This window comes from Corynebacterium hiratae (genome assembly GCF_009708045.1).
Classification (GTDB): domain Bacteria; phylum Actinomycetota; class Actinomycetes; order Mycobacteriales; family Mycobacteriaceae; genus Corynebacterium; species Corynebacterium hiratae.
The window spans coordinates 113822-170618 of sequence record NZ_VIOG01000002.1 but is presented as its reverse complement, the minus strand read 5'-3'; the positions used below and the strand labels follow the sequence as shown (position 1 = coordinate 170618).

Sequence of the window (56797 nt, the reverse complement as noted above, 5' to 3'; positions counted from 1 at the left end):
TTGAACCTGGCCCTGACCCTTAAAGAGGGCGGCAACCTGATCCTCCTCGATGAGCCGACGAACGACTTGGACGTGGAAACCCTGGGCTCGCTGGAAAACGCCCTGGAGAAGTTCCCCGGCTGTGCCGTGGTTATTTCTCACGACCGCTGGTTCCTCGACCGCACCTGTACTCACATCCTGGCCTGGGAGGGCAACGTGGCAGAAGGTCAGTGGTTCTGGTTCGAGGGCAACTTCGGTGACTACGAGAAGAACAAGGTTGAGCGCCTCGGTGAGGAAGCTGCCCGCCCGTCTCGCGTTACCCACCGCAAGCTCAGCCGTTAGGGCGAACTTGCCCTAACACTCAGAGGAAGAACTCCGAAAGGAACCTGGAATGTCCGCTCAAAAGGTTGTGTCGGAAAAGACCACGGACAATGTCCATGCGCTCACCGTAGGTGTGCGCTGGTCGGACTTCGACATGTACGGCCACATGATGAACTCCAATTTCATCGAGCTGGCGCAGGAGGCGCGCTTGGCTTTTGCCATGCACAACTTCTACGCCCGCGGTGTCAACATGGTGGCATTCGTCCGCCATATCGACGCGGACTATGTCCGCCCCATTAAATGGGATGGGCAGCACGGCACGGTCACGGTGGAAACCACGGTGGTGCGTCTTGGCACCACGTCCTTCACCACCCGCCAAAAGATCAAGGATGCCCAGGGCCAGGTGGCCTGTGTCATCGACTGCGTGCAGGTCGCCATCGACCCGGGTACACAGATGCCGCGCGAGGTTACTGAGGAAGAGCGCAACATCATCCTGGAACACGCCGTCGTCGAGCTGGATGAGCAGCGCGATCATGGAGAGTGAGACTCTCCGGGTGCGTAGCGGCGGGGGAGGGCTGCGTGCTCTCCTCGCCCGCGCGACGGGGCTCGATGCCTCGGCCTCGGTGCGTCTGCGCCAGCATGACGCCAACCAGGTCGAGGTCTTTGTCACGACGCCCTTCGATGTCGTTGTGGCACGGCGGTGCGGAGGCACCGTGGGCCGCGACGGGGCAGTGGTGTCCGCGCAAGCGCTTGCCGACGCCCTCCACACCGCCCCCGACCCTGTCCTTGCGGAGGACGGGGTGGAGCTTTCGCTGGGGCCTGCGCGCGATCCATCGTGGCCAGGCGCGTTACCGCCGGCGCAGGGATTCCGCGAGATCGATTCCTTGCCGGTCGACGTCGTGCGCGAGCTCGCCGATAAGGGCCGCCAGCTGGCCCGCCAGTTCTCAGGGCCGATGGGCCCGCCAAAAAGCCTGTTGAATCAGACAGTGCTCACCGTGGAGAGCTCGGAGGCGCAGGTGGAGATTCCCATGCGGATGATCTTCGCCTGCACCAGCCTCGGCCTCATTCCGGGGTTTGCCGCATCACTCAAGATCCCCCGTCACTTGCGCGTGGCAGGCAAGGGCCGGTGGGTGCGCCTCGACGCGCCTTATGGCAGCGTCTACCATTCGACGCGGCTGTCACTGTTCTAGAGCAGTACGAATCCCGCCAATGCGGCGCCGACGGCGACCGTCCACGGCGGCGCCTTGCAGAAGAGGGCTATGCCCGCGCCCACCGCAATGAGCGCCGAAGCCCAACCTGTCACCCCGTGGGTGATGATGGGATCCCAGAGCGCCGCGATGAGCAGGCCGACCACGGCTGCGTTGATGGCCGAGAACGCGCCGCGCAGCCAACCAAGATGATTCCAGCGCGTCCACAAATGCAAAGCCGCGAGCGTGAGTAAGGCGCCCGGCACGAAAATGAGAACGGTCCCTAGGAGCGCTCCGCCGATTCCGCCGTCGACCGCCCCAAGGTAAGACGCGAAGGTAAACAGCGGCCCCGGCACGCCCTGTGCTACCGAGTATCCCGCGAGGAACTCCTGCTGGCTCAGCCAGCCAGCGCCGACGAACTGCTCCTCCAGCAACGGCAGGACCACGTGCCCGCCCCCAAAGACCAGGGCGCCGGACTGGTAGAAGGCGTTGGCGCGGGTGATGAGGTAGGCGTCGCTAAGCTGTGCCCCCACCGCCAGCCCGCCCAACAGGAGGAAGAACGCTGCTACACAGCCCCACGCCAGGCGGGCGGGCACCGCGCGCAGGCCACTATCGGCGGCGGGCGCCGAGGTCGTCGGCAGCCATGTTCTCAACACGGTGGCTCCCAGCAGCCCAGCCACGGCGAGGACAGCCAGCTGCCACGCGGACCCGGCGACGAGCAGCACGGCGGCGCTGATGAGTGCAAGCGCCCACGCGGTGGGGGTAAGCAGGAGCTTCTTTGCCATCCCCACGATGGCGTGGACCACCACACCGGCGGCAGCAGCGAGGAGTCCCCCTAAGATGCCCTGGATCCACCCACTGTTGGGCGCAACGAGGAGCCCAAACAAGGCGAGGATGAGTGCGGAGGGGAAGGTGAACAGGAACCATGAGTAGATGAGGCCCAGGAGGCCCGCGCGCCCGTAGCCCAGCGCCATCCCGACCTTCGAGCTAGCCGGGCCGGGGAGAAACTGGGACATGGCCACGAGATCGGCGTAGGCGGAATCGCTGAGCCACTTCCGGCGGCTGACAAACTCAGCGCGGAAATAACCCAGGTGGGCAGCCGGCCCGCCGAACGCAGTCCACCCGAGGGGGAGGAAGGAGCGCCGTACATCACCTAGTGTGCTCATGCTCCGCATACTAATTCTTCAAGAATCACCCCGCTCGGTGAACAAGAGCGACGCACGCAGGAGGTGATCTGCGTTACTCTGAAGGGGTCGAATTCAGTTTTCTTCAACAAAAGGAGATGGCTCTCACCATGCGTATTGCTGTACCCAAAGAAATCATGAACAACGAAAACCGCGTCGCCCTTACTCCTAGTGCCGCGGACATCTTGATCAAGGACGGTCACGAGGTCCTGGTGGAAACAGCGGCCGGGGAAGGCGCCTCATTCCCGGACTCCGACTATGAAGCCGTCGGCGCGACCATTGTCCCTTCCGCTGCGGAGGCTTGGGCGGCGGATATGGTGGTCAAGGTCAAGGAGCCTCTCGAATCCGAGTACGGCTACCTGCGCGAAGACCTCCTGCTGTTTACTTACCTGCACCTGGCTGCGGATCGCCCGTTGACGGAAGCGCTCATGAAGGCCGGTACGACGGCCGTGGCCTATGAAACCGTGACCGATTCCCGGGGCACGCTGCCGCTGCTGACACCGATGTCCCAGGTGGCTGGCCGCCTGGCGGTTACTGAGGGCGCGCACCACCTGCTGTCTACTGAGGGCGGGCGCGGATTGCTGGTAGCCGGTGTGCCGGGCACGCGCCCGGCCCGCGTTGTCGTCATCGGTGGTGGCCAGGTGGGAGCTTCGGCGGTGGCGATGGCGCAAGGATTGCGCGCGGAGGTAACCGTGCTGGACCTTGACCCGCACGTGCTGCAGCGCTTCGACGAGCAGTACCATGGAAACGTGCGCACGATTGTCTCGGACCCCGCGGCGCTGGAGTCCGAGCTGCTGGAGGCAGATCTGGTCATCGGTGCAGTCCTGGTTCCGGGCGCGGCGGCCCCGAAGCTGGTGCGCGAAGACGTGGTCCAGCGGATGAAGAAGGGGGCAGTGCTTGTCGACGTCGCCATTGACCAAGGCGGTTGCTTCGAAAACTCCCGCAAGACGTCCCACGACGATCCCACCTTCAAGGTGCACGACACCATCTTCTATTGCGTGGCCAATATGCCCGGCGCGGTGGCGAACACCTCTGCCCGTGCGCTGGGTTCTGCCACTCTGCCCTACATTCGCGCAGTGGCTGCCGACGGCTTCGACGGTGCTGTGGAGCGCTTCTCGGGATTGGCCGATGGGCTTATGACCCGCGGGGGAGAACTGGTCTCCCAGCCGGTGAAGGAGGCCTTCGGGCTTTAAGGGGCGCGGTTGATGAGCATCGCCGCGACTCGCTCCATGTGGTCCCAGATCATGGCGCGGTAAGCGGGCGGGATGGTGTCCTCGTCGATCTGCGCCAGGGAGTTGCCCATGAGTTCGAGCCAGCGATCATGGGCAGCTATGTCGATGGGGTAGGGCGCATGCCGCATGCGCAGGCGCGGGTGGCCGCGCTGTTCGGAGAAGAGCTGCGGACCTCCCCAATACTGCACGAGGAACCAGGTCAAGCGTTGCTGTGCGCCTTCCCAGTCTTGCTGGGGGTACATCGGCCCGATGAGATCGTCTTCGCGCACCTGGGCGTAGAAACCACCGACGAGTTTCTCAAAGGTCTCCATTCCGCCAATGGCCTCGTACACGCTCGTTGGCTGCACGTCTAGTCTTCCTTTCGCGTCAGGCCGGGTTCTTCCAGATCAAAGATAGCCATCCCGCGCGGGTAGGGGGTGGTGATCCCCTCTTCGTGCATGGCTGTGAGGATCTTCGCCTGCATCGCGCGCTGCACATCCCATTGCTTGCCTGGCAGCGTCTTGACCGACACACGGTAGGACATGTGGTCGACCTCAAGGCCGGACATGCCGTTGACCGTGGGCGTGGCCAGGATGTAGTCCTTGATTTCGGGATCGCGGGCGGCCTCCTCGGCTGCGGACGTGATGACGTCGACTGCTCGCGTGGGATCGTTGCTCAGCGCAATCGGGACCTGGACGCGGGCCACGGAGTAGCGGTCGGAATGGTTGGCCACCTGCAGGATTTCGCCGTTGCGTACGTACCACAGCGCGCCGTCGATATCGCGGACGGTGGTAATGCGCAGGGAGATGGACTCGACATCACCGAAGACCCCGTTGCCGAGGTCGATGGTGTCACCGATGCCGTACTGGTCCTCCATGAGCATGAAGATGCCGGAGAGGAAGTCCTTGACCAGCGCTTGCGCGCCGAAACCAAGGGCGACACCAACCACACCGGCAGAGGCCACGAGCGGGGCGACGTTGACGCCGAGCTTGTCCAAGATGGCCAACACTGCCCAGACCCAGACAAAAATGGCGACCGCGGAGCGGCCTACGCCGGCGAGCGTTTGGATGCGGGAGGTGCGCCGTGCCTCTTGTGTTTGCGCGAGAACCTTGTCGGTCTCGCGGTGCACCTTCCGCGGGGAAAGCGGCGAGCTGAGCTTGCCCTTTTTGATGCTGTTATCCGCCAGCTTGCTGATAAGCCGGCGCAGCAGCCAGTTGCCGATGACGGCGACGATGAGGATGAGCGCGATGCCGATGGGTTTGTCGATGAGCCAGGATTGCATGTTCTCGGTCTGCCACCAACGGGTGACCGCGTCGACGGCCCCGCTGGTCGTCTCGGCGGCGGAGCCTAAGCTTGCGGTGAGTCTGGTCACGTATGTCCTTTCTTCTTTCGCTCACGACTGACGCCTACCGATGGTAGGGAAGAGAACTGAATATAAAAAGCTCGTCTTTCTCCCAACTGAACAGCTTGGTCTAGACTTGTGCCTCATGACTGACAACCGCACCCTTGGCTTTTCCTCCCGTTCCATCCATGCCGGTTACCAGCCGGATCCCCACATGGGATCCATCAACGTACCGATCTACGCTTCCACCACGTTCCAGCAGGACGGCCTCGCGCAGCTGCGCGGCGGCTACGAGTATGGCCGCGTGGCCAACCCCACCGTTCACTCCCTCGAGAAGACCCTCGCGGCGCTAGAGAATGCTGACTACGCCCGCTGTTTCGCCACGGGCATGGCGGCCGTCGATACCCTCATCCGCATCCTCGTGCGTCCGGGTGACCACGTGATTCTGGGCAACGATGCCTATGGCGGCATGTACCGCTTGCTGCACCACGACTATGGCCAGTGGGGCATCGAGCTGTCCATCGTCAACACCGCCGATACCGCGGCGGTAGAGGCGGCATTGAAGGAGAACACCAAGCTGATTTGGTTGGAGACCCCGACCAACCCGGCGACAACAATCACGGATATCGCTGCGGTCGCTAAGGCAGTCAAGGCGGCTGGCGACGCCCAGATCGTCGTCGACAACACCTTCGCCACGCCCTACTTGCAGAATCCTTTGGAGCTGGGCGCGGATCACGTGCTGCACTCCACTACGAAGTACCTGGGCGGCCACTCGGATGTGCTGGGCGGCGCGGTCGTGACCAACTCCGCGGAGATGGACGAGCGCCTGCTGTACTTCCAAGGCAATGTCGGTGCGGTGTCCTCGCCTTTCGACGCCTACCTCACCGCCCGCGGTATCAAGACCTTGGAGGTGCGCATGGATCGCCACTGTTCCAATGCGCAGGCCGTGGCTGAGTTCTTGGAATCCCGTCCGGAGGTCAAGCAGGTTCTCTACCCAGGCCTGCCCTCGCACCCGGGCCATGAGCTGGCGAAGAAGCAGATGCGCGGCTTCGGCGGCATGATGTCCGTGCGCTTCCACAGCGAGGAGCATGCCCGCCAGATTTGCCTCAACACCAAGCTCATCTCGCTGGCGGAGTCCCTCGGCGGCGTGGAGTCCCTCATTGAGCATCCGCAGAACATGACGCATATCTCCGCGGAGGGCTCCGAGCTCGTCCCGCCGGCAGACCTCGTGCGCATCTCCGTGGGCATCGAGTCCATCGATGACCTGCTCGCGGACCTAGAGCAGGCGCTCGACGCCCTTCACCAAAACCGTCGAAGCGCCAAGGTTTTTGAGCCTCGGCGCTTTCGCTGTGTGTGATTAGAGGGAATTAAGAAGGGATCCGGCCGTGCGGTCGGTCTCCTGCAGCATGAGCGGATCCGTGCCCGGCATGGGGGAGATGGTGGTATCCGGCCACTGCGAATAGGTGGGGATGCCCACGATGTGCAGGCGCGGGTCCTCGGTGCCACCGGGGTTGACCGCGCGGCGGCTCCACGTCGTCTCCGGCGAGCCGGTGGCCTGGCCATGATCGACGAAGGCGCGCACGCGCCCATTGAGGGACACTGCGAGTGGATCGCCGGCGCGGCGGACATCGGGGGAGTGCATCCAGGCGTCGATAAGCCAGGTGGAGGAAGCCTCACCGTGCGCGGTGCGCAGCGTGAACTTCTCGCCGATCTCCAGCTGGGGGCGCTGGCCTAGGAAGGTGACGAGGCCGGCGTCGACAAGCGCGAGCAGCTGACGGGTGCGGAAGAGTGGCGGGCCGGAGCCCACCATCTGCCCGAAGGCCATGAACTCCTTGTAGGTGCTGGTGCGGGACTCCCACGTCATCCGGCCTTCCGAGCCGGCGATGGAGGAAGGCTTGCGCGCGGCCGAGATGACCCACAGCGCGGACTTCAGCGGGGAATCGGCGGCGGCGACGGCCTCCCGGATATCGTGGGCGAGGCCCTCGGCGATGTACTCGGTGAGCTCGGTGTTCTCAGTGCCGTCGAAGTCCGCCAGCGGGTGCGCCCAGTGCGCTAGGTCGAGCGGCTCAGTTGACGCGCCGTCGAGTGCGACGCGCAGCTGATCCGCCATGCCCCGAAGATCCGGGGCGGTGAGCTCCGTGGAATCAATCGTGTCGAGGATATCCTCGAGCGGACGCTGCAGGGCATCCGGTGCCACCCGCGCTTGGTTCTCGTAGTACTCGGCGTAGGCATCGCGCAGGATGTGCGGCAGCAGCTGCGTTCCGAAGTCCAGCTCCGCCTCCGGATCGAGCGCGGCGACCGCGGCGCGGAAGCGGGTCAGCGCGGCTTTCGGTGGCAGCGCGTGGTACTCCGACTTCGGGATATAGGGGTAGCCGCGACCGGAGGAGACGATGAAGTGCGGTTCCTCGCCGTTCGGCTCGTAGCGCAGGCCGGAGCGGGTGGAGGGATCCTCTACAAATTCGCCGCCACGGTCGATGGTGAGCAGCGCCATGACATCGAAGAAGCCCATGCCCAGGCCGCGGACCAGGACCTTCTCGCCCGCAGGGACCTCAGACACCGGCTGCTCCACGGGGTTATCCGGGCGCACCCAGTGCAGGCCGGAATCCGCAGCCTCCGCCAGTGCGCGCTCGGATTCGTTCAACGCAGGCACCTGCCAGCCATAGGCCAGGACGGTGGCGTCGGCGGTGACGGTAGTGCCGTCCGAAAGCTTGATGGCGTCCTGCTCACCGTGCTCCTCCACGGACAGCGCGCGGGCGCGGTGCTGGACGACGTCCACGCTCTCCGGCAGCTGAGCTAGCGCAACCTCGAAGACCCACTCCAGGTAGGCGCCGTAGAGCGCGCGGGAGGGGTTGGATTCCGGGCGGGTCTGCGCGAGTTCCTCGGCAAAAGAGGCAGCAAGCCCCTCGCGCGGCGGGTGGGAATCGTAGAGCTCCAGCTTGGCGGGGGAGATGGAGGGGCGCTCGCCGCGCAGAAGCTGAATCCACTCGTAGAGGATGGGGCCTTCAAGTACCGGCGCGGTGGTCGTGGAGCCGGGCTCGGTAAACAACGTGACCGCGCCAGCCAACGTGTTCATGCACAGCGTGCGGGTCTGCTCGGTATCCCAAATGCGGCCAGCGCCCAGCGGGGCATCGTCGATGATGTGGAGCCGCAGGGGTGAATGAAGGGGGGTCGCGCGCAGGTGGGCTGCGAGGCGCTCGACCAGCGAGATACCACGCGGGCCGGCCCCGACGATGGCGATGGCGGGCATATAAATCAACCTCAAACTTTTAGACTGTGCTGTCTAGTGGAATAATACCGCTCAGTATGCGTTGTGTTAAATCCAGAGACGCACTGCACACCGACTATCTACTTTCTGAAAGCATTACCGTGAAAACTCTACGCGCACTCGCCGCCACCTTGGCAGCAGCCCTTGCCCTAGCGGGCTGCTCTGCTGCGGACCGGCCGGAAGGTGAGGACAACGTCCTTACCTACCTCGAGCCGCAATTCTTCCGCACGCTTTACCCGCCGGCCGCGGGCTTCTATCCCAACGGTGGTGTGGTCAACCAGCTGACCGACCGCCTCCTCTACCAAGACCCCGAAACCCTCGAGCTCTCGCCGTGGATCGCCACGGAGATGCCCGAGGTCAACGAGGATGCCACGGAATACACGTTTAACATCCGCACTGACGTCACTTACTCCGATGGCTCCCCGCTCACCGCCGAGAACGTCGTGGCCAACTTCGATCTTTTCGGTCGTGGCGACAAATCCCGCACGCTGACTAGCTCCGAGCAGATCGCCAACTATGACCACGGCGAGGTCGTGGACGAGGACACCGTGAAGTTCTACTTCACCCAGCCTTCCCCGGGCTTCCTGCAGGCCACCTCCGCCTACAACGCCGGGCTGCTCTCCGATTCCACCCTGGCTTTGGACAACGAGGGCTTCGGCCCCGGCAACGCGATCAACGTCATCGGCTCTGGGCCCTTCGTGGTGGAATCGGAAGAAATCGGCACGGACCTCAAGCTCAAGACCCGCGAGGACTACGACTGGGCCCCGCCGGCGGTCAAGCACCAGGGCCGCGCGGACATCGACGGCGTCCACTACATCCTCGCCGCCGAAGAGTCCGTGCGCACCGGCGCTATCCTCTCCGGCCAGGCCGATATCGCGCGCCAGATCTCCGCTCCGCAGGAGTCGCTGCTGAAAGAACAAGGCGTTGACATCGTCTCGCGCGGCACCAACTCCATGAACAACCAATTCGCCTTCCGCTTCGACCACCCTCTGCTGCAGGACAAGCGCGTGCGCGAGGCCATCATCCACGGCGTGGACCGCGAGGAAATCCTCCGCGTGCTCTTCTCTGCCTCCTACCCGCTCGCCACCTCCTCGGTGGCCAAGACCGGCCTGGCCTACAAGGACCAGTCTTCCGCTTATACCTTCGACCCCGAGGAGTCCAAGCGCCTCCTCGACGAGGCCGGCTGGGAGCCCGGCCCCGACGGCATCCGCGTCAAAGACGGCCAGCGTCTCGTCCTGCGCACCAACACCGCCTTGCCGCAGCCGCGCTCCAAGGAAGTCATGACCATGGTCCAGGACCAGCTGCGCGCCCTGGGCATTGGCATCCAGGTCAACGCCGGCGACCAGGCCACCCAGAACGCCGATGCCAAGGACATCAACAAGGTGCAGATCTACCACTCGATGGTGGGCCGCGCCGACTACGACGTCATCACCTCGCTCTACGGCATCAACAACCGCGATGCCTTCCTCAACCAGGACGCAGAGGGCAATCCCATCGACGAACACCTGCAGGAGCTTCTCGACGCCGTCCTCGACACCCCCGACAAAGAAGGCCGCATCAAGGCCACGGAAGAGGTCCAGGACTACCTCACTGAGCAGGCCTACGTGCTTCCGCTCTTCGAGGAACCTGTGGTCTACGCCGTGCGACCGGGCATCACTGGCTTTAGCCCGGAATCGGTAGCGCGCCCGTGGTTCTACGAGGTCAGCATCGACGCCGCGCCATCGGATGAGGAGGAAAAATAGATGACAACCCGCCAAATTCTCAGCCGCATTGGGCAGGCCCTCCTCGTGCTGCTCATTACCTACACCGTGGCCTTCCTGCTTCTGTCGGCGCTGCCGTCGGATGCCGTGCAGTCCCGCTTCGGCGATCCCGCCCTGGGCCTATCCCAGGCGGAGATTGAGGCTATTCGGGAGGAGATGGGCGTCGACAAGCCACTTGTAGTGCAGTACTTCACCTCCCTGGGCGGCTTCCTCACCGGGCACTTTGGTAACTCCACGCAGTCGGGCGCCCCGGTGGCTACGCTGCTTGCCGACGCCCTTCCCCACACCCTCATCCTGGCCATCAGCGCCATCGGCTTGGCTCTCATCGTGGCCGTGTTCGTCGCCTTCCTGGCGACGCTGCCCGGTCTCGGCGCCATCGGCTCCTTCTTCCGGGGCCTGCCTTCCTTCATGGTCTCGCTGCCCGGATTCTGGATCGCGATCCTGCTCATTCAGTTCTTTTCCTTCCAGCTGGGCTGGGTGCGCGTTATCGAACCTGGGTCTGTCGAAGGCCTCATCCTGCCGACCTTGACGCTGTCCGTGCCCATGGCCGCACCGCTCATCCAGGTTCTGATTCGCTCCATCGATGAGACGCAATCGCGGCCCTTCGTCCAGGCGGTGCGCGCACGCGGCGCCTCGGAGGCGTGGATCTTCTGGCGCACCGTCCTGCGCAATTCGCTGCTGCCTACCTTGACCATGGCGGGCCTGCTCTTCGGTGAGCTCGTCGGCGGTGCCGTGGTGACTGAGACCGTCTTTGGTCGCACCGGCTTGGGCTACATGGTGGCCCAGGCCGTGGCGAACCGCGATACCCCGGTGCTGCTGGCTGTGGTTCTCATCGCCGCTACCTCCTACATCATCATCAACCTCGTCGTGGATCTGCTCTACCCGGTGCTGGATCCCCGCCTGCGCGCCAGCACCCCGAAGCGCCGCGCTGCCGCCACTGAAGAAAGGACGGTGCACGCATGAGCATGACGTTCACCAAACCCCTGCGAACCTCGCGCCGCACTGCCGCGGGGCAGGCCAACCCATGGCTCGCGCCGGGTTCCGTCGTCGCCATTATCGTCCTTGCGGTGGCATTCTTGGCCGCCCTGTTCCCGAGCCTGTTTACCTCGGCTGACCCGTACGCGGGCACCGACGTAGCCCTGTTGGCGCCGGGGGAGTCCGGCCACCTCATGGGAACGGACGCGGTGGGCCGCGACCTGTACGCGCGCATCGTCTACGGTGCCCGCCAGTCGCTGCTTGGCGCGCTGATCGCCGTGGCTGTCGGCTTGGTCGTCGGTACGCTGATCGGTCTTCTCGCCGGCTCCCTGCGAGGAGCGGTGGATAGCGTGCTCATGCGCGTCGTCGACGTGCTGCTGTCCATCCCCGGCATCCTGTTGTCGCTTTCCATCATTATCGTGCTGGGTTTCGGCTCCGTGCAGGCGGCGGTGGCCGTCGGTGCGACCTCGGTGGCGACCTTCGCGCGCCTGGCCCGCTCCCAGGTGATCACCGTGGCCAGCTCGGACTACATCGAGGCCGCGTACGGCGCTGGCGCCACCCACGCCACGGTGCTCTTCCGCCACATCCTTCCCAATTCACTCACCCCTGTTATCGCCCTGGCCACCCTGCAATTCGGCACCGCGATCCTGCAGCTGTCCATCCTCGGCTTCCTGGGCTACGGCGCCCCGCCGCCGACCCCGGAATGGGGCCTCATTATCGCCGAGGGCCGCGACTTCATGGCCACCGCCTGGTGGCTCATCATCCTGCCTGGCATCGCGCTGGTCGCCGTGGTGATGTCCGCTAACCGTCTGTCCCAGAACTTCCCCGTGGAGGCCTAACATGACTGTTATAAAAGATGCAGCTCAGCCCCTGCTCAGCGTGCGGGATCTAAACGTGTCCTATTCCACTGCAGGTGGTGACGTTTCCGCCGTGCAAGGCGTCAACCTCGAGGTTCACCCGGGGCAGATGACCGCCATCGTGGGCGAGTCCGGCTCCGGCAAGACCACCTCCGCCATGGCAGCCATCGGCTTGCTGCCCTCGAATGCCACCATCGATGCCGGAACCATCACCTTCGATGGCCGCGATATCACTTCGCTGCGTCGCCGCGAGTGGCGTGAGCTGCGTGGGCGGCGCATCGGCCTCATCCCGCAGGACCCGAACAACTCCCTCAACCCGGTGCAGACCATCGGCGCCTCGGTGGAGGAGGGGCTGCGCATCCACAAGGTTGGTACTGCGGCCGAGCGCAAGGCTAAGGCGTTGGAGTTGCTGGAGCGCGTCGGCATCGATGACCCTGCGCGCCGCTATCACCAGTACCCGCACGAGCTGTCCGGCGGCATGAAGCAGCGCGTGCTCATCGCCGCCGCCGTGGCGCTGGAGCCCGACCTCATCATCGCCGATGAGCCCACCTCCGCGCTGGATGTCACCGTGCAGAAGATCATCCTCGACCTCCTCGACGACATGCGCGCAGAGCTCGGCATGGGCATCCTCTTCATTACCCACGACCTCGCCGTGGCCGGTGACCGCGCCGACCGCGTCGTGGTCATGGAGTCCGGCCAGCTGCGCGAGGAGGGCCTGGCCGCCACGGTGCTGACGAACCCGCGCCACGACTACACCAAACGCCTGCTTGCCGACGCCCCCTCCCTCACCGTCGCCGACGCCCGCACAGCAACCACCGGCGCTGTTGCGAAGGCTGGCGCAACCGCTGAACGCGCTTCTTCTGTTCCCCACGTCGCGGCGACTGCTCGGGATGCCGGCGAACCACTGGTGCGCGTGGAAGGCCTGACCCAGCGCTTCGGCGACTTCACCGCGGTCGATGACATCTCCTTCACCGTGGCCAAGGGATCCACCCACGCCATCGTGGGCGAGTCCGGCTCCGGCAAGACCACGACTGGGCGCAGCATCGCCATGTTCAACACCCCGACATCGGGCAGCATCACCGTGGGCGGGCGTGACATCGTGGGCCTGCGCGGCAAGGCCTTGCGTGAAGAGCGTAACAACATCCAGCTGGTCTACCAGAACCCCTACGGCTCCCTGGACCCCAAGCAGTCCATCGGCCAGACGGTAGCGGAGCCGCTGAGGAACTTGAAGGGGGCGCGTGCAAGTGCGGCCAAGGAAAAGGCTAAGGAGTTCTTGGACCTGGTGGCGCTGAACCCGGACTACTACGACCGCCGCCCGCGCGAGCTCTCCGGCGGCCAGCGCCAACGCGTGGCCATTGCGCGCGCCATGATCGTGGAACCGGAGCTGGTCATCCTCGACGAGGCAGTATCCGCCCTCGACGTCACCGTGCAGGCCCAGATCCTGCGGCTGCTGGCGCGGCTGCAGGAGGAGCTCGGCCTGACCTACATTTTCATCTCGCACGACCTCGCGGTGGTCAACCAGATTTCCGATACCGTCTCGGTGCTCTCCAAAGGCCAGCAGGTGGAGTGCGGGCCTACGGCAGAGGTATTTAGCAACCCGCAGTCACCGTTTACCCGGAAGCTCATCGAGGCCATCCCCGGCTCTCGCTACCGCGCCGGCGACCTCAACCTGGGTCTGTAGCCTGGGGCGAACACAAGAAAGGATTCATTCATGGCAGACATCATTAACCTGTTGGCGGGTGTTGAGGGAGATGTGGCTCAGCTGCGTGAGCGCCGGCCCGAAGCAAAGGAGAACGCACAGGCCTCCTTCGCCGCGCTCCTCGAGCCTTCAGCGCCCGGCACGTTCAGCTATGCGGAGCGCTACGCCATCGCCACCTTCGTTGCAGGCGTGTATCAGGCGGCTCCTGCCGTCGCCTTTTATTCTGACCTGCTGGCGGAGGAGTCGGAGGAGCTCGCCGCCGCGATAGCCCACGCTGTAGAGCACGGCATCACCACCGGCCCGTACATCGAGGGCGGTTTCACGCTTTTCGAGGGCCCACCGCGCCTCGCCGCCGCCCTTGACTTCGCCCACCTGCTGGTCTTCCACCCCAAGGACGCCTCCCCGGCCGCGATTGGTCACCTGCAGGCGGCCGGCTGGTCTAACGACGACATCGTGACGCTGGCGCAGCTGGTCAGCTTCCTGTCCTTCCAGCTGCGCGTGGTGCACGGCCTCTCCGTGCTTGCCGGTACCGCGCAGCCCACGCCCGTGACTGAGGCGCCGCGTCCCACCCAGACCCCGGAGTGGGTGCCGGGGGAGGGGACGTTGGTGCCGGACGTCGCCAAGCCGCAGGGCTTCGTGGCGCACTCGCTGGGCTGGAAGCCGTGGGTGCCGCCGCAGCCGAAGGAGGAGTTCACGGACGCGCAGCGCGATGCGCTGATTAAGCCCGAGCGCATCGACATGGAGTACTTCCGCCTGCTCGCCCGCGACCCGGCAGCGCTCAAGGCGCGCACGCTCACGGACCTGGACATCTTCTACAACACCGACGGCGGCCTCGGCCGCGCCGAGCGTGAGCTGGCCGCCACGGTGGTCTCGCGCCTCAACGGTTGCGAGTACTGCGCGTCGGTGCACCAGCAGCGCGCGAAGGAAGAGGGCGGCGGCGCCGTGGCGATTGACCGTTTGCTCGAAGAAGGCGTTTCCGCTGACCTGGGCTCGGCGCAGTGGTCCGCCATCCGCGATGTCGCCTTGGCGCTGACCGAGTCGCCTTTTGCCTTCGACGCCTCCCACGTTGAGCGCCTCGAGGCCGTGGGATTCGATACCCTAGCCATCATCGATGTCATCAACTCCACCGCGTTCTTCAACTGGGCCAACCGCCTGATGCTGACGCTGGGGGAGCCGGATGTGCCGAAGCGCTTCCGCTAACGAGAAGGAGGAACAACCATGTTGAAGACTGCCGTTGTAACTGGTGCGACGGGTGGAATGGGCGCGGAGATCATCAAGGACCTTGCCCGGGACCACCGCGTGTATGCACTAGGTCGGCGCGCCGGGGAGCTGCCGGAGGCGGATAACATCGTGCCGGTGGAAATCGACTTGCTGTCGCTTCTCGACGGCTCACCGCTTCCCTCCGAGCTTTCTGAACTGGAGCGCGTCGACGTGCTCGTTCACGCAGCGGCCCGGGCGGACAAGCGCTCGGTAGAAAGCGCTAGCCCTGAGGATTGGCGTGCGCAGATGGACCTCAACGTGCACGTTCCCGCCGAGCTGACCCGCCTGCTGCTGCCTGCGCTGCGCGCGGCGGAAGGGCTTGCGGTCTTCGTCAACTCCGGTGCCGGCATCCACTCATATGGTGACAACGTCATTTACGCCGCCACGAAGCACGCTTTGTACGCGCTTGCCGACGGCCTCCGCCTCGGCGAGCTCGGCATCCGCGTGTCTACCGTCGCGCCGGGCCCGACGGATACCCCGATGCTGCAGGGGCTGCAGGACTACAACCCAGAGCACGTCATCGCCCCGGTCGAGGTGGCGAAGGCTATCCGTGCCACCGTTGACGCTGGCCCGACGACGCAGCTGACTGAGATCCGCGTGCGCCCACGCATTGAGCTAAACCAGCGCAAGTAGGAGCCGCATTTTCTCTCAAGATGCGAAAAACGCAGCGCACGGTACAGTGATGAGGCGTGTCCACCTCTCAACGTCGCCGCCCCGCCTATTTGGTGATCGCGGATTCGCTGCGGAGCAAGATTGAATCCGGCGAACTGAAGCCGGGTGATCGCTTCCCCACGGAGCGGGAGTTAGTCCAGGAATACAAGGTGGCGCGCATGACGGTGCGCCACGCCTTGGACATCGTCCAGATCGAGGGGCTCATCGATCGCAAGCGCGGGCGCACCGGTGGCACCTTCGTGCGTGCCACCCCGCCGACGTTGAGCCTGACGAGCGGGCGCAGCGCGCTTGACCAATTACGGGAGCATGGTCTTGAGGTTGAGGTGCGGGTGCTGTCGTTGGCGTTGATTGAAACTCCGGGCCATCTTGCCTCCACCTTTGGGATTGAAGAAGGCGATGCCGTGTGGGAATGCCGCACGGTACAGATGACTGAAGGATCGCCCATCATGGTCTCCACGCTTCTTATCCCGCAGGCCTTGGCACCGCACCTCACGGAAGAGGAAATGCAGAAGCCGCTGACTGAACTATTGACGGAGCTTGACCTGGTGCCCGTGTTTAAGCGGGATTCCCTCGTGGCCGCGACCGCGCGCACGGAGGAGCAGAAAGCCCTGGGCGTTGGACGCAACCAACCGGTCTTGCGCATTACGCGAACCGTCAAAGCAGAGGGCGGCCTCGTAGCCGCTCAGCTGGAGGAGACCCTGCGTCCTGATGCGGTCACGGTGGAGGTAGTCATCGGCGAGGACCCCACGCCGACCCTCGACTAGAAACCAGCGAGGGCTCCATGCGTTCTGCCTCGCCCGGAAATGCGAATGCGCACGCCAGGCAACCCGCCACCCACCATCCGGTTGGCGGGTTTCGTTCTTTAAGGGCTTAAGGGGTTCTTCCGTGGCTGCTCCTGCTGCATCCGGCGTCGAGTGAAGCGCAACCTGGGATCGCCGATATGCCCGTCAGCATGGCTTTGTCTGACGGGTTCTTCTATCGGGAGCGCCTTTGTTGCAGGTTACCGGCGCTTTTCCTTTTCTGGGCTTCGAGTGGTTGGGGGTTAGCTGCTGTCGGGTGGTGGGTCCGGGGGTTGGGCTGGCGCTGTGGCTTGTGTCTTTGTGGCTGCTTTCTCGGCGTTGAGTCTGGCGATGGCTTCTTGGTATTCGGGCATTGCGGTAATTGGTGTGCCCCAGGGTGGGATGAAGCTGACTCCGGTGTTCAAGCGGTACATGTAGCCGCGCCCGGTAGGCCTTAAAGGGTCATCGTCATTAATGCCGTTGTGGTAGGCGCACAAAAACGTCAGGTTCTTGATGTTGGTGTAGCCACCAGCCTGCCAAGGGATGAGGTGATGGATTTGGCAGTAATCAGCTGGCTTATTACACCCAGGCCTAGAACAGGTGTGGAATTCAGCGTGCAGGGTAAGGCGTTGGTTGAAGTTTGCCCCACGCTCGAGCCGCCAGGTGTTGATGGGGCCTTCGATGGGATGCACGATGGTGGCGTACCCGATTTCGGCAAACTTGTGGGTGAGGAATTCCGCCCCTGTCATGCGCCCACCGTTGGTCAGGTTGAGTTCGATCTCGTCCCCGTCGCCGTTGATGATCTGGTCGAGTTCGTTCAACGTGACGATGACTTGGGTGCGCACGGAAGGCTTGGTGCCGGCTGTTTCTTGGTTGAAGAAGACGTCGTTGGCGGCTTGAAGCAGGTCGGTGTTGGTGGATTCAAGGACTGCGCGCATGTTGGCAATCGTGGTGGCATCGTCAGTAATGGAGAGCGTGTTAGGCCCTTCGGCTCTGTAGGTGATGCGTACGCCTGGTTTGGCGGTTCTTTTACGTGTGAGTTCTTTAAGCCGTGCGGTGGCGACCTGGCGGATGCGGTGTGCGGGTGTGGCGGCGAGTCTTGTTCTGAGGTTCCAGGCGTCGAGGGTTTTCTTTACTTTTGAAACGTAGGTTTCGATGAGTGTGAGGGTGCCCAGGCTGTGGCGTTGGGCAAGGGCGGCTGCACGTGCCTTCTTTTGCTTGCCCGTATAGCGGGTGGGGCCGAAGTACACCTGGTGTAGCTGTGACAGCTCGGCAGCATCGGCTGGGTCGGCGCCGAGCGCGCGGAGCTCATCGGGTGAGCCAGGTATATGCTCCACCAGCGCAATCCCCGAGTTGCGAAGGCGGAGGTAGGTTTCGATATCCCCCATGGGCACAGAGACTAAAACAGGTCTCTGCACCCCGCAACCGGAGGAACAAACAACCAGCTCAGGTGGTGTGGTGAACGTGCAACAGGGGATAAGTCGCTGGAACGGTGCGGGGCGAACGCAGGCCTCATCGGCGCGCGGCGCTGGCATGGTGAGGAGTGCGGTTTGGTCATGGCCGCGCGTGGCGGGCGTGGAGTTGGAACGAGAAAAGCCCCTCAGGGAGGGGCTAGACGCGGTGTTAACCGCGGTCGACGGCGCGGTTGCGCAGGGCGCGGGCGAGGCGGTCACGCTGCTCGGTCACGGCGCGACGCAGGCCACCGGCCAGGTCGCGGGAGAGGAACTCATCGGCACGGTCGAGGGTTTCCTGGCTGACATCCCAGCGCGGGAACAACCCGGTCACCGTGGTCAAGGCAATCTCGTTGGACTGCGCGGACCAAATCTTTTCCGCCACGTCGAAGAACTCAGCACTCGGCAGGAGTTCATCGGAACCCACGAAAGTCAGGCCCGCTAGCTTCGACTCCAAGTCGCGGTTGCCCAGTTCACCGGCGACAATCTCGTCCCACACCGCGCGCTTGTTGTCCTCGGTGTTTACGGCAGCCAACGCCTTAAGCGAGGCCTGGTAGCCCGTCGCGGTGTTATCGCGCTTGAGTTCCTCAGCCACCGCCGTCATGGCGGCGCCGGCGGCCTCGGGACCGGTGACGTCGGCAAGCGAGCCATCGGCGATGAGCGCGGTGAGCGCCTTCCAGCGCAGGCCCGCATCCGAGGAAGCCTCAAGGAGATCCTGGAAGAATGCGCGGGAGGCGTCGTGAAGCCTGATGCCGGACAGGACCTGGGTGAAGACGATGGAGCGCTCAGTGTTGTCGGAGCGGGCGCCGTCAAGGAGGGCGTCGGCAAGCTGCGTATCCTCCTTTGCCCACTCGGGGTCCGCATAGGTGGACTGGGCCGTTGCGGCCTGGGAGAGGATGCGCTCCAGCACGGCGAGCTCGGTCTCCGCCGCCGCGCCGCGGGCGACAAGCGCCACGAAATCGCGGGCGCGCATGGTACCTGCCCGGGTCATCTCCCAGGCGGTGGACCAGCACAAAGTGCGGGCCATGGGGTCCTCGAACTTGTCGATATTCTCCTGCAGGAACTGCAGGGAACCGGCGTCCAGCTCGATGAGGCAGTAGGTCAGGTCATCGTCGTTAGGCAGCACAAAGTCGATGTCCGCCTGCTTGCGGCCAATGAGTTCCGGAATCTCGGTAAAGGCGCCATCGATATCCATCTCGATGCGCTCGGTGCGCACCACCTTCTCTCCTTGCAGGGCGTAGACGCCGACGGCGACGCGGTGGGTGCGCAGAGTATCGCCACGTTGGGTGAGATAGGCCTGTGTGATGGTGCCGGACTCGTCCGTCTCCAACGCCACACCCAGAGTGTTCACGCCCGTGCTCTTCAGCCACTGCTGTGCCCAGAAGGACAGGTCGCGCCCCGAGGCCTCCTCCAGGTGGCGCAGCAAATCCCCGAAAGTAGCGTTGGCCCACTGGTGCTCCTGGAAGTGGCGGCGCACGCCAGCGAAGAAATTCTCGCGGCCCACGTACGCCTGCAACTGCTTCAGCACCGACGCGCCCTTGGCGTAGGTGATGCCGTCGAAGTTCTGCTCCACGGTCTCAATGTCAGAAGCATCCGTGGAAATCGGGTGCGTCGTGGGCAGCTGGTCCTGCTGGTAGGCCCACGCCTTCTCCACGTTGGCAAAGGTCACCCACGCGGTGTCGTACTGGGTCTCCTCCGCCTGGGAAATCGCCGCCGACCAGGTGGCGAAGGACTCGTTGAGCCACAGGTCATCCCACCACTGCATGGTCACGAGGTCGCCGAACCACATGTGCGCCAGCTCGTGCAGAATGGTGTCCGCGCGCGCTCATACTTGTAGTGCGAGGCTTGCGACGTAAAAACACACTCGTCGCGGATGGTCACGCAGCCGGCGTTCTCCATTGCGCCGGCGTTGAACTCCGGAACGAAAATCTGGTCATACTTGCCAAAGGGGTAAGCAAAGCCGAAGTTGCGGTGGTAGAAATCAAAGCCCTGCTTGGTCTCCGTGAACAGACGCTCTGCGTCGAGCGAATCCAGCAGCGAGGGGCGGCAATAAATACCCAGCGGCACCTCAACGGTTTTAGCAGGCGAGCCCTCCGGGTGCTCCGCCAAGGTGCCGGTCCACGTATCCGTCACGCCCACATATGGGCCCGCACACAGGGCAATCAGGTACGTCGACAGCGGGTAATCCACCGCCGCGCGCACGGTGTTGCCTGAACGCCTGATGGGGGAGTTGGTAATCACCGTCCAGTGCTCTGGGACCTCAAAAGCCAGCGAGTACGTAGCCTTCAAATCCGGCTGGTCAAAGCAGGCGAAGACGCGTTTGGCGTCGGCAGTCTCGAACTGGGTGTAGAGGTAAGCCTCGCCGTCGACCGGGTCAACGAAGCGGTGCAGGCCCTCGCCGGTGCGTGAATAGCGGATTTTCGCCACGACCTTCAGCTCATACTCCGCCACCTGCAAACCCGACAGCGGGATCCCGTACGTCGGGTCATAAGCACTGGTGGGCAGGGGAGCGCCGTTGAGGCGGATCTCGAGAAGCTCGTCACCGCGCAAGTCAATAAATGTGGAGCCAGCTTCCTTCACCCGGAATGTCACCACCGTGGTGGAGGTGAAAAACTCCTCCCCGGTGAGGTCGAGGGCAACGTCATAGTGGCTTACCTCCAGCATGCCGGAGCGCTGTTGGGCTTCCTCGCGGGTGAGGTTAATCGAGGTCATGTACTGTCTCTCCTCTTTCTCGGTACCTAAAGTCTCTGCACCAGCGTAGTCACACGCCTAGGGTGGGGTGCCACAGACTACACAAGCAAAGGAGATTTACTATGGCTCAACAAGTTACGTTCTGGTTCGACTGCTCCTGCCCGTTCGCGTGGTTGACCTCGCGTTGGATTAAGGAAGTAGAGAAGGTCCGCGATATCGAGGTGACCTTCCAGCCGATGTCCCTGTCGGTGCTCAACAAGGGCCGCGACTTGGACCCGGAGTACATGAAGATGATGGAAGCCAACTGGGGTCCCGCCCGTGTGGCAGCCAAGATTGCTGTGGAGGCCCCGGACAAGGTCGACGCCTTCTACACCGCCATGGGCACCCGCATCCACACGGAAGGCCAGGGCGGCAAGAAGGGGTACGGTGCCTACGATGACATCATTAAGCAGGCGCTTGACGACGCCTCCCTCCCTGCCGACTTCGCCTCCGTGGCTAACACCGAGGAGATGGATGAGAAACTGACCGAGTTCCACAACCGTGGCATTTCCGAGGTCGGCGACGAGGTCGGTACCCCAGTGGTGAAGTTCGGCGATACCGCTTTCTTCGGCCCGGTCATTACGCGCGTTCCCACCGGCGAGGAAGCAGGCGAGCTTTTCGACGCCTCCGTGCGCCTAGCCCAGTTCCCGTACTTCTTCGAGCTCAAGCGCTCCCGCACCGAATCCCCGCAGGTTTAGTGCGTGGGATGGCCCACAGGCCGGTAGGATGTGGGCCATGCGCGTTTATTTAGGAGCAGACCACGCAGGGTTCGAGATGAAGAACATCATCGCCGAGCACCTGAAGAAGCAGGGCCACGACGTCATTGACTGCGGTGCCCATGAGTACGACGCCGAGGATGACTACCCGGCATTTTGCATTGAGGCCGCGCTGCGGACCGTCAACGATCCGGGCTCGCTCGGCATCGTGCTCGGCGGTTCCGGCAACGGTGAGCAGATTGCCGCTAACAAGGTGAAGGGCGCGCGCTGCGCCCTGGCGTGGTCCCCGGAGACCGCACGCCTGGCCCGTGAGCACAACAATGCTCAGCTCATCGGCATCGGCGGCCGCATGCACTCCGAGGAGGAAGCACTCGCCATCGTGGACGCCTTCCTGGATCAGGAATGGTCCCGTGCCGAGCGCCACCAGCGCCGCATCGACATTCTTGCCGAGTACGAGCGCACCAACATTCCGCCGGAGCTTCCGGAAGCTTAGTTCATGTCCTTGGGGTGAGTGCCGCCGCGGCCCTCTTCCCCGAGGTCAAGATCAGTAATCGCAGCCATCTCGGATTCATCGAGTTCGAAGCCGAATACATCGAAGTTCTGCGCGATGCGCTCCGGGTTTTCGGACTTCGGGAACACGATGACGCCATTTTGCAGGTGCCAGCGGATGATCACTTGAGCGGGGGAAACGCCGTATTTCTCGGCAGGCTCGGTGATTTCCGGCTGCTCGAAGAGATCCGTCTTGCCCTGGCCCAATGGGCCCCAGGCTTCGATGTGCACCTGGTGGGCGCGGAAGGCATCGAGCTCACGCCAGCGCTGTAGGTAGGGGTGCAGCTCCACCTGGTTGACCACGGGGGTCTCATCAGTCTCGGTTTCCAGCTGGTCCAGGTGCTCGAGTTCGAAGTTGGAAACACCGATGGACTTGGCCTTGCCGGCCTTCTTTAGTTCAATGAGCTGCTTCCATGCCTCGACGTAGTGGCCGTTATCTGGGCAGGGCCAGTGGATGAGGTAGAGGTCCACGTAATCGAGACCTAGCTTCTCCAAGGACTCGTCGAGAGCTGCGGCCGCATCAGTCTGGCGGTCATTCCACAGCTTCGTGGTGATGAACAGCTCCTCGCGCGGGATGCCGGACTTGGCAATCGCGCGGCCCACACCTTCCTCGTTGCCGTAGATGGCAGCGGTATCGATGTGGCGGTAGCCCACCTTGAGGGCTTCGAGGACCAGTTCCTCGGTCTTGTCGGGGTCTACTTTGAAGACGCCGTAGCCGAGCTGGGGGATGGTGTTGCCGTCGTTGAGTTCAATATTGGGTACAGTCATGCGGCCCACTCTACGTAGGGGCGGCGCATTCTGACAGAAAAGATGCATTGCCAGGCATGATGCGGCGGCAATCCGAGCGGTCATCCCCAGCGGGTGCGAAAACGACTAAAGCTGCACCGGCTACCTAAAAGAGGTACTCAGTGCAGCTTTTCTTGGAGGGAATGACGGGAATCGAACCCGCGTCTTCAGCTTGGAAGGCTGAGGTATTAGCCACTATACGACATTCCCACAACCGGCAATCTTCAACTTTCAAGGCCTTGACTTTGAAAGCCGTTGAATCGGCGTGCCGATTACTTTAGCGCACGTGGTCGCTGAAAGGAAAATGGGAACTTAAGCGGGGTAAAGCGCGTTACTTTGAGTAGGTGTACAAGCAAAACAACACATGGTTCAACACGCAATTCAACTCTGAGATGAAAGTGGTGCTTTCGTGAGCTCGTTATTGCTCCTTATCCTCGTCGTCGGTGGCGGCGCATGGTTCCTGTCCTCGCGCAACGGGAAGAAGCAGCAAGAGCTGCGTGAATCCCAGCGTTTTGAGGACGCGATGGCGGATGCGCGCCGCTGGACCGAGCGCCTTGGTGGCCAGGTCATGAACTTAAGCGGAACGGACACCGCCTCCCAGCAGGCCATGGCGGATGCGTCCGAGCGTTTTACCGCCGCTAACTCCGCGATTTCCCAGGCCACGACGGTCAAGCAAGCGCACCTAGCGCGCGAATCTGCGCTGGAGGGTCTTTACTATGTTGCGGCCGCCGCGAGATTATGGGCATGGACCCGGGTCCTGAGCTGCCGCCGCTGGAAGGTCAGCGCCAGGCCGGCAAGGTGACGGAGACCCGCACGGTGGAGGCCAATGGGGAGACGCTGACGGCGTCGCCAAGCGCATCCGCAGAAACCCCCAACTACTACCCGGGTGGTGTCGTGGCTGGACGCCCGGTCCCGGCCGGTTGGTACTCCCGCCCGTGGTGGGCCGATGCGTTGACCACCGGCGTGTGGATGGTGGGCTACTCCATGATGTTTAACGCCATGTTCGCCGGCATGGCGGGAGTGGGCTACTCCGCCGCGGCGGCTGAAAGCGGCGACTGGGGTGGAGACCTCGGCGGCGCTGATGGCATGGACGGCGGTGCCATGGACGGAGCCGGTGATATGGGCGCTGGCGATGTCGGAGGAGGCGACGATGGCGGCTTCTTCGATGGCCTCTTTGGCGGTGACGGAGGCGATGGTGGAATGTTTGATTTTGACTTCGACTTCTAAAGAATAAAAGCGCCTCTGACATGCACGAATGAAGTTAAATTGGGGCCGGTGTTGGGATAGCTAAGCGCCTATCGGTACACTAGCCCCAGTATGAAGCGCAGCTGCGTGCGGAACTTCCGGGCGCAGAGGCTTTCCATACGGGGCGTGGCGCAGCTTGGTAGCGCACCTGCTTTGGGAGCAGGGGGTCGCAGGTTCAAATCCTGTCGCCCCGACGTATGGGGGCCTGGACGTACATCCAGGCCCCTTAATTACATCTTTAAACGATCACAATCAGGAGAGTTTCTCGTGAAGACCACCGTAGACAAGCTGAGCGATACCCGCGTCAAGCTCACCGTCAACGTTCCGTTCGCTGAGCTGGACAAGGAAATCGATCAGGCCTACGCGGCGATCGCGCAGCAGGTTTCCATCCCGGGTTTCCGTAAGGGCAAGGCACCGCGCCAGCTTATCGACGCCCGCTTTGGTCGTGGCCCCATCCTCGAGCAGGTAGTCAATGACATGTTGCCGTCCCGCTACGAGCAGGCTGTTACCGAAAACGATCTCAAGGTCATTGGTCAGCCGGAGATCGACATTGCCAAGCTGGAGGACAACGATTTTGTCGAGTTCACCGCTGAGGTAGATATCCGCCCCGAGTTCGAGGTGCCGGACTTCTCCAAGATTTCCGTCAAGGTGCCGGCGCTCGAGATCGGCGATGAAGACGTCGACAAGGCCCTCGAGGACCTGGCTTCCCGCTTCGGTGAGCTCAAGGACACCAAGCGCAAGATGAAGACCGGTGATTTCGCTGTCATCGACATCACTACCGAGGTTGATGGCACCAAGCTGGAGGAGGCTTCCCACGAGGGGATGACCTATCGCATCGGTGACGACAACCTGATTAAGGGCCTCGACACCGCACTGCGCGGCATGAAGACCGACGAGGACAACGAGTTCACCACCACTATCCAGTCCGGTGAGCACGAGGGCGAAGAGGCCACCGTGAAGGTCCACGTCCAGCAGACCAAGGAGCGCAAGCTGCCGGATCTCGACGACGAGTTCGCACAGATGGCCTCCGAGTTTGACACCATCGACGAGCTGCGCGAGGATACCAAGACCCGCGTCGAGGAGACCAAGAAGTCTGAGCAGGCTGCCGCTATCCGCGATGAGGTCCTGAAGGCCGCTCTGGCTGAGGTTTCCTTCGAGCTGCCGTCCTCCATCGTTGATGAGCAGGTTCACGCTCAGCTGCATCAGATCCTGGGCCAGATGGCTCACGACGAGAAGGCGCTGGCCCAGCTGCTTGAGGCACAGGGAACGACCCGCGAGGAGTTCGACGCTGATGCTCGCAAGTCCGCTGAGGAATCTGTCCGCACCCAGCTCTTCCTGGACGCACTGGCTGAGGTTGAGGAGCCGGAGGTGTCTCAGCAGGAGCTGACCGACCACATTCTGTTCACCGCTCAGTCCTACGGCATGGACCCGAACCAGTTCATCCAGCAGCTGCAGTCCAGCAACCAGCTGGGTAACCTGTTCTCCGACGTTCGCCGCGGCAAGGCCCTGGCTACGGCTATCTGCCGCGCCGAGGTCACCGACGAGGCCGGCAACAAGGTTGATGTTGACCAGTACTTCGGTGAGATCGACGAGGACGAGGCTGAGGCTTCCGAGGAGAAGTAATCTCCCGCTTGTAATGTGCCGCTGCCACATGTGTGGTGGCGTGCGCGCGTGAAACCCCGGATTCAGGTAACTCAAGGATGAGCCTGAATCCGGGGTTTGTGTCATTGTGAACGCCCTCTAGGAGTCTTTGAGTACTTCGTAGAGGGCGTGATGGGTGTTGGCTGGGGATACCGCTAGCCGTTCTTGGCTCTAAAGGCCTTGTCGGTTAGCTGCAGGAATCGCATAACGTAATCCTTGACAAAGTCTGCGGTGCGTTCATTGAGATGTCCGGACTCTTCGAAAAGCGTGGGGGATTGACCCAGAAATACTTCGGGCTGACCAGGAAGCGGCATATCGAAGTAGGACAGGGCGAGGCGAAGGTTCTTCTGTGAACTGTAGCCGCCCATGCGGCCTACAGAGTGGCTAATGATACCTGCGGGAAGGTTCTTCCACGCCACATCTGAGTTGGGTTTAGAGCCGATGTCCACTGCGTTTTTGAGGCAGGCAGGGATAGTGCGGTTGTTCTCGGGCGTAATGAAGAGGATCCCGCTCGAGTTCTTGATGGTCTCGCGAAAGCTGGTGTACTCAGCCGGAGTGGGCTTGTCCGTGACGGCGGGGTCATCGTAGTCGAAGTCATAGAGCGGCAAGTCACGGATTTCCACGATGTTTGCCTCGTAGTCTTCAGGGATCATCGTGAGCACCTCGTGTGCAATCTTGCGTGCACATGACTCTCGGCGCAGGCTGCCGACGATTACGCTGATACGTGGGATGGTCATGGTAAACCTTCTTTCTCAGTTGGGTGTAGGGAGACGTGGTCAAGGGAGAAAAGGCTTGCAGCCAAAGGCCGGTGGTGGGCCGGCAGCGTGGGCGGCGGTGAGGAAGCCATCTACTTTGTCTCCTTCTTCATGGCGGAAGTACAGTTCGATGAGTCCTAGAAGCCCCCCGAGGACGGCCTCTCGTGCGGCGGATGTATTCAACAGCCGCATGGCTGCGGGTTGGTTTCCTTCGCGGATGGCTTCAAACAGCGCGATGGTCTCAAGCCAGCTTCCTTGGTCCGGTCGCGGAAAAGGTTTAGAAATCCCAGTCATCATCACTCGTTTCTTCAGCAGTACCAATGACATAGGAGGAACCAGATCCAGAGAAGAAGTCATGGTTCTCATCTGCTCCGGGGGCTAGGGCGGCGAGGATTTCTGGGTTCACTTCCGTTTCTTCGGGCGGGAAATAATCCGGGTAGCCCAAATTCATGAGCGCCTTATTGGCGTTATAGCGAACGAACACGGCTACATCATCCATGAGTCCCAAAGGCTCATATAGCTCGCCGGAATAGTCCAGCTCTAGTGCATAAAGCTCTTCGAGCAAAGAAATGGTGAAATCATGCATCTCCTTCTGCCGTAGCGGGGTCGTGGATTCAAGACCGCGCTGATATTTGTAACCCGAGTAGTAGCCGTGCACTGCCTTGTCACGCAGAATGAGGCGAATCATGTCTGCCGTATTTGTCAGGGTGGCGTGGACAGAAAAGTGCAAGGGAAGATAGAAACCCGCGTAGAGAAGCAGCGAGGAAAGCAGCGTCGATGACACCTTGCGTTTGAGTGGATCCGGCCCAAAATAGTGCGCGAGCACTTTCTTGGCGCGTGCCTGGAGAAGGTCGTTATTCACCGCCCAGCGGTATGCTTCATCAATTTCCTTTGTACTGCTCAGGGTAGAAAACACTGAAGAGTAAGAACGGGCATGGACTGACTGCATGAAGGCGATGTTGGTATACACGGCCTCCTCGTGTTCGGTGCGGGCATCTTGAATCTGACAGATTTCTCCCACAGTGGCCTGGACAGTATCCAGGGTGGTGAGTCCCGTGAACACCCGCATGGTGAGGTTGCGTTCCTCGGGCGTCATCTTCTGCCACGCCGGGAGATCGTTAGAAAGCGGGACCTTCTCTGGCAACCAAAAGTTGGCGGTGAGACGGTTCCACACTTCAAGATCCTTATCATCGCTCACCCGATTCCAATTGATGGCGCGGATGCGGGCTGAAGGATCATGCCGGTAGCTCGGCGGAGTAACTGAAATGCTGGTTAGTTCAGCACTATTCGATGTTGAAGACATAGCTTCTTTCTTTCTGAGTGGATGGTTGTGGACAAGGGGAGGACCGTGCTCCTACAAAGCACAGGAGACGCAGCCTTCGACCTCGGTTCCTCGGAGCGCGGATTGGCGTAAACGGATGTAGTAGAGGGTCTTGATACCGGCTTTCCAGGCATATATTTGTGCCTTGTTGATGTCCCGCGTGGTGGTATCAGCGGTAAAGAACAAGGTCAGGGAAAGTCCTTGGTCCACGTGTTGGGTGGCCATGGCGTAGGTGTCGATGATTTTTTTGTATCCCACGGCGTAGGAGTCATCGAAATACTCCAGGTTGTCGTTGGTCATTTCCGGCGCGGGGTAGTACACACGCCCCAAGCGGCCCTCCTTGCGAATTTCAATCTTGGAGGCAATCGGGTGGATGGACGCGGTGGAGTCATTGATGTAGGAAATTGATCCAGTGGGTGGAACTGCCTGCAAGTAGGCGTTGTAGATGCCGTCTTGCATCACTTGTTTCTTGAGCCGTAGCCAATCCTCGCGTTGAGGAATCTGCACGCCTGCTTCATGGAAGAGCTGTTTTACGTGTTCAGTGGCTGGCACCCAGTCTTTGTCGATGTATTTGTCAAAGTAGGCGCCAGTGGCATAGGTGGATTCTTCGAAGCCTGTGAATCGTTGACCTTTTTCAACCGCGAGTGCATGGGATGCGCGGAGCGCATGGTAGGTCACCGTGAGGAAATAAATATTTGTAAAGTCCAGTGCCTCGGCGCAGCCATAAGGAATACGCTGTGAAGCAAGGAAGCCGTGGAGATTCATTTGGCCCAGACCAATGGCATGCATGGAAGCATTTCCGTGAGCGATGGAAGGAACAGCTTCGATATTCGTCAGGTCTGAAACCTTCGTGAGGGCTCGCACTGCGGTTTCGACGGTCTCCCCAAAGTCCGGTGATTCAAAAGCTTTCGCAATGTTGAGCGAACCTAGATTGCAGGAAATATCCTGGCCAACGGTGGTGTAGTCACCCGAGGCTCCGTAGGTCGATGGCGTGTTGACCTGGAGGATTTCACTACACAGGTTGGACATATTGATATGTCCTTTGAGGGGATTAGCGCGGTTGACCGTATCCTCAAAGAGGATGTAGGGGTATCCGGATTCAAACTGAAGCTCAGCCAGCGTGGTGAAAAACTCGCGGGCCTTAATGGTCGTGTGAGAAATTCGCGGATTGGCAACCAACTCGTCGTAGTACTCGGTGATGGACATGTCAGACATGGCTACGCCGTACTCGTGAGCGATGTCATACGGGCTAAAAAGATGCATATCCTTGTTCTCTTTGGCCAGCCGGAAGGTTATATCTGGAATAACAACCCCCAGCGAAAGAGTCTTGATGCGGACTTTCTCATCGGCATTTTCCCGCTTGGTATCCAGAAAGCGAAGAATATCTGGATGGTGCGCATGCAGGTAGACGGCTCCAGCGCCCTGCCGGGCGCCCAATTGGTTGGCATAGCTGAAGCTATCTTCGAGAATCTTCATGACTGGGACTACGCCGGAAGCCTGGTTCTCAATCTTTTTGATCGGGGCTCCGGATTCGCGCAGATTGCTCAGCAACAAGGCCACTCCACCACCGCGTTTTGATAGTTGCAGTGCAGAGTTCACGCTGCGGCCAATGCTCTCCAAATTGTCTTCGATTCGCAGGAGGAAGCAGGAGACCATTTCGCCACGCTGGGCTTTGCCTGCGTTGAGAAAAGTAGGGGTGGCGGGCTGGAAGCGTCCGGTCATGATGTCATCCACCAGCTTTTCTGCGAGCTCTTCGTCGCCCTGTGCAAGGTATAAAGCTGTGGTGGCGACACGTTCTTCGTAGCCTTCTAGGAATCGGGAGCCATCAAAGGTTTTCAGTGCATATGAAGTAAAGAACTTAAATGCGCCGAGGAAGGTGCGGAACTGGTGTTTAGCTTGGTGTGCTCTGTCGTACATGGCGCACAGAAAGGCGTCATCATAAAGCTCAAGGAAATCCCGCTCGTAGTACTCGTTATCAACCAACCATTCCAAGCGTTGCGTGGTGGAATCGAACTGATGCATGCGGGGAGCGACATGGTGCGTGACATAGTCTTGTGCTGCCTGAATGTCCTTGTCAAACTGGATTTTTCCAGAAGCGTCGAACAAGTTCAGCTGCGCGTTGAGTGCGTGGTAGCTTTTGCGCTTGCCGACACCGCCGGCATTGTCTGCTGAAACGGTGCGGGGCGTAGTGCCATTAGGTTGTGTGGGGGTGGCATCGAGAGGCCACATTGTGTTTTCCAATCTGTGTGATGCGGATGTGTTCTTCATCTTGTGGGGGATTAATGGGGTGTCATCGTTAGCTGCTTTTGCTGCTCCCAAAACTTTTGAAGGCCCTGCTTTACGGTGGCAATGTCCTTCTGGGTGCCGAGAAGCTCGAAGTGATACAGCTCCGGTACGCGGCACTTGGCGGAAATGATGCGTCCGGCGACGCAGTAGGCACTTCCAAAGTTGGTATTCCCTGAGGTGATAACGCCCCGGATAAAGGAGCGGTTGATTGGGTCATTGAGGAAGTCGATGACCTGTTTGGGGACTGCGCGTTTGAGCGAACCGCCACCGTAGGTGGGAACGATGAGTACGTACGGGTGTGAAACCTGGATCATCCCGGTTTTCTTGGGGCGCAGTGGAATGCGCACCGCGGGTCTATCTAAGCGTTCGACGAATCTTTTTGTGTTCTCAGAAACGCTGGAAAAGTACACCAAATCTGGTGAGTCTGACATGGCAATCCTGCTCATCCTGGCCTTAGCCATAAGTGGGATAGGTGATATTCGAAAAGACTAACTACGCGATGGCGTAGTTGCAACTACGGTAAGACGTAGTTTTTAAAACGGCAGGTGAGAGCTGGATTAATGCAAGTGGGGGGAGGCCTAAAGGCTGTGGTGTGCTACAAACACTGCGTCGGTAGCTGGGCGTCCAAGTACTACCCACTGAGAGCTGCCGGCCACCTGTATCTCGAGAGAGTCTGAAAAGGGCGCTCCCTCGCGCGTGCTAAGAACAGCCCCAGTGACAATGCCGCACTCTTCAAGGAACTTCAGCAGTTCTGGGTCGGAATCAGAAATGCGTTCCACGGTCACTTGCGGTTGTGCACCGCTGTCGGTGAGACGGTGCGCACTGGGGATTGTGATCTGTCCATCAACCGTAGGGATAGGATCGCCGTGCGGATCCCTAGTGGGGTAATCAAGGAACTTATCCACACGTTCTATGAGCATGTCGGACACCGCGTGTTCGAGATTTTCGGCTTCATTATGGACTTCGTCCCAGGTGTAGTCCAATGCTTGAACCAAAAAAGACTCAAGCAATCGGTGGCGGCGCACCATGACCAATGCGTACTGCCTGCCAAGTTCGGTTAACTCCACAGAGCCATAGGGCGTGTGTGACACGAGCCCTTGCTTCGACATTTTGCGCACTGCATCGGAAACCGAGGAGAGCTTGAGTCCCAGCTGTTTCGCTATAAGTGTGGCGGTAACGGGCTCGGATGACCATTCCTTTAGTCCCCAGATAGCTTTCAAGTAGTTCTGGGTACTGGTGGACAGCTCGGAAACAGACATGAGTAAATGTTAACCCAGCTTCCGTATGTGCCTTTGGCGCTGTGCCCCAACGCTTATAGCGAACAGAGGCCAAGTTTGAGAGGAATGCCGGTAAGGTGGGGCCAGTTAAAGCATTCTTCACTTCAAGGAGAACCACTAATGTCTGAGAATATTTCCATGGACTCATCCTCAACGGGTATGAACCTGGGTGATAGCGTCTATGAGCGCCTTTTGCGCGAGCGTATTATTTTCCTGGGAACCCAGGTTGATGATGAGATTGCGAACAAGCTGTGCGCCCAGATCCTCTTGCTGTCCGCAGAGGACCCCACGCGCGACATTTCGCTCTACATCAACTCCCCGGGTGGCTCCGTTACCGCGGGCATGGCCATCTACGACACGATGAAGTACTCGCCGTGCGACGTGGCTACCTATGGCATGGGCCTGGCTGCCTCGATGGGCCAGTTCCTGCTGTCAGGCGGCACCAAGGGCAAGCGCTACGCGCTGCCGCACGCCCGCATTATGATGCACCAGCCTTCTGCCGGTGTTGGCGGTACTGCTGCAGACATTGCCATCCAGGCGGAGCAGTTCGCGCAGACCAAGCGTGAGATGGCGGAGCTCATCGCTGAGCACACGGGCCAGACCTTCGAGCAAATTACTAACGATTCGGACCGCGACCGCTGGTTTACCGCCCAGCAGGCCAAGGAATACGGCATCGTCGACCACGTCATCGAGTCCGTCAACGGTCCTATCACCAACTAGGGAACAAGGAGCTTTATCACTATGTCTAACCTTCAGATGCCTTCTTCCCGCTACGTTCTGCCGGAGTTCATTGAGCAGAACGCACAGGGATCGAAGACCACCAACCCGTATTCCAAGCTTTTTGAAGAGCGCATCATCTTCCTGGGCACCCAAGTCGATGACACCTCTGCTAACGACATCATGGCGCAGCTGCTGGTCCTGGAATCCCAGGATCCGGACCGCGACATCACGATGTACATCAACTCCCCGGGTGGCTCCTTCACCGCGCTGATGGCCATCTACGACACGATGCGCTACGTGCGTCCTGACGTGCAGACCGTCTGCCTGGGCCAGGCTGCTTCCGCTGCCGCCGTGCTGCTGGCAGCCGGTGCTCCGGGCAAGCGCGCCGCTCTGCCGAACTCTCGCGTGCTGATTCACCAGCCGCGTACGCAGGGCACGCAGGGCCAGGTGTCGGACCTTGAGATCGAGGCCAACGAGATCGAGCGCATGCGCCGCCTCATGGAGGAGACCCTGGCTGAGCACACCGGCCGCACTGCGGAGCAGGTGCGCATCGATACCGACCGCGACAAGATCCTCACCGCGCAGGAAGCCGTCGAATACGGTCTCATCGATACCGTCTTTGATTACCGCAAGCTCAACGCCTAAGTAATCAAGCTTAAAGCCCCGCTGTCTAGTAGATAGCGGGGCTTCGGCCATGCTTAGGCTTCGTAGGGCGGCAGGATAGCCTCCGGGGACTCAGGCAGGATCTGGCCGCCGTCAATGATGATGGTCTGTCCCGTTATGTAGCCTGCCTCGCGGGAGGCGAGGAAGGCCGCGGCGTTGCCGATATCGCGCGGGGAACCTAAGCGGTGCATGGGGACGGAGCGTGCCATTTGGTCGAGGTACTCCTGGCCCTGGCCCTCCAAGCCCTCGGTGAGGATGTTGCCTGGCAGAACACCGTTGATGGTGATGCCATCACGGGCAACTTCCAGTGCCGCGGAGCGCATGAAGCCTTGTTGTGCGGCCTTCGAGGCACCGTAGTGCGCCCAGCCTGGGTAACCGGTGTGCGAGCCGGTGATAGACGTCGTGATGACGATGCGCCCGTAACCAGCCTCCTTCATATAGGGCAGCGCTTCCTGCACCACGGTGAAGGTGCCGTGCGTATTGATGGCGAACATGGTGTCCCACTGCTCGTCGGTCATGTCCTCGAGCGGGCAGTTGGGGAAGACACCAGCGTTGGAGCAGACGATGTCGATGCGGCCATAGCGCTTGACGACGTCCCTGTAGAGGGTGCGGACGGAGTCGCGCGAGGTGACGTCGACAAGCAGAGCGTCCGCCCCGAGATCCTCGGCGGTCTTCTGCGCGGCCTTCAGGTTGAGATCCGCGATGATGACCGTGGCGCCTGCTTCGCGCAGGGCGCTAACGATGCCGCGACCGATGCCGGCGGCGCCGCCGGTGACGATGGCAACCTGGTCGTGAAGGTCAAACATATGGTGCTCCTCAGCGGTTGGGTCTGTGTGCGCCTTCCAGCCTAGGCCGCCACGGGTTGGGGCGCTGTCTGCTTGGTGGTTGCCGTGTAGGCGCGCACACCGATGAGGGAGATTGCGGCCAACACAGCGGTAGCGCCGGCGAGGGTGTAGAGCCCCGTTGGGGTCCAGCCGCTTTCGAGCAGATAGCCCGCCAGGATGGGGGCGAGGGTAGCGCCCACGCGAGCGATGCCGATGGCAGCGCCCGTACCCGTGGTGCGCAGCGCCGAAGGGTAAGCCTCCGGGGTGACGGTGTAAAGGCCGGAGATGCAGGCGTTGAGGGTAAGGCCTACGCCGACTCCGAGGGCAAACATGAGGGAAGGCACGGCGGTGGAGTTAATGAAGCCGACGAGGACGACGGAGGAGATAAGACAGAAGACGATGAGCAGGGGGCGGGCGTCGATGCGCGTGGTGAACAGGCCGAAGAGGATGGCGCCGATAGCACCGCCGAAGGAAAGCATGATGCCGCCGATGATGCCCTGCTGGGCGGTAAGGCCCTCGGCGGTAAGAAGCTTCGGGGTCCACTGCGAGGTGAAGTTGTAGGCAAACATGATGAAGCTGAAGGCCAGCCAGAGCTTGATGGAGGTGCGCAGGAATTGCGGCGAGACGAGGTCCTTGTAGGAGGCCTTGTGGGCGGTGCGGGGGGCGGACGCTGACGTCTCCCGTGAGGCCGAGTTTGGCAGCGATGGTACGGACAGAATCCATGCGGCCGCGCGCGGCGAGGAAGTCGGCGGACTCGGGGACGAAGGTAACAGTGAGGATAAGGGCGACAACGGTGAGTGCTGCCCCGACCCAGAATATGGGCTGCCAGGTATCGAAGGAGGAGGCGACAACGCCGCAGAAGGAGGCACCGAGGCCATAGCCGGAGGCGTAGATGGCGACGGCCAGGCCGCGGAAGCGCAGGTTGGAGTATTCGCTGACGAGCACGGTGACGCAGACAAGGACGCCGCCGACTCCGATGCCGGTGATGAGGCGGCACAGCAACAGCAGGCTAAATGTAGGCGCGAGGGCGGTGAGTACGAGGCCGATGAGGTCAATGGTGAGCGAGACCGTGATGAGGGTGGTGCGTCCAAGGCGGTCAGCCAACGGGGCGAGGAAGAGCGAGCCAAGGCCGATACCGATGAGGGCGGCGGACAGGAGCCAGCCGAGGGAAGAGTCGGACAGCGCGAATTCTTCGCTGACGGTGCCGGCGCCGAAGGCCATGGCGACCATGTCGTAACCGTCGAGGGCATTGAGGAAGAGGGCAATGGCGATGATGAGCCACTGGCGCGCGCCCATGGGGGAGCGGTCGATGAGTTCGCGGATGTCCATGAAAATCTTTCTGCTGATAGAGCGGTTTCGATGTAAGTTAGTGAACCGCTCTGTCTATGTCTACTAACTGCCGTTTTAAATTCAGTGGCGCGCCGTCGCGTGCGGAATAGCGCTTGGGTCCAAGTGGTTTACTAGAGTGGAACAAACTGCGGTAAAATCGCCCCACCATAGCCCCAGAGAAAAGAGTTGAAAGGCCTTCATGGCACGTATGCAAGAAAGCGCTGACCTGCTCAAGTGTTCCTTCTGCGGAAAGAGCCAGAAGCAGGTGAAGAAGCTTATCGCCGGCGGCGGCGTCTACATTTGTGACGAGTGCATCGAGCTCTGCAACGAAATCATCGAGGAGGAGCTCGGCGCGGCTCAGGCCGAGGCGGACGAAGAGAAGGAGATGCGCCTTCCGCGTCCTTCGGAGATTTCGGCTTTTCTGGATAAGTACGTCATTGGTCAGGATCAGGCCAAGCGCGTGTTGTCGGTGGCGGTCTACAACCACTACAAGCGCATCAAGGCTGAAGAGGCCGCGGGCCTGGAGGGCCGCCGGAAGAAGGCACAGGATGAAGAAGTTGAGATTTCCAAGTCCAACATCTTGATGCTGGGCCCGACGGGCTCCGGTAAGACCTACCTGGCGCAGACCCTGGCGCGTCTGCTGGACGTCCCCTTCGCCATCGCGGATGCCACCAGCCTGACCGAGGCTGGCTACGTGGGCGAGGACGTCGAGAACATCCTGCTCAAGCTGCTGCAGGCAGCGGACTTTGATGTGGAGCGCGCGCAGCACGGCATCATCTACGTCGATGAGGTGGATAAGATCTCTCGCAAGTCGGAGAACCCCTCGATTACGCGTGATGTGTCCGGTGAGGGCGTGCAGCAGGCGCTGCTGAAGATCCTCGAGGGCACCGTGGCGGCGATTCCGCCGCAGGGCGGGCGCAAACACCCGAACCAGGAATTTATCCAGCTGGATACGACCAACATCCTCTTCATCGTGGCCGGCGCGTTCGCGGGCTTGGACAAGGTGATTTCGGAGCGCGTGGGTAAGAAGGGCGTGGGCTTCGGTGCCAAGCTGGAGACTAAGGATGAGAAGGAATCAGTCGACTTCTTCTCCCAGGTTCGCCCGGAGGACCTGGTGAAGTTCGGCCTCATCCCCGAGTTCATCGGCCGCCTGCCGGTGGTTGCCACGGTGGATAACCTGGACCGCGAATCGCTGGTGAAGGTGCTCGTGGAGCCAAAGAACTCTCTGGTCAAGCAATACCAGCGCCTGTTCAGCATGGACGGTGCGGAGCTGCACTTCGAAGACGCGGCGCTGGAAGCAATCGCCGAACTCGCACTCGAGCGCAAGACCGGTGCTCGCGGCCTGCGCGCCATCATGGAGGAGCTGCTCGTGCCCATCATGTATGACTTGCCAGACCGTGAGGATATCGCCAGCGTCCACATCACGAAGGACTGCGTGACTGACGGCGGCGAGCCGGAATTCGTGTACTCGGACGAGGCGAAGGAATCCGCTTAAACGGCATCTCTTAAAGGGCATCTTCAAGACTGAAGGTGCCTTTTGTGCTGTCTACATGGCGTTTCAGGACTGAAAACGCCGCCATCTTCGTGCTGAGGCAAAGGGACCAGATGAGTGGGACCATTTAGCTATGGCGTGAGATCGTGACCTGGGCTTTTGCTCAGGCCGGCGCGTCATTCGTAGAGGCTCGCTGACGCGTCGCCCTCATCCTCGGTGGAGTAGACATCCAAGGGTGCTGACTCGGCGTCAAGCTCAGTTTCGTTCTGAGCGAGGTAGGACTCAAAACCGATGTCGGGGATATTCGCTGTGAGGAAGGCCAGCACGGCATCGACGGCCATGCGGTGTAGGCCTTCGGTGTTGTTGTGGGTATGCATGTCGATGTCGAGCAGGTTGCTCATCATCGCGTGATTCGTCACCCGGTACATCGTGAGCGCAGAAATCAACGTGAAGATGTCGTTGGCGGAAATGCCTGGGCGGAACGCGCCGGAATCTTGGCCCAGCATAAGCAGCCGGTCTAGGTGGAGGGAGATCTCGGAAACGTCGACAAGCGCCTGCGAGGACTCCAGCACACTGTGGGAGGATTCCATCGTCAGCATCCGAATGGCCTCAGGGTTATCCACATGCTGGCGGAACAACCAATCCACCAAGGTGCGCACGCCCTCGACCGGAACGGCGGAGTTGATCTCGAGGCTGCCCTTCGGCGGGTTGAGGCGCCGCGCCGCCGCCGCCAAGGCTTGCTGGTAGAGGCCCTTCTTGTCCCCGAAGTAGTAGTGGATCATGCGCTTGGACATCCCAGACAGCTTCGACACGGATTCGAGCTTGGTCTCGGCATAGCCGTGCTCAGCAAACTCTGCAATCGCAACATCGATCACGCGCTCAACAGAGCCAGAGTCGACCGATGCAGTCTCAGTGCTCATGGAAAGTCCCGTCTAGTCGATGAATATGCGTACAGTTGTCCACTATGCCGAAAAAAGACGGTCATGGAGCTCAAGTACAAAGAACTCGCATCTTTCGGGGGTAAATTTACACCCCATGGGGGCGAAAAACGGGACTAGGCTGGGAAGGTGAGTACCGAGCCGAAAGGATTCACACATGACTGCTTCCCAACCCGTCAAGATTACCGTGACCGGCGCCGCCGGAAATATCGCTTACTCCCTGCTGTGGCGCATCGCTGCGGGCGATGTCTATGGCAAGGACACCCCGGTGGAGCTGGCTTTGCTGGAAATCCCGGACGCCATTGGCGCAGCTGAAGGCGTGGCCATGGAGCTTCATGATTCCGCATTCCCGCTGGTACGCGGCATCACCGTGACCGATGATCCGAATGTGGCTTTCAAGGACACCAAGGCCGCTTTCCTCGTGGGCTCCCGCCCGCGCACCAAGGGCATGGAGCGCGCAGACCTGCTGGAGGCCAACGGTGCCATCTTTACCGTGCAGGGCAAGGCGCTGAACGACGTCGCCGCGCGCGATGTCCGCGTCCTCGTCGTGGGTAACCCGGCCAACACTAACGCTTATATCGCTGCCAACAGTGCACCGGACCTGGACCCGAGCCAGTTCACCGCGCTCATGCGCCTGGACCACAACCGCACCCAGAGCCAGGTCTCCCTCAAGACGGGCATGCCCACCGCGGAGCTGACCAAGGTTGCCGTCTGGGGCAACCACTCTGCATCCCAGTTCCCGGACCTGACCTTCTCCAACGCCGAGGTTGATGAGACCTGGTACAAGGAAGAAATGATTCCGAAGGTGGCTAAGCGCGGCGCCGAGATCATTGCTGTGCGCGGCAAGTCCTCAGCCGCTTCCGCAGCGTCTGCGGCAGTGGACCACATGCACGACTGGATCCACGGCACCGAGGATTGGCGCACCGCAGCCGTCGTCTCCGATGGCTCCTATGGCGTGGACGAGGGCCTCGTCGCAGGTTTCCCCACCGTCGCCCGCGACGGCAAGTGGGAAATCGTTCAGGGTCTCGAGCTCAACGATTTCCAGAAGGAACGCATCGAGGCCTCTGTGCAGGAGCTGCGTGAGGAGCGCGAGGCCGTAGCCCACCTGCTCAAGGGCTAAGCCTCAAGCACCAAGTTATCGATGAGCCGCACCGGCCCCACCTGCGCCGCCACCAGCGCCAGGGCGGGCCGGTGTTGCGCATCAATGGGCTCCAGCGTGGCCGGGTCCACCACGGTGAGGTAGTCCACCGTGACGCCGGGGGAGGAGGCGAGCTGGGCTTCAGCCTCCTCGAGGGAAGCGCCATCCCGCAGAGCGAAGAGCGCCTGGGACAGCGCCACGGCTTGCTCTCGCTCGGCAGGGCTCAGGCGAGCGTTGCGGCTGGACTCGGCCACGCCGTCCGCTGCGCGAACGATGGGCGCGCTGATGATCTCCAGCGGCAGGTCAAGGTCCGCTACCAAGCGCCGAATAATGGCCACCTGCTGGGCATCCTTCTGTCCAAAGTAGGCGCGGTCCGGTGAAACGAGGTTGAACAGCTTGCTCACCACGGTGGCCACGCCGTCAAAGTGGCCGGGGCGCGAGGCACCTTCCAAAACCGAGCCCATTTCACCCGTGCGCACCCACACCCGCGGGGTGCCACCCGGGTACATCTCCTCCACGCCGGGGGCGAAGACGGCATCAACACCCAGCGAGTCCAGCAGCGCGGCATCCGCATCCAGATCGCGCGGGTAAGCGCGGTAGTCTTCGCAGTCGCCCAGGTCGGTGAATTGGAGGGGGTTGACGAAGACCGAGCACACCACGGTGTCGTTCTCTTCGCGGGCGCGGCGAATGAGGGAAGCGTGGCCGTCGTGAAGCGCGCCCATCGTGGGCACCAAGCCCACGGTGCCGGAAACTGCGGCGCGGAAGGCGCGGAGTTCAGATTTAGTTTTCAGGATCTGCATGGCTTAAAACCCTAGTCCTCGAAGGATTCCTCGGCGTTGGGGAAGGAGCGCTCGTCCACATCCGCTACGTATTCCTTCGCACCTTCCAGTAGCGCACCGCGCAGGTCTGCGTAGCGGCGCACGAAGCGCGGGGCCTTGGGCCCGCCCAGGCCGAAGGCATCGGTCCACACCAGAATCTGGCCATCGGTCTGTGCACCGGCGCCGATGCCGATGGTGGGGATGGGCAGCTCCTTGGTCACCTCCCCAGCCAACGCGGCCGGGACCATCTCCAGCACCACGGCGAAGGCGCCGGCCTCGGCGAGGGCGCGGGCGTCGTCGTGAAGCTTCTCCGCACCGGCACCGCGACCTTGGACCACGAAGCCTCCCAAGGCATGGACCTGCTGGGGTGTGAAACCGATGTGGGCGCAGACCGGGATGCCGGCGGCGACAAGCGCGGCAACAATCGGTGCGCGCTCCGCACCGCCCTCGAGCTTCACGGCCTGCGCGCCGGTTTCCTTCATGACGCGCACCGCGGTCTCGAGCGCCTGGGCGGGGCCGGCTTCATAGGAGCCGAATGGTAAATCCACCACCACGAAGGCACGGGAGGTTGATGCAACCACCGCGCGGGCCAGCGGAATGATCTCATCGAGCGTGAGCGAGAGCGTGGTTTCGCGGCCCAACACCACGTTGGCCAGGGAATCGCCGACGAGCAGGAGATCGACCCCGGCTTCATCGAAGATTTCGGCGGTCATGCAGTCATAGCTCGTCAGGCACGGGAAGGCCTGAGAGTTTTCTTTGGCACGGGCGAAATGGCGGGTGCGGAGACGGGCGCGGCGGCCAGGATTGTGAGACATGCTCTTACTCTAGACACGGCGCTGGTGCCAGTTGACGCACAGGGTAGAGTTGGCCAGGTGACTGATCAGAATAAAGAGCAACTCGTTGGCACCAACCGCGCGGACCAGCTTCCCAAGTCCTGGGAGCCGCAGGCAGTAGAGAAGGACCTCTACGAAGGCTGGGTGAACGCCGGTTACTTCACCCCGGACGCGTCCTCGGAGGCGGAGCCCTATTCCATCGTGCTGCCGCCGCCGAACGTCACCGGCCAGCTGCACATGGGCCACGCCCTGGACCACACTCTGATCGACTCCATCATTCGCCGCAAGCGCATGCAGGGCTATGCCACCTTGTGGCTGCCGGGTGCTGACCACGCCGGTATCGCTACCCAGACCAAGGTGGAGGCCCGCCTGCGTGAGCAGGAAGGCAAGAAGCGCTGGGACTATGAGCGCGAAGAATTCATCAACAAGGTCTGGGAGTGGAAGGAAGAGTTCGGCGGCACCATCCAGAACCAGATGCGCGCCATCGGCGACTCCGTGGACTGGTCCCGCGAGCGCTTCACGCTGGACGATGGCCTCTCCCGCGCCGTGCAGACCATCTTCAAGACCCTCTACGACGAGGGCCTGATCTACCAGGCCAACCGCCTGGTCAACTGGTCCCCAGTGCTGGAGACCGCCGTCTCTGATATTGAGGTCGTGTACAAGGACGTCGAGGGCGAGCTCGTGTCCATTCGCTATGGCTCGCTGAACGACGATGAACCGCACCTCATCGTGGCCACCACCCGTGTGGAAACCATGCTGGGCGACGTCGCCATCGCCGTCCACCCCGAGGACGAGCGCTACGCCCACCTGGTGGGCAAGGAGCTGCCGCACCCCTTCCGCGATGATCTTAGCCTGAAGATCATCGCCGATGATTACGTGGACATGGAATTCGGTACCGGCGCGGTGAAGATCACCCCGGCGCACGATCCGAATGACTACGCCATGGGCCAGCGCCACGACCTGGACATGCCCACCATCATGGACACCACCGGACACATCGCGAACACCGGCACGAAGTTCGACGGCCTGACCCGCGAGGAAGCCCGCGTGGAGATCCGCGAGGCGCTGCGCGAGCAGGGCCGCATCGTCAAGGAGATCCGCCCCTACGTCCACTCCGTGGGCCACTCGGAGCGCTCCGGCGAGCCCATCGAGCCGCGCCTGAGCCTGCAGTGGTTCGTGGCCGTGGAGAAGATGGCGAAGATGTCTGGCGACGCCGTCCGCGAGGGCGATACCACCATCCACCCGAAGTCCCTGGAGCCGCGCTACTTCGAGTGGGTTGATGACATGCACGATTGGTGCATCTCCCGCCAGCTGTGGTGGGGCCACCGCATTCCAATCTGGTACGGCCCGGAGGGCGAGGACGGCCAGCGAGATATTGTCTGCCTCGGCCCCGACGAGGAAGCACCGGAAGGCTACGTCCAGGATCCGGACGTTCTGGACACCTGGTTCTCCTCCGCGCTGTGGCCTTTCTCCACGATGGGCTGGCCGGAAAAGACCGCCGATCTGGAGAAGTTCTTCCCCACGAACGTGCTGGTCACCGCCTATGACATCCTCTTCTTCTGGGTCGCCCGCATGATGATGTTCGGAACCTTCGCCGGCGCCCACACCCCGGAGCTGCTCGGTGAGGGCAAGGATGGCCGCCCGCAGGTTCCGTTCACCGACATCTACCTGCACGGCCTGGTGCGCGATGAGCAGGGCCGCAAGATGTCGAAGTCCCTGGGCAATGGCATCGACCCGATGGATTGGGTGCGCGACTATGGTGCGGACGCACTGCGTTTCACCCTGGCCCGCGGTGCCAACCCGGGCGTGGACCTGCCGCTGGCTGTTGACGCTGCCGCCGCCGGACGTAACTTCGCCACCAAGCTCTTTAACGCCACCAAGTTTGCGCTCATGAACGGCGCGGGCGTGGCGGAGCTGCCGGCACGCGACGCGCTGACCGACGCCGACCGTTGGATCCTCGACCGCTCCGAGGAGGTCCGCGCCAAGGTCGACGCCTACCTGGATGACTACCAGTTCGCTAAGGCCAATGAGCTGCTCTACCACTTCGTGTGGGATGAGCTGTGTGACTGGTACCTGGAGATTGCTAAGACGCAGATCCCGCGCGACTTTGATGCGGCGAGCGCCGAGGAGCAGGCCACCGGACGCACCACTCAGATCGTTCTGGGCCGCGTGCTTGACCTGGTTCTGCGCCTGCTGCACCCGACCATGCCTTTCGTCACCGAGGTCCTGTGGAAGGCTCTGACTGGCGGGGAGACCATCGTCACCGCGCAGTGGCCTACCCAGGAGCACACCAACGGTGGCGCGGAGAAGGATGAGGTGGCTGCCCGCCGCATTCAGGACGCCGACAAGCTCATCACCGAGCTGCGTCGCTTCCGCTCCGATCAGGGTGTCAAGCCTTCCCAGAAGGTCCCGGGCCGCCTCGACTTCGCCGCGGCCGACCTGCAGGAGCAGGAGGGGCTCATCCGCAACTTGGCCAACACCACGGAGCCGGGCGAAGACTTCACCGCCTCTGCTTCCATCGAGGTGCGCCTGTCCCAGGCCACCGTCGAGGTCACCCTGGATACCTCCGGCGCCGTCGACGTCGAAGCCGAGCGCAAGCGCCTGGAGAAGGATCTGGCCAAGGCCCAGAAGGAACTGGACCAGACCGGCAAGAAGCTGGGCAACGAGGCCTTCCTGTCCAAGGCGCCGGAGGCAGTCGTGGAGAAGATCCGCGTTCGCCAGCAGGTGGCCCAGGAAGAAGTCGAGCGCATCACCGCACGTCTGAAGGGACTCAAGTAGTGGCGGGGGAGAAAGACCGCGAGGAATTTGAGGTCGTCGATGCCCTCGCGGAGGGCACCGATGGCGGGCCGGTCGAAATCACCGACTCCGGCCTAACACTCAACCTCGGCGGCGAGGATGACTACGAGGAGGCAGCGCCCGAGCAGGCCACGCCGGAGGAGCTCGCGGAGCTGGCTCAGGTAACCGCGGAGCTCAACGCGCGCGCCCCAGAGACCATCATTGAGCCCAGCCTCGAGCGCATCGAGATGCTCATGGATCTGTTGGGCAATCCGGAGCGTTCCTTCCACGTCATCCAGGTCGCTGGAACCAACGGCAAGTCCTCGACCGCCCGCATGATCGATTCGCTGCTGCGCTCCTTCCACCGCCGCGTAGGCCTCGTCACCAGCCCCCACCTACAGCTGGTGACCGAGCGCATCGGCATCGACGGCCACCCCATCCACCCGCGCGACTTCGTGCGCATCTGGCGCGAAATCAAGCCTTATGTGGAGATGGTGGATTCCCGCTCCGACATTCCCATGTCCACCTTCGAAGTGCTTGTTGCCATTTCCTACGCAGCCTTTGCCGATGCCCCCATCGACGTCGCCGTCGTCGAGGTGGGCCTCGGCGGCACGTGGGATGCCACCAACGTGGTTAACGCGGAAGTGGCCGTGGTCATGCCGGTAGGCCTCGACCACACGGACTACCTCGGTGACACCATCACCGAGATCGCCGGTGAGAAGGCCGGCATTATCAAGGCCCGTGAGCACGATGCCGACGACGTGCTCACGCCGGGGGAGAACATCGCCATCATTGCCGAGCAAGACCCAGAAGCCATGCGCGTGCTGCTGCAGCGCACCGTCGACGTCGGCGCCGGCGTAGCGCGCGCGGGCTCCGAGTTCGCCGCGCTGGAATCCCGCATTGCAGTGGGCGGCCAGCAGCTCACCATCCAGGGCCTGGGTGGGATGTACGAAGACATCTTCCTGCCACTGCACGGCGAGCACCAAGCCAAGAACGCGGCCGTGGCTTTGGCTGCGGTGGAGGCCTTCTTCGGGGCGTCGGCAGGCCATCCGCTCGACCTTGCTTCGGTGCGCACCGGCTTTGCCAAGGCCATTTCCCCCGGCCGCTTGGAGCGCGTGCGCACCAGCCCTACGACCTTCCTTGACGCCTGCCACAACCCGCACGGCGCCAAGGCGTTGGCCGCAGCGCTCGACCGCGACTTCGATTTTGCGCGCCTCATCGGCGTGGTGTCCATTTTCACGGACAAGGATGCCGCCGGCATCCTCACTGCCCTCGAGTCGGTCCTCACGGAAGTCGTGATCACACAGAACACCTCGCCGCGCGCCCGCGATGCCTATGAGCTAGCGGAGCTGGCGCGCGACATCTTCGGTGAAGAACGGGTGTACGTCGAGCCCGACCTGCCTAGTGCCTATACTCAGGCCGTTGAATTGGCGGAGGACGCCGACGTGCAGTCCGGATCCGGCATCGTGATTACCGGCTCGGTGGTCACTGCTGGTGACGCCCGCGCACTCTTTGGAAAGGAGCCCGCATGAGCCCCCGCAAACCCATCCCTGAGGAGGAGATCGGCCCGCTCGGACTAGGCCAAGCACCGGCCAAGGATCCCCTCAAGCAATTCGGCGGCATGGTGGTGGCCAGCTCCCTCACCATGGAACTGATCACCCTGGTTCTGGCGCTGCCAATGCTGTACAAGCTGTATGACGGCACTCTGTGGACCCCGTTTAACTACGGCGTGGTGATCGGCTTTATGGTGCTACTGCTTGCATCCTTCCCCTTCATGAATAAGCCGTGGATCGTTGGGGCACAGATTGTCCTCCACATTATCGGCATTGTTCTCGGCTTCATGGTCCATTGGTCCGTGGCCACGATCTTCATCATCTTCGCCCTGCTCTGGGCGCTCGCGGCCTATATGCGCTCGGTGATCGTCGCCCGCATGGAACGCGGTTACCTCACCACGCAGCACCTGACTGAGAAGTAGGCCGCAGCGGTGTATATTCGCCCGGAGCTGCGCGCGGGCGCGGCGTTCATCTCACTGTGGGATCCAACCAATCCGCTGATCCGCCGCGCCGGGCGTGTAGTTCCCGCGCTGTGGCCCGCACCCTATATCCAGGGCGTGCGCACGCAGCAGGTGAAGAATTCCGATATCCGCGCGACCATCTATAGCCCGGAGAACCCGCGCGGCGCTGTGCTGTGGATCCACGGCGGAGGGCTGCTCATGGGCCATCCGCGCCAAGACGTCAAACACCTCAAGGAGACCGCCGCGGAAGTCGGTGTCACCGTCATTGCGCCGCACTACCGCTATGCCCCGGAGAACCCCTATCCGGCCGCGCTTGACGACGTCCACTCGGCCCACCACTGGCTCCTCACGCATGCGGAAGATCTGGGAATCAGCCCAGATCGGATTGTCATCGGCGGCCAAAGCGCCGGGGGAGGGCTCGCCGCCGCACTGTGCCAGCGCCTCCTAGATGAAGGCGGAATTCAGCCGGCGGGGCAGTGGCTCTTTTGCCCGATGCTCGATGACCGCGCTGCCTCCACCGACCGCAATCCCATCTGGGACGCGGACTCCAATGCGCAGGCTTGGCGCTACTACACCAACGGCAACCCAGACGCACCCTATGCCGTGCCCGGTCGCCGCGCGGAGTTAGCAGGTCTGCCACCGGCTTGGTTGTATGCGGGGAGCAGTGAGCTTTTCTACGACGAAATTGTGGACTACGCCGAGCGTCTGAAGTCTGCCGGCGTGCCCACGCAATGCGAGGTCGTAGACGGCGGCGTGCATGCCTTCGAGCTGTGGGCTCCCCATACCGCGGTGGCAAAGCGCCTGCTCATGAGTTCTCGCGCCTGGCTGCAGTCGACGCTGGACGCGCTACACTAACGGGCATGCTCTTTCTCCTCTATGGTCTTTCCGCGCTGCTGTGCATCGCCGCACTCGTGGCCAAGCTGTATGTTGGGGGCTTTGCGCTCCCGCTTGCGCTGATGCTCCCGGCCTTTGTGTTCCTCGTCGTGGGCATGCTCAAGCAGCAGCGCGATGAGAAGCCGGTGGAGTTTGCGGATCTGGAGGAGTGGCAGCGCGAGGATCTGAAAGGCCTGCTGGAGAGCGGTCAATACGGCACGGCCGTGCGCCAAGTGCAGCTGTGGTTTCGTGGCACGAGCCATGAGCGCGCGGAGGAAATCGTGCAACGTCTTACGTAGCGCTTAATAATTGGCCCACTGGCAGGACGCGGGAGCACCCATTCTGTACTATGTGCCCTATGACTGAACGTACACTGATTCTCATCAAGCCGGACGGCGTCAAGAACGGCCACGTGGGCGAGATTATCTCCCGCATCGAGCGCAAGGGCCTGAAGCTCGTCGCCATGGATCTGCGCGTCGCCGACGAGGAGACCGCAAAGAAGCACTACGCCGAGCACGAGGACAAGCCTTTCTTCGGCGAGCTCGTTGACTTCATCACCTCCGCACCGCTGGTTGCTGGCATCGTCGAGGGCGAGTCCGCCATCGCCGCATGGCGTCAGCTGGCCGGTGGCACCCACCCGGTGGAGAAGGCTACCCCGGGTACCATTCGCGGTGACTTCGCTCTGACCGTTGGCGAGAACGTCGTCCACGGTTCCGACTCCCCGGAGTCCGCTGAGCGCGAGATCTCCATCTGGTTCCCGAACCTCTAACTATGATTACCGCGCTGAGCGCGTAACGAAGCCCGAGCATAGCGCTCGGGCTTTTGTCATTTCTGACCCTTAACCCGAACCCGTCCTGTGTGCTCGAGCGCAGATCCGATCAGGTACCGGTTAGTCGAACGACAGCAGCGTGCGCAAGGCCGCAAAAGCGTCTTTGTGCACCTGATGGGTGACGGTGCGGCCGCATTGCTGTCTGGATAGCAAGCCGGCTTCCCGCAGGCGCGCTAGGTGGTGCGAGACCGTGGGCTGACTCAGCGCAGTGAGCTCGGTGAGTTCCGTGACGCTCATGGGCCCACAGCCTTCATCACACAGGATGGACAAAAGACGCAGGCGGGCAGGGTCTGCCAGCACTTTGAATTGCTGCGAAAAATGCCTCGCCTCGGCGTCGCTGAGCGGGCCTGTGCTTAAGGAGCAACACTCAGTGCTGGGCGCGCTGGTTTCGGGCGTGGAAGAGGAAGCCATGCGATCAGTATAGGGGTTATCCTTGCACCCTACGTTATATTGACGCGTATCAATACGTGCTGTATATTGCATGTTTGTATTGTCCATTGTTTAACGTCGAAGGAGGGGGGACATGGCTGTGTCGCAGCGCCCGAAGTTGTCTTTTCTTGACCGATTTTTACCCATGTGGATCATTCTGGCGATGGCTGCCGGACTGCTCATTGGCCACTTCATTCCCGGGATTGGCCAAGCCTTGGGCGCCGTTGAAATCGGCGGGATTTCCATCCCGATCGCCATTGGTCTCCTCGTCATGATGTACCCACCCTTGGCCAAGGTTCGCTACGAGAAGACCAAGGAAATTGCCACGGATGGCCGCCTCATGGCGGTATCGCTCGTCCTCAACTGGCTGGTGGGGCCGGCGTTTATGTTTACCCTGGCGTGGCTGTTCTTGGCGGACCAGCCGGAGCTGCGCACCGGCCTCATCATCGTGGGCCTTGCTCGCTGTATCGCCATGGTGCTTGTGTGGTCGGACCTCTCATGCGCTGACCGCGAGGCAACGGCTGTGCTTGTCGCCCTGAACTCCATCTTCCAGGTCGCTATGTTTGGTGTTCTGGGTTGGTTCTACCTGCGCGTCCTCCCCGGATGGCTGGGCCTGGACACGACGAGCGCTGACTTTTCCTTCTGGGCCATCGTCAAGGCCGTACTCGTCTTCTTGGGCATACCGTTCCTGTTGGGTGCGCTGTCTCGCGTGTGGGGCGAAAAGGTAAAAGGACGGGAATGGTTTGAGAACCGCTTCCTCCCAGCCGTATCGCCCCTGGCCATGATTGGTCTGCTGTACACAATTGTGTTGCTCTTTTCCCTGCAGGGCGAGCACATTGTGGAGCAGCCAGCAACGGTAGTGCGCGTGGCCGTGCCGCTGGTTATCTACTTCGTGGGCATGTTTGTGCTGTCGCTGGGCGTAGCAAAGGCCGTTGGCATGAATTACGCGCAGTCTGCCAGCGTGGCGTTCACTGCAGCAGGAAACAACTTTGAGCTTGCTATTGCAGTATCCATCGGCACCTTCGGAGCGATGTCTGCTCAAGCCCTTGCCGGAACGATTGGTCCTCTTGTTGAGATTCCAGTCCTCGTTGGTCTGGTCTATTTCATACTTTGGATTGGCCCGAAACTCTTCCCGGGAGATGCCACTCTTCCGCGCTAGCGCGTGCGTGCAGCGTCCATGCTGCGCACGCCAGCTTCGGTCAGAGTGATGTTAAAGGTCCGCTCACCACTCCACTTGATGAGACCAGGCAGTTTCACCACGCCGGCCGCTTCGAGTTCACGGAGTTCTTCTTCGAGCCCCTCCTCGTAGCCGATCAGCCGCCCCAGCTCAGAGATGGAGGTGGTATTGCCAGTGACTGCACCGGCGGCGACTAGCCCGCTGAGGACTTCCGGGTGAGTTTCTACTGCGGCGATGCTCGCTTGAGTGACGCCTTCGAGGCTTCCTTGTTCGGTGATGGCCTTGATGCGTCGCTTGCCCACTCGGTAGGAGGTGGTACCGAAAGCGCGGCCACCGAAGATGAACGCAGGGATGGAGAAAGCAGTAAGTCCAGCGGCGATAAGGATAGGGTTGGGTGAGACATCGCCGATAATCCCGGTGGATTTAATTCCCTCAGTGATGAGAGGGGAGAAGATAGCAAGCACCGGTAGAAAATAGGCGAGAAGAGGGTAATCGCCCGCCCGGTACTCTTCTTGGGAGGCCTGCACCAACCTCGGCTCGCTGCGAATGATGCGGAAGACTCCGTAGAGCATCACCATGATGAGTACCGCGTAGACCGGGACCGCGTAGGGGTAAGGGAGGTCAACGGCGCGAAGGCCGGAGGCGATGCCCGCGGGCACGGCCACGGTCACAATATCCCGCAGTGCAATCTCGTTACGAGCGCGCGCCTGCGCCACTGTGCGTGGCGCGTGGACAGGTATTTTCCGCTCTGCCGGTGTGTTTGTGGGCGCGCTGTCGGACATAGCGGCGATACTAACATGTGAGCCTCGGTCGAGCTCTGTGCCAGAATGGAAGGCACTGACAACTAAATAAAGATGAAGAGAATTTTTTCAAAGTCTCACCGCCGTGTGGCGGCAACCTGCGCCCGGGGTGAGCACAACGTCAGGAGATTAGCCACTGATGGCATCCAAGAAGAAAACAGAAACAGAAGAAGCACGCACTGAATCGACGTTGGCCGCGGCTGTAGCGGGGATTGACCGCGAGGCGCTCGCGCCTAAGACTCGCCTTTATGCCTTGGCTAAGCAGGTGGGCGTGGCCTCCAAGGAATTGGTGGCCCAGTTCGCGGAGATGGGCATCAAGAAGTCCGCACAATCCACACTTACGCCGGAGGAGGTGGGTCAGCTTATCGATGCCCTCGTGCCAGCCACTGAGGACACCAATCAGGCCGCCGCCGAGGACGCCGAGCAGGCTGCAGTCACGGCCGATGCTGCGCAGACCCCCGAAGAACCTGTCGAAGAAACTACTGAAGCCCCGGCTGAGGAAAAGCCGGAGAAGACGGTGAAGAAGAAGCGCACCAAGCGCGCGGCGAAGCGCGTGAGCAAGGCAGGCAAGAAGGCTGAGCCGAAGGAGCAGGCAGAGGAACCCGCACCGGAAGAGTCTGCTGCGCAACAGGATGGCGCGGGGGAGCCGCAGGAAGCTGCACAGGCACAGGACTCGACACAGGATACTGAACAGGCCGGGCAGCCGGAGCAGCTGAGCGAGGAAGAAGAAAAGCTGCGCGAGCGCGTGCGCAAGAACGTTGATAACGAGATTTCGCAGATCGTCGACAAGGTCGATGCCGAAATGCTGCACGAGGCGCTCGCCGAGGCCGGTGATAGCGACGAGGACGACGAGCTCACTCCGCTGATCACCCCGATGGCTGAGGAAGACCCGGACGTGTACGACTTCGCGCCGGTCTTCATGGCGCCGAAGATCACTCCGCTGGCCAAGCGTCAGAAGTCAGAAAAACGCGAGGAAGAAATCGAGGAAGATTCGGCACCGGCAAGCCAGCCGCGCGGTCGCCGTCGCGGCAGCCGCGGTACCTCTCGTGGCCGCGGAGCAGAAGGCCGCGGGGTAGTCCGCGAGGAAGTCGAGCACATCGACGAGCCGAAGGCGATTAAGGGCTCAACCCGCATCGAGGCGCAGCGTCGCCGCCGTGCGGAGCTGCGGGAGAAGGGCCGCGAGCGCCAGCACATCGTCTCCCAAGCGGAGTTTTTGGCGCGCCGCGAATCTGTAGAGCGCACCATGGTGGTGCGCGATAAGCAGCGTACCGACGGCGCTGGCATCATCACCCAGGTTGGTGTGCTGGAGGATGATCTCCTGGTCGAGCACTTTGTCACGACCGAGACGCACCCTTCCCAGATTGGCAATATCTACTTGGGCCGCGTGCAAAATGTCTTGCCTTCGATGGAGGCCGCCTTCGTCGATATCGGACAGGGCCGAAACGGCGTGCTGTACGCGGGAGACATCGACTGGCGCGCCCTGGGCATTGGTGGGCGCAGCCGCAAGGTGGAAAACGCGCTGAAGTCCGGTGACCAAGTCCTGGTCCAGGTGGCCAAGGATCCCATCGGGCACAAGGGCGCACGTTTGACCACTCAGATTTCCCTGGCCGGTCGTTTCCTGGTGTATGTGCCGGGCGGGCGCAGCGCGGGCATTTCCCGCAAGCTGCCGGCGCCGGAGCGCAAGCGCCTCAAGGGGATTCTGGAGCGCGTCATCCCGGGGGATGGCGGCGCCATCATCCGCACCGCAGCGGAAAACGTGTCGGAGGAGGACATCGCGTCCGACGTCAACCGCCTCCACTCATTGTGGGAGGACATTAGCGCCCGCGCCGCGCACGAAAAGGCAACGAAGGGCGCCAAGCCGGTCACCCTGTACGAAGAGCCGGACCTGCTCATCAAGGTGGTGCGTGACCTTTTCAACGAGGACTTCAGCACCTTGGTGGTGGACGGCAAGCGTTCCTACAACACGGTCAGCGCCTACGTTGATTCCATGGCGCATGACTTGGCCGACCGCGTGGTGCGATACGACGCCCGCGAGCACGATGGCGAGGATGCCTTCAGCGCCTACCGCATTGATGAGCAGCTGCAGAAGGCCCTGGGCCGCAAGGTGTGGCTGCCGTCTGGCGGCACCCTCGTCATCGACCGCACTGAGGCCATGACGGTCATTGACGTCAACACGGGCAAGTTCACCGGCTCCGGCGGCAACCTGGAAGAGACGGTGACGCGAAATAACCTCGAGGCGGCCGAGGAGATCGTGCGCCAGATGCGCCTGCGCGATATCGGCGGCATGATCGTCGTGGACTTCATCGATATGGTCTTGCCGGAAAACCAGGATCTGGTGCTGCGCCGCCTCAAGGAAGCGTTGGGGCGCGACCGGACTCGTCACCAGGTTTCTGAGGTCACCTCACTGGGCTTGGTGCAGATGACGCGCAAGCGCGTGGGCACCGGCCTCATCGAGACTTTCTCCACCGAGTGCGAGGCCTGCCATGGCCGAGGAATCATCATTCACGAGTACCCGGTTGATGAGGAGACGGAAGAGGATAACTCGAAGCCGCAGCGCCGCGGCCGTAAGGAACGCCGTGCACCGCAGCGCGATCCGAAGAAGCACCCGGCCGCCGTCCGTATGCATCGCGAGGACGACGATGCCGCTTCCGAGCATGAGGCTGCCCGTGCTGACAATGAAGAAGCAGCGCGCGACGAAGAATCTTCGCTGGAGGAACTCGTGGCCAGCGTGGTCGTCGTGGACGACGATGACGCGGAGACGCCGGATAGCGCGTCCATTGGCTACGCGGTAGCGGAAAGCCTGGAAGCGAAGCGATCGAAGCCGAAATCCAAGCAGAAGCGCTCGCGCAAGCCGCGCCGGGCAACGCGTACCTTCCGGGAGCCACAGCGCGAGGAGACGAGTGAGGGCTTGCGCGCGCAGCAAGGCAAGCAGGATAGGAACGCTAAGAACGCTGAAGCGGAGAAGAAGTCCTCCGCACAGCGCTCGGAGCCAACCTACGAGGAAGCCGTCGAGGCTTTCGAGAACTCGCCGCGCCGCAAGCGCCGCACACGCGGAAATTCCCGTTCGGATATTCGCCCGAAGCGCGAAGACTTTGCACAGGACGAGACCCCAGCCAAGGACGCTCCGCTGGCCACCTCTAAAAAGGAGGCCAAGGCAGAGCGCAAGGCCGCGGAGTCGGGCGAGAACATGAACGTGCGCGCGACCCGCAGCCGCGGTCGCCGCCGAGTGGTGCGCAAGATGGCGCAGAGCCAATCCGCGCCGGCACCGAAGGAACGCGGTAGGGGCGCGGAGCACAGCACTGAGGCGAAGGAGCGCGAGGAGACTACGGCGTCGACAAGGCGCAGGGGCGGGCGCGGGAGGCGTCGAGTAGCACGGCGCAGGTCGCGCTAGAAAAGGCGTTTTGCCTTTTCGCCCCCTCACGGGGTAGTCTTTGACAGTCGCTGTTTAGACCATGAATGCGCTCGATGGGACGCGCTGCGGTTTCCGCACGTCTCTCGCGGATGTGGTTCTAAACGCCAATGTCCAATGTCCATTCGTTAGCGGCACCACCCAGCTGCTAGCGAGCCGAGTTTAGATAAGGGGTAGCCCTCTATGTACGCGATCGTCAAGACCGGCGGAAAGCAGTACAAGGTTGCTGAAGGTGACCTCGTCAAGGTCGAGAAGATCGAGGGTGAGCCGGGTTCCTCCGTTGCTCTCACCCCGGTTCTGCTCGTCGATGGCGCAACCGTCAAGTCGAAGGCCGCAGACCTCGAGAAGGTCTCCGTCTCCGCTGAAATTGTCGAGCAGGGCAAGGGCCCGAAGATCGACATCCTCAAGTACAAGAACAAGACTGGTTACAAGCGTCGCCTCGGTCACCGTCAGCCGGTGACCACGCTGAAGATTACCGGTATCAAGTAAGCCTTAACCGGCACTAATTCATCCCTGAAGGAGGGGAAACCACATGGCACACAAGAAGGGTGCTTCCAGCTCCAGCAACGGTCGCGATTCCGAGTCCAAGCGTCTCGGCGTCAAGCGCTTCGGTGGTCAGCAGGTTAAGGCCGGCGAGATCATCGTGCGTCAGCGCGGCACCAAGTTCCACCCGGGTGAGAACGTTGGTCGCGGCGGCGACGATACCCTGTTCGCTCTCGCTGCAGGCTCTGTTGAGTTCGGCGTCAAGCGTGGACGTCGTCTGGTCAACATTGTTCCGGCTGAAGAGGCTGCTGCAGAAGCAACTGCCTAAGAGCTTCATGGCTTAATCCCGAGCGTTTGCTCGGGATTTTGTCGTTTTCACGCGGCCGGCGTGGTGGGGGAGCGTGGAGAAAACTAAAGGGGCGTTGCTTCAGATCCCCGGTAGTGCCCAACTAGGACGGTATGCCAGGAACCGTTAGACTAGCGGGCATGGCACGATTCATTGACCGAGTGGTTTTGCACCTGCAGGCAGGCGATGGCGGACACGGCTGCGCCTCCGTTCACCGCGAAAAGTTCAAGCCGCTCGGCGGGCCCGATGGCGGCAATGGCGGCCACGGCGGAGACATCCTGCTGGAGGTCTCAACCCAAATACACACGCTGATGGACTTTCACTACCGCCCGCACATCAAATCCGAGCGCGGCGGCAACGGTGCTGGCGACTGGCGCAACGGCGCGCGCGGCAAGGACCTCATTCTGGAGGTACCGGCGGGCACCGTGGTGTATACCGAGGATGGGGAGATGCTCGCGGACCTCACGGTCCCGGGAACCCGCTTCGTGGCTGCGGAGGGCGGTTTCGGCGGACTTGGTAACGCAGCACTTGCCTCGGCTGCCCGTAAGGCTCCGGGCTTTGCGCTGCAGGGAGAACCTGGTGAGGCGCGCGATCTCATCCTGGAGCTGAAGTCCATGGCGGATGTCGGCCTCGTCGGATTCCCCTCCGCGGGCAAGTCCTCCCTTATTTCTGTTCTCTCGGCGGCCAAGCCGAAGATTGGTGATTATCCTTTCACCACCCTCCAGCCCAACCTGGGCGTGGTGGACATGGGCCATGAGTCCTTCACCATGGCGGATGTTCCGGGCCTGATCCCTGGGGCCGCTGAGGGCAAGGGCTTGGGCCTTGACTTCCTGCGCCACATCGAGCGCACCGCGGTCCTGGCCCACGTGGTGGATACCGCCTCCATCGAGCCGGGCCGCGATCCGCTCTCTGATATCGAGGCCCTCGAGACCGAGCTGGCCAAGTACCAAGAGCTGCTGGAGCAGGACACCGGCCTGGGGGATCTGCGCGAGCGCCCGCGCGTCATCATCCTCAACAAGGCGGACATTCCCGAGGCCGAAGAGCTAGCAGAATTTGTCAAGGGTGACCTCGAAGAGAAGTACGGCTGGCCCGTCTTCATCATTTCCGCAGTCGCGCGCAAGGGCCTCGACCCGCTGAAGTACAAGCTCATGGAGATGGTCAACGAGCACCGCAAGGCTCAGCCCAAGGTCGCCGCGGACAAGAACCACACCATTATTCAGCCGAAGTCCGTGGGCAAGAAAAAGAAGGGAAGGTTCGCCGACTTCACCGTCACCCCAGACCCCGAGGTGGAGGGCGGCTTCATCGTCGAAGGCGAGAAGATCGACCGCTGGATCCGCCAGACGGACTTCGAAAACGACGAGGCCGTGGGCTACCTTGCGGACCGCCTTGCCAAGGCCGGTGTCGAAGAGGAACTGCACCGCCAAGGCGCGCAGGAAGGCTGCCCCGTGACCATCGGAGATATCACCTTCGAGTACGAGCCCATGGCTGGTGGCCGCGCGACCGACGCTGGCCGCGGACAGGATGGCCGCCTCATGAGCACCGAGCGAGTCTCGGCTGCCGAGCGTAAGCGCGCTTCCCAGGCACGCCGCGGTCTCGTCGATGAGTTTGACTTTGGCACCGATGGGGAGGTCACGCGCGAGTCCGCGAACCGCGATCGCTGGCAGGGCTAGCCCGGTATAATGAGCCGGTATGTCATCCGAACACGACAACCAGATCGACTATCCTCTTCCCCTCGAACCCTTCGAGGGGCCAACCCCGGAAATGGACTACCCGGAGACCGCCACGCTGTCGGAAAAATCCAGCGGCTTTTCCTCGCCTTTGCGCGACCAGATCGCACAGGCCAAGCGCATCGTCATCAAGATCGGCTCCTCCTCGTTGACGCGCGATGATTTCGTGACCTCGACTGAGAAGATCGACAAGATCGTTGACGCCGTGTGCGCCCGCATGAATGTCTCGGACATCATCATCGTCTCCTCCGGTGCGGTGGCTGCGGGCATGGGCCCGCTGGGCCTGACCACGCGCCCCACCGATTTGGCCACCAAGCAGGCAGCTGCCGCGGTGGGCCAGGTCCACCTCGCCTACGAGTGGGGCGTATCCTTTGCTCGCTACAACCGGACCATTGGGCAGGTGCTGCTGACCGCGTCGGACGTCGGCAAGCGCGATCGCGCCCGCAACGCCCAGCGCACCATTGACCGCCTGCGCCAGATACGCACGGTGCCGATCGTCAACGAGAATGACACCGTCGCGACCTCCGAGATGCACTTCGGTGATAACGACCGCCTTTCCGCGCTCGTGGCCAACTTGGTCGGTGCGGATGCCCTCTTCCTTTTCTCCGACGTGGACGGTCTTTATGACAAGAACCCGGCGGAGCCCGATGCCAAGTTCGTCGAGGAGGTGCGCACCGGCAAGGACCTCAAGGCGGTCGTTGCTGGTGACGGCGGCAAGGTCGGCACCGGCGGCATGGCCACGAAGGTCTCCGCTGCGCGCCTGGCCACCCGCGGCGGCATTCCCGTGCTGCTGACCTCGGCGGATAACATCGGACAGGCGCTTGACGACGCCTCCGTAGGCACCGTCTTCCACACCCGTGAGGAGCGCCGCCTGTCCGCATGGAAGTTCTGGGCGCTCTACTGCGCGGATACCGGCGGCTCCCTGCGCCTCGACGAGGGTGCCATGGAGGCCGTGGTCCGCGGCGGAAACTCTCTGCTGGCCGTGGGCATCACGGATATTAAGGGCGAGTTCAGCGCCGGTGAGATCGTGGACATTATGGGCCCCAAGGGCCAGGTTATCGGCCGCGGTGAGGTGGGCTATGACTCCGCCACGCTGCGCAACCTGCTGGGCAAGCACACCGAGGAGCTGCCGGAGGACATGCGCCGCCCCGTTGTCCACGCCGATTACCTGTCCAATTTCGCGTCCCGAATTTAATGCGCTATTTCATGGGCCCCGATGTGTGGGCAGCGACCGTGGCAGATATCGACGCAGCCGGGCACGAGCGCGTCGAGAGCTTGGCGGAAGCCGAGGTCTTTGTGAACACCGCCTCGGATCCAGCGCAGACCCCGGAGATTCCGGACAACATCCAGTGGGTGCAGTACTGCTTCACCGGAGTAAACCGCCACATCGAGGCCGGGCTCATCCGGCGGGATGGCCTGCCGTGGTGCAACTCCGCCGGCGCTTTTGCCACGCCCGTGGCGGAATCCGCGCTGGGGTTGATGCTCTCCCAGGCGCACCACCACAAGGCTTTCGCCCTGGCGAAGTCGTGGTCGGTGGCGCGTGAGCTCGATGAATCCCAAGCCTGGCTCTATGACCAACAGGGGCCTACGCGCGTGCTCATCGTGGGCGCAGGAGGAATCGGCACGCAGCTCATGGCTTACCTCGAGCCCTTCGGCGTGCATATCACCGCGGTAAACCGCTCGGGCCGCCCAGTGGACGGCGCGGACGTAACACTCCCTATCGAGCGCGTCGACGAAGCATGGGGCGAGGCGGATTTCGTGGTGAGCATTCTGCCGGCGACAGAAGCGACGGAAGCTCTCTTTGATGCTGCGGTGTTCCGCGCCATGAAGCGCTCGGCGGTGTTTATCAACGTCGGCCGCGGCAGCACCGTAGTCACTGATGATCTCGTGGATGCACTGCGCACGGGCGAGATCGCGGGAGCGGGCCTCGAG

General features: G+C 62.1%; 51 protein-coding genes, 2 tRNA genes and 3 pseudogenes (2 of these 56 cut by a window edge). 34 read left to right on the top strand and 22 right to left on the bottom strand.

Translation table 11 applies throughout. The annotated features are described in order from the left end of the window. The 3 genes in view from ettA to FME68_RS02535 are tightly spaced (at most 49 nt apart) and all read left to right on the top strand, a layout consistent with a single transcriptional unit that may run on beyond the window. Positions 1 to 321, top strand: the final stretch of a protein-coding gene (gene ettA, locus FME68_RS02545) for an energy-dependent translational throttle protein EttA (RefSeq protein WP_070516054.1). Its footprint begins 1350 nt before the window's first position; 321 of the gene's 1671 nt are visible here — the last part of the coding sequence; its start codon lies off the left edge, out of view; the stop codon is at positions 319 to 321. Positions 322 to 370: 49 nt separating this feature from the next. Next, complete coding sequence (locus FME68_RS02540) at positions 371 to 844, top strand: acyl-CoA thioesterase (RefSeq protein ID WP_070516052.1); 474 nt, start codon at positions 371 to 373, stop codon at positions 842 to 844. Beyond that, on the top strand, positions 834 to 1490 hold the full coding sequence (locus tag FME68_RS02535) for a DUF8185 domain-containing protein (protein WP_071406773.1): 657 nt from the start codon (positions 834 to 836) through the stop codon (positions 1488 to 1490). Before FME68_RS02540 ends, FME68_RS02535 begins: the two co-directional genes overlap by 11 nt. Here FME68_RS02535 and chrA read toward each other — a convergent pair. Next, positions 1487 to 2653 (bottom strand): chromate efflux transporter, encoded by a 1167-nt coding sequence (gene chrA / locus FME68_RS02530; RefSeq protein ID WP_144013671.1) that lies wholly within the window; start codon positions 2651 to 2653, stop codon positions 1487 to 1489. The genes FME68_RS02535 and chrA overlap by 4 nt on opposite strands. A gap of 128 nt (positions 2654 to 2781) precedes the next feature. Between chrA and ald the strand changes: the two genes are divergently transcribed. After that, positions 2782 to 3864 (top strand): alanine dehydrogenase, encoded by a 1083-nt coding sequence (ald, locus tag FME68_RS02525; RefSeq protein WP_049155868.1) that lies wholly within the window; start codon positions 2782 to 2784, stop codon positions 3862 to 3864. Here ald and FME68_RS02520 read toward each other — a convergent pair. Beyond that, on the bottom strand, positions 3861 to 4250 hold the full coding sequence (locus FME68_RS02520) for a globin (RefSeq protein ID WP_049155831.1): 390 nt from the start codon (positions 4248 to 4250) through the stop codon (positions 3861 to 3863). The two genes, ald and FME68_RS02520, sit on opposite strands and share 4 nt — an antisense overlap. Positions 4251 to 4252: 2 nt before the next feature. Next, complete coding sequence (locus tag FME68_RS02515; RefSeq protein WP_144013672.1) at positions 4253 to 5254, bottom strand: mechanosensitive ion channel family protein; 1002 nt, start codon at positions 5252 to 5254, stop codon at positions 4253 to 4255. A gap of 115 nt (positions 5255 to 5369) precedes the next feature. Between FME68_RS02515 and FME68_RS02510 the strand changes: the two genes are divergently transcribed. Further along, positions 5370 to 6581 carry a cystathionine gamma-synthase gene (locus tag FME68_RS02510; protein ID WP_158395803.1) on the top strand — a complete coding sequence of 404 codons (1212 nt, stop codon included), beginning with the start codon at positions 5370 to 5372 and terminating at the stop codon, positions 6579 to 6581. Here FME68_RS02510 and FME68_RS02505 read toward each other — a convergent pair whose 3' ends face one another. Then, the gene (locus FME68_RS02505) at positions 6582 to 8471 is read right to left on the bottom strand and encodes an FAD/NAD(P)-binding protein (protein WP_158395801.1); all 1890 of its coding nucleotides are present in this window, start codon (positions 8469 to 8471) and stop codon (positions 6582 to 6584) included. A 56-nt stretch (positions 8472 to 8527) separates the two neighbouring features. On the opposite strand from FME68_RS02505, the gene FME68_RS02500 reads away from it, so the two are divergent. From FME68_RS02500 to FME68_RS02470, 7 genes are read left to right on the top strand one after another with little or no spacing between them, the layout of a single operon-like run. Further along, positions 8528 to 10231 carry a TIGR04028 family ABC transporter substrate-binding protein gene (locus tag FME68_RS02500; RefSeq protein WP_118853194.1) on the top strand — a complete coding sequence of 568 codons (1704 nt, stop codon included), beginning with the start codon at positions 8528 to 8530 and terminating at the stop codon, positions 10229 to 10231. After that, positions 10232 to 11212 carry an ABC transporter permease gene (locus tag FME68_RS02495; protein ID WP_158395799.1) on the top strand — a complete coding sequence of 327 codons (981 nt, stop codon included), beginning with the start codon at positions 10232 to 10234 and terminating at the stop codon, positions 11210 to 11212. Continuing rightward, positions 11209 to 12063 carry an ABC transporter permease gene (locus FME68_RS02490; protein WP_158395797.1) on the top strand — a complete coding sequence of 285 codons (855 nt, stop codon included), beginning with the start codon at positions 11209 to 11211 and terminating at the stop codon, positions 12061 to 12063. Before FME68_RS02495 ends, FME68_RS02490 begins: the two co-directional genes overlap by 4 nt. Position 12064: 1 nt before the next feature. Then, positions 12065 to 13762, top strand: coding sequence for a dipeptide ABC transporter ATP-binding protein (locus FME68_RS02485; RefSeq protein WP_070517673.1), 1698 nt, complete (start codon positions 12065 to 12067; stop codon positions 13760 to 13762). Between the two features lie 30 nt (positions 13763 to 13792). Then, a complete protein-coding gene (locus FME68_RS02480; RefSeq protein WP_158395795.1) occupies positions 13793 to 14980 on the top strand; it encodes an alkylhydroperoxidase domain protein in 1188 nt (395 codons plus the stop codon). Positions 14981 to 14998: 18 nt separating this feature from the next. Continuing rightward, positions 14999 to 15673, top strand: a complete 675-nt coding sequence (locus FME68_RS02475; protein ID WP_158395794.1) for an SDR family oxidoreductase — start codon at positions 14999 to 15001, stop codon at positions 15671 to 15673. Between the two features lie 56 nt (positions 15674 to 15729). After that, entirely contained in the window at positions 15730 to 16476 is a 747-nt protein-coding gene (locus FME68_RS02470; RefSeq protein ID WP_328287688.1) for a GntR family transcriptional regulator, read from the top strand. 278 nt (positions 16477 to 16754) lie between these two features. Here FME68_RS02470 and FME68_RS02465 read toward each other — a convergent pair whose 3' ends face one another. Continuing rightward, the gene (locus FME68_RS02465; protein WP_158395792.1) at positions 16755 to 17879 is read right to left on the bottom strand and encodes an HNH endonuclease signature motif containing protein; all 1125 of its coding nucleotides are present in this window, start codon (positions 17877 to 17879) and stop codon (positions 16755 to 16757) included. A gap of 235 nt (positions 17880 to 18114) precedes the next feature. Next, a pseudogene (gene pepN / locus FME68_RS02460) lies at positions 18115 to 20654 on the bottom strand (aminopeptidase N). Positions 20655 to 20755: 101 nt separating this feature from the next. Between pepN and FME68_RS02455 the strand changes: the two are divergent. Further along, the gene (locus tag FME68_RS02455) at positions 20756 to 21370 is read left to right on the top strand and encodes a mycothiol-dependent nitroreductase Rv2466c family protein (protein WP_158395790.1); all 615 of its coding nucleotides are present in this window, start codon (positions 20756 to 20758) and stop codon (positions 21368 to 21370) included. Positions 21371 to 21407: 37 nt separating this feature from the next. Beyond that, entirely contained in the window at positions 21408 to 21881 is a 474-nt protein-coding gene (locus FME68_RS02450; RefSeq protein ID WP_046647313.1) for a ribose-5-phosphate isomerase, read from the top strand. On the opposite strand, the gene FME68_RS02445 is transcribed toward FME68_RS02450, so the two are convergent. Together FME68_RS02445 and FME68_RS02440 are read right to left on the bottom strand one after the other, a co-directional pair. Further along, positions 21878 to 22705 (bottom strand): aldo/keto reductase, encoded by an 828-nt coding sequence (locus FME68_RS02445; RefSeq protein ID WP_158395788.1) that lies wholly within the window; start codon positions 22703 to 22705, stop codon positions 21878 to 21880. The two genes, FME68_RS02450 and FME68_RS02445, sit on opposite strands and share 4 nt — an antisense overlap. A gap of 153 nt (positions 22706 to 22858) precedes the next feature. Next, positions 22859 to 22933 (bottom strand) — tRNA-Gly (locus tag FME68_RS02440). A gap of 199 nt (positions 22934 to 23132) precedes the next feature. Between FME68_RS02440 and FME68_RS02435 the strand changes: the two are divergent. The 3 genes and pseudogenes from FME68_RS02435 (at position 23133) to tig (ending at position 25591) form a co-directional block, all read left to right on the top strand. Beyond that, a pseudogene (locus FME68_RS02435) lies at positions 23133 to 23950 on the top strand (DUF1542 domain-containing protein). Between the two features lie 138 nt (positions 23951 to 24088). Beyond that, positions 24089 to 24162: transfer RNA gene (locus FME68_RS02430), tRNA-Pro, on the top strand. A 73-nt stretch (positions 24163 to 24235) separates the two neighbouring features. Then, the gene (gene tig / locus FME68_RS02425) at positions 24236 to 25591 is read left to right on the top strand and encodes a trigger factor (protein WP_070546361.1); all 1356 of its coding nucleotides are present in this window, start codon (positions 24236 to 24238) and stop codon (positions 25589 to 25591) included. A gap of 173 nt (positions 25592 to 25764) precedes the next feature. Here tig and FME68_RS02420 read toward each other — a convergent pair whose 3' ends face one another. The 6 genes from FME68_RS02420 to FME68_RS13390 all read right to left on the bottom strand — a co-directional run bounded on the left by FME68_RS02420 (position 25765) and on the right by FME68_RS13390 (position 31230). After that, entirely contained in the window at positions 25765 to 26346 is a 582-nt protein-coding gene (locus FME68_RS02420; RefSeq protein WP_158395786.1) for an NADPH-dependent FMN reductase, read from the bottom strand. 39 nt (positions 26347 to 26385) lie between these two features. Next, complete coding sequence (locus FME68_RS02415) at positions 26386 to 26658, bottom strand: hypothetical protein (protein ID WP_034655492.1); 273 nt, start codon at positions 26656 to 26658, stop codon at positions 26386 to 26388. Continuing rightward, the gene (nrdF, locus tag FME68_RS02410) at positions 26642 to 27667 is read right to left on the bottom strand and encodes a class 1b ribonucleoside-diphosphate reductase subunit beta (protein ID WP_023020918.1); all 1026 of its coding nucleotides are present in this window, start codon (positions 27665 to 27667) and stop codon (positions 26642 to 26644) included. The genes FME68_RS02415 and nrdF overlap by 17 nt, the downstream gene beginning before the upstream one ends. A 51-nt stretch (positions 27668 to 27718) precedes the next feature. Continuing rightward, a complete protein-coding gene (gene nrdE / locus FME68_RS02405) occupies positions 27719 to 29914 on the bottom strand; it encodes a class 1b ribonucleoside-diphosphate reductase subunit alpha (RefSeq protein ID WP_158395905.1) in 2196 nt (731 codons plus the stop codon). A 50-nt stretch (positions 29915 to 29964) separates the two neighbouring features. Beyond that, positions 29965 to 30432, bottom strand: a complete 468-nt coding sequence (gene nrdI, locus FME68_RS02400) for a class Ib ribonucleoside-diphosphate reductase assembly flavoprotein NrdI (protein WP_158395784.1) — start codon at positions 30430 to 30432, stop codon at positions 29965 to 29967. 117 nt (positions 30433 to 30549) lie between these two features. After that, the gene (locus FME68_RS13390; RefSeq protein ID WP_158395782.1) at positions 30550 to 31230 is read right to left on the bottom strand and encodes a metal-dependent transcriptional regulator; all 681 of its coding nucleotides are present in this window, start codon (positions 31228 to 31230) and stop codon (positions 30550 to 30552) included. Between the two features lie 138 nt (positions 31231 to 31368). On the opposite strand from FME68_RS13390, the gene FME68_RS02390 reads away from it, so the two are divergent. Beyond that, positions 31369 to 31968: an ATP-dependent Clp protease proteolytic subunit gene (locus FME68_RS02390; protein ID WP_158395780.1), complete on the top strand. Its 600-nt coding sequence runs from the start codon at positions 31369 to 31371 to the stop codon at positions 31966 to 31968. Positions 31969 to 31989: 21 nt separating this feature from the next. Continuing rightward, entirely contained in the window at positions 31990 to 32613 is a 624-nt protein-coding gene (locus FME68_RS02385; protein ID WP_070447792.1) for an ATP-dependent Clp protease proteolytic subunit, read from the top strand. Between the two features lie 53 nt (positions 32614 to 32666). On the opposite strand, the gene fabG is transcribed toward FME68_RS02385, so the two are convergent. The 3 genes and pseudogenes from fabG to FME68_RS13155 form a co-directional block, all read right to left on the bottom strand. Then, positions 32667 to 33437, bottom strand: coding sequence for a 3-oxoacyl-ACP reductase FabG (gene fabG, locus FME68_RS02380; protein WP_158395778.1), 771 nt, complete (start codon positions 33435 to 33437; stop codon positions 32667 to 32669). Positions 33438 to 33478: 41 nt separating this feature from the next. After that, positions 33479 to 34024 (bottom strand): MFS transporter, encoded by a 546-nt coding sequence (locus tag FME68_RS13160; protein WP_230308859.1) that lies wholly within the window; start codon positions 34022 to 34024, stop codon positions 33479 to 33481. A 178-nt stretch (positions 34025 to 34202) separates the two neighbouring features. Further along, positions 34203 to 34676, bottom strand: a pseudogene (locus FME68_RS13155) (MFS transporter); the annotation flags it as partial. A gap of 307 nt (positions 34677 to 34983) precedes the next feature. Here FME68_RS13155 and clpX point away from each other — a divergent pair. Further along, entirely contained in the window at positions 34984 to 36279 is a 1296-nt protein-coding gene (clpX, locus tag FME68_RS02370) for an ATP-dependent Clp protease ATP-binding subunit ClpX (RefSeq protein WP_046648969.1), read from the top strand. A 173-nt stretch (positions 36280 to 36452) separates the two neighbouring features. On the opposite strand, the gene FME68_RS02365 is transcribed toward clpX, so the two are convergent. After that, a complete protein-coding gene (locus tag FME68_RS02365; protein ID WP_158395776.1) occupies positions 36453 to 37196 on the bottom strand; it encodes a TetR/AcrR family transcriptional regulator in 744 nt (247 codons plus the stop codon). Positions 37197 to 37371: 175 nt separating this feature from the next. Between FME68_RS02365 and FME68_RS02360 the strand changes: the two genes are divergently transcribed. Continuing rightward, positions 37372 to 38334: a malate dehydrogenase gene (locus FME68_RS02360; RefSeq protein ID WP_070517916.1), complete on the top strand. Its 963-nt coding sequence runs from the start codon at positions 37372 to 37374 to the stop codon at positions 38332 to 38334. On the opposite strand, the gene panC is transcribed toward FME68_RS02360, so the two are convergent. Further along, entirely contained in the window at positions 38331 to 39152 is an 822-nt protein-coding gene (gene panC / locus FME68_RS02355; protein ID WP_158395774.1) for a pantoate--beta-alanine ligase, read from the bottom strand. The two genes, FME68_RS02360 and panC, sit on opposite strands and share 4 nt — an antisense overlap. 11 nt (positions 39153 to 39163) lie before the next feature. Beyond that, positions 39164 to 39985, bottom strand: a complete 822-nt coding sequence (panB, locus tag FME68_RS02350) for a 3-methyl-2-oxobutanoate hydroxymethyltransferase (RefSeq protein WP_158395772.1) — start codon at positions 39983 to 39985, stop codon at positions 39164 to 39166. A gap of 57 nt (positions 39986 to 40042) precedes the next feature. Here panB and FME68_RS02345 point away from each other — a divergent pair, with 57 nt between their 5' ends. The 6 genes from FME68_RS02345 to ndk are packed head-to-tail and all read left to right on the top strand — an operon-like array spanning position 40043 to position 46434. Then, complete coding sequence (locus FME68_RS02345; RefSeq protein WP_328287687.1) at positions 40043 to 42781, top strand: valine--tRNA ligase; 2739 nt, start codon at positions 40043 to 40045, stop codon at positions 42779 to 42781. Next, on the top strand, positions 42781 to 44310 hold the full coding sequence (gene folC, locus FME68_RS02340) for a bifunctional tetrahydrofolate synthase/dihydrofolate synthase (RefSeq protein ID WP_070701330.1): 1530 nt from the start codon (positions 42781 to 42783) through the stop codon (positions 44308 to 44310). Before FME68_RS02345 ends, folC begins: the two co-directional genes overlap by 1 nt. Next, positions 44307 to 44753 carry a DUF4233 domain-containing protein gene (locus tag FME68_RS02335; protein WP_049157140.1) on the top strand — a complete coding sequence of 149 codons (447 nt, stop codon included), beginning with the start codon at positions 44307 to 44309 and terminating at the stop codon, positions 44751 to 44753. The genes folC and FME68_RS02335 overlap by 4 nt, the downstream gene beginning before the upstream one ends. A gap of 9 nt (positions 44754 to 44762) precedes the next feature. Next, the gene (locus FME68_RS02330; protein WP_070509952.1) at positions 44763 to 45647 is read left to right on the top strand and encodes an alpha/beta hydrolase; all 885 of its coding nucleotides are present in this window, start codon (positions 44763 to 44765) and stop codon (positions 45645 to 45647) included. Between the two features lie 5 nt (positions 45648 to 45652). Continuing rightward, the gene (locus FME68_RS02325) at positions 45653 to 45964 is read left to right on the top strand and encodes a hypothetical protein (protein WP_046648979.1); all 312 of its coding nucleotides are present in this window, start codon (positions 45653 to 45655) and stop codon (positions 45962 to 45964) included. Positions 45965 to 46023: 59 nt separating this feature from the next. Beyond that, entirely contained in the window at positions 46024 to 46434 is a 411-nt protein-coding gene (ndk, locus tag FME68_RS02320; RefSeq protein ID WP_039676402.1) for a nucleoside-diphosphate kinase, read from the top strand. A 120-nt stretch (positions 46435 to 46554) separates the two neighbouring features. Here ndk and FME68_RS02315 read toward each other — a convergent pair whose 3' ends face one another. Then, complete coding sequence (locus FME68_RS02315; RefSeq protein ID WP_046648980.1) at positions 46555 to 46905, bottom strand: ArsR/SmtB family transcription factor; 351 nt, start codon at positions 46903 to 46905, stop codon at positions 46555 to 46557. 112 nt (positions 46906 to 47017) lie between these two features. On the opposite strand from FME68_RS02315, the gene arsB reads away from it, so the two are divergent. Continuing rightward, the gene (arsB, locus tag FME68_RS02310; protein WP_049157134.1) at positions 47018 to 48082 is read left to right on the top strand and encodes an ACR3 family arsenite efflux transporter; all 1065 of its coding nucleotides are present in this window, start codon (positions 47018 to 47020) and stop codon (positions 48080 to 48082) included. Here the strand turns inward: arsB and FME68_RS02305 are convergent. After that, positions 48079 to 48882 carry a hypothetical protein gene (locus FME68_RS02305; protein ID WP_049157132.1) on the bottom strand — a complete coding sequence of 268 codons (804 nt, stop codon included), beginning with the start codon at positions 48880 to 48882 and terminating at the stop codon, positions 48079 to 48081. The two genes, arsB and FME68_RS02305, sit on opposite strands and share 4 nt — an antisense overlap. A 157-nt stretch (positions 48883 to 49039) precedes the next feature. Between FME68_RS02305 and FME68_RS02300 the strand changes: the two genes are divergently transcribed. The 6 genes from FME68_RS02300 to FME68_RS02275 all read left to right on the top strand — a co-directional run. Continuing rightward, the gene (locus FME68_RS02300) at positions 49040 to 52291 is read left to right on the top strand and encodes a translation initiation factor IF-2 N-terminal domain-containing protein (protein WP_046648983.1); all 3252 of its coding nucleotides are present in this window, start codon (positions 49040 to 49042) and stop codon (positions 52289 to 52291) included. A gap of 201 nt (positions 52292 to 52492) precedes the next feature. Further along, positions 52493 to 52798 (top strand): 50S ribosomal protein L21, encoded by a 306-nt coding sequence (rplU, locus tag FME68_RS02295; RefSeq protein WP_010190885.1) that lies wholly within the window; start codon positions 52493 to 52495, stop codon positions 52796 to 52798. A gap of 43 nt (positions 52799 to 52841) precedes the next feature. Beyond that, entirely contained in the window at positions 52842 to 53120 is a 279-nt protein-coding gene (gene rpmA, locus FME68_RS02290) for a 50S ribosomal protein L27 (RefSeq protein WP_010190882.1), read from the top strand. Positions 53121 to 53278: 158 nt separating this feature from the next. Next, entirely contained in the window at positions 53279 to 54808 is a 1530-nt protein-coding gene (gene obgE / locus FME68_RS02285; protein WP_049157130.1) for a GTPase ObgE, read from the top strand. Between the two features lie 91 nt (positions 54809 to 54899). Then, a complete protein-coding gene (proB, locus tag FME68_RS02280; RefSeq protein ID WP_230308868.1) occupies positions 54900 to 56060 on the top strand; it encodes a glutamate 5-kinase in 1161 nt (386 codons plus the stop codon). Further along, positions 56060 to 56797, top strand: partial view of a D-isomer specific 2-hydroxyacid dehydrogenase family protein gene (locus FME68_RS02275; protein WP_158395768.1) — the 5' portion only. 192 nt of this gene lie beyond the right edge of the window; 738 of the gene's 930 nt are visible here — the first part of the coding sequence; it begins with the start codon at positions 56060 to 56062; the stop codon falls past the right edge of the window. The genes proB and FME68_RS02275 overlap by 1 nt, the downstream gene beginning before the upstream one ends.

Excerpts from the sequence above, each read along its gene's own strand:
- FME68_RS02540 (WP_070516052.1), top strand. The coding sequence starts at position 371 with ATGTCCGCTCAAAAGGTTGTGTCGGAAAAGACCACGGACAATGTCCAT.
- FME68_RS02535 (WP_071406773.1), top strand. The coding sequence starts at position 834 with ATGGAGAGTGAGACTCTCCGGGTGCGTAGCGGCGGGGGAGGGCTGCGT.
- chrA (WP_144013671.1), bottom strand. The coding sequence starts at position 2,653 with ATGAGCACACTAGGTGATGTACGGCGCTCCTTCCTCCCCCTCGGGTGG.
- ald (WP_049155868.1), top strand. The coding sequence starts at position 2,782 with ATGCGTATTGCTGTACCCAAAGAAATCATGAACAACGAAAACCGCGTC.
- FME68_RS02510 (WP_158395803.1), top strand. The coding sequence starts at position 5,370 with ATGACTGACAACCGCACCCTTGGCTTTTCCTCCCGTTCCATCCATGCC.
- FME68_RS02505 (WP_158395801.1), bottom strand. The coding sequence starts at position 8,471 with ATGCCCGCCATCGCCATCGTCGGGGCCGGCCCGCGTGGTATCTCGCTG.
- FME68_RS02500 (WP_118853194.1), top strand. The coding sequence starts at position 8,528 with ATGCGTTGTGTTAAATCCAGAGACGCACTGCACACCGACTATCTACTT.
- FME68_RS02495 (WP_158395799.1), top strand. The coding sequence starts at position 10,232 with ATGACAACCCGCCAAATTCTCAGCCGCATTGGGCAGGCCCTCCTCGTG.
- FME68_RS02490 (WP_158395797.1), top strand. The coding sequence starts at position 11,209 with ATGAGCATGACGTTCACCAAACCCCTGCGAACCTCGCGCCGCACTGCC.
- FME68_RS02485 (WP_070517673.1), top strand. The coding sequence starts at position 12,065 with ATGACTGTTATAAAAGATGCAGCTCAGCCCCTGCTCAGCGTGCGGGAT.
- FME68_RS02480 (WP_158395795.1), top strand. The coding sequence starts at position 13,793 with ATGGCAGACATCATTAACCTGTTGGCGGGTGTTGAGGGAGATGTGGCT.
- FME68_RS02475 (WP_158395794.1), top strand. The coding sequence starts at position 14,999 with ATGTTGAAGACTGCCGTTGTAACTGGTGCGACGGGTGGAATGGGCGCG.
- FME68_RS02465 (WP_158395792.1), bottom strand. The coding sequence starts at position 17,879 with ATGGGGGATATCGAAACCTACCTCCGCCTTCGCAACTCGGGGATTGCG.
- FME68_RS02455 (WP_158395790.1), top strand. The coding sequence starts at position 20,756 with ATGGCTCAACAAGTTACGTTCTGGTTCGACTGCTCCTGCCCGTTCGCG.
- FME68_RS02450 (WP_046647313.1), top strand. The coding sequence starts at position 21,408 with ATGCGCGTTTATTTAGGAGCAGACCACGCAGGGTTCGAGATGAAGAAC.
- FME68_RS02445 (WP_158395788.1), bottom strand. The coding sequence starts at position 22,705 with ATGACTGTACCCAATATTGAACTCAACGACGGCAACACCATCCCCCAG.
- FME68_RS02420 (WP_158395786.1), bottom strand. The coding sequence starts at position 26,346 with ATGACCATCCCACGTATCAGCGTAATCGTCGGCAGCCTGCGCCGAGAG.
- FME68_RS02415 (WP_034655492.1), bottom strand. The coding sequence starts at position 26,658 with ATGACTGGGATTTCTAAACCTTTTCCGCGACCGGACCAAGGAAGCTGG.
- nrdF (WP_023020918.1), bottom strand. The coding sequence starts at position 27,667 with ATGTCTTCAACATCGAATAGTGCTGAACTAACCAGCATTTCAGTTACT.
- nrdE (WP_158395905.1), bottom strand. The coding sequence starts at position 29,914 with ATGTGGCCTCTCGATGCCACCCCCACACAACCTAATGGCACTACGCCC.
- nrdI (WP_158395784.1), bottom strand. The coding sequence starts at position 30,432 with ATGGCTAAGGCCAGGATGAGCAGGATTGCCATGTCAGACTCACCAGAT.
- FME68_RS13390 (WP_158395782.1), bottom strand. The coding sequence starts at position 31,230 with ATGTCTGTTTCCGAGCTGTCCACCAGTACCCAGAACTACTTGAAAGCT.
- FME68_RS02390 (WP_158395780.1), top strand. The coding sequence starts at position 31,369 with ATGTCTGAGAATATTTCCATGGACTCATCCTCAACGGGTATGAACCTG.
- FME68_RS02385 (WP_070447792.1), top strand. The coding sequence starts at position 31,990 with ATGTCTAACCTTCAGATGCCTTCTTCCCGCTACGTTCTGCCGGAGTTC.
- fabG (WP_158395778.1), bottom strand. The coding sequence starts at position 33,437 with ATGTTTGACCTTCACGACCAGGTTGCCATCGTCACCGGCGGCGCCGCC.
- FME68_RS13160 (WP_230308859.1), bottom strand. The coding sequence starts at position 34,024 with ATGTTTGCCTACAACTTCACCTCGCAGTGGACCCCGAAGCTTCTTACC.
- clpX (WP_046648969.1), top strand. The coding sequence starts at position 34,984 with ATGGCACGTATGCAAGAAAGCGCTGACCTGCTCAAGTGTTCCTTCTGC.
- FME68_RS02365 (WP_158395776.1), bottom strand. The coding sequence starts at position 37,196 with ATGAGCACTGAGACTGCATCGGTCGACTCTGGCTCTGTTGAGCGCGTG.
- FME68_RS02360 (WP_070517916.1), top strand. The coding sequence starts at position 37,372 with ATGACTGCTTCCCAACCCGTCAAGATTACCGTGACCGGCGCCGCCGGA.
- panC (WP_158395774.1), bottom strand. The coding sequence starts at position 39,152 with ATGCAGATCCTGAAAACTAAATCTGAACTCCGCGCCTTCCGCGCCGCA.
- panB (WP_158395772.1), bottom strand. The coding sequence starts at position 39,985 with ATGTCTCACAATCCTGGCCGCCGCGCCCGTCTCCGCACCCGCCATTTC.
- FME68_RS02335 (WP_049157140.1), top strand. The coding sequence starts at position 44,307 with ATGAGCCCCCGCAAACCCATCCCTGAGGAGGAGATCGGCCCGCTCGGA.
- FME68_RS02325 (WP_046648979.1), top strand. The coding sequence starts at position 45,653 with ATGCTCTTTCTCCTCTATGGTCTTTCCGCGCTGCTGTGCATCGCCGCA.
- ndk (WP_039676402.1), top strand. The coding sequence starts at position 46,024 with ATGACTGAACGTACACTGATTCTCATCAAGCCGGACGGCGTCAAGAAC.
- FME68_RS02315 (WP_046648980.1), bottom strand. The coding sequence starts at position 46,905 with ATGGCTTCCTCTTCCACGCCCGAAACCAGCGCGCCCAGCACTGAGTGT.
- arsB (WP_049157134.1), top strand. The coding sequence starts at position 47,018 with ATGGCTGTGTCGCAGCGCCCGAAGTTGTCTTTTCTTGACCGATTTTTA.
- FME68_RS02305 (WP_049157132.1), bottom strand. The coding sequence starts at position 48,882 with ATGTCCGACAGCGCGCCCACAAACACACCGGCAGAGCGGAAAATACCT.
- FME68_RS02300 (WP_046648983.1), top strand. The coding sequence starts at position 49,040 with ATGGCATCCAAGAAGAAAACAGAAACAGAAGAAGCACGCACTGAATCG.
- rplU (WP_010190885.1), top strand. The coding sequence starts at position 52,493 with ATGTACGCGATCGTCAAGACCGGCGGAAAGCAGTACAAGGTTGCTGAA.
- rpmA (WP_010190882.1), top strand. The coding sequence starts at position 52,842 with ATGGCACACAAGAAGGGTGCTTCCAGCTCCAGCAACGGTCGCGATTCC.
- obgE (WP_049157130.1), top strand. The coding sequence starts at position 53,279 with ATGGCACGATTCATTGACCGAGTGGTTTTGCACCTGCAGGCAGGCGAT.
- proB (WP_230308868.1), top strand. The coding sequence starts at position 54,900 with ATGGACTACCCGGAGACCGCCACGCTGTCGGAAAAATCCAGCGGCTTT.